We start from the raw sequence: 55603 nt of genomic DNA on the forward strand, positions 1-55603 counted from the left end.
GCCGAGCCGCCGGCGACGGGGGTGCCGCCCAGCCGCCGGGCCGCCGAGCCCGCGGCCGAGCCGCCCGAGCCCGCGGCCGAGCTCCCGGGACCTGCCGGCGAGCCGACGACGCCCGAGTGGACCACCGAGATCTGCCGGGCGGACGACACGCTGACCCGGCTGGCCGCCGAGTGGGACGACCTCACCGCGCGCTGCCGCACCGCCACCCCGTTCCAGTCCGCCGCCTGGCAGGGCTCCTGGTGGCGGCAGTACGGGCGCCCCGGCCGGCTGCGGGTGGTGCTGGTCCGCCGGGACGGACTGCTGGTGGCGGCCGCCGCGCTGACCCGCACCCGCACCGGCACGCTGACCGGGCTCGGCGGCGGGCTGATCGACTACACCGACGTGCTGCTGGACGACGCCTGCGCCGCGGCGGCCGCCGCCGCCCTGGCCCGGGCGCTGCCGCTGCACCGCCCCTGGCAGGCGCTGGACCTGCGCGAGGTGCGCCCCGGCTCGGCGGCCCACCAGGTGTACGCGCACTGGCAGGGCCGCCGGCACCAGCTGCTGGACTCGGTCTGCCAGCACCTGCCCGCGGTGCCGATGGACCGACTGCTGGCCCGGCTGCCTGGGCGCACCGCGCAGCGCAGCCGGGCCAAGCAGCGCAAGCTGCAGGAGGCCGGGGTGCGGGCCGACCGGGTGCCGGTCGAGCAGGTCGGCGCGGCGATGGACGAGCTGCTGCGGCTGCACGCGTTGCAGTGGGAGGGCCGTGGGGTCACCGCCGAGCACGCCAGCGAGCGGTTCGCCGCCCACCTGCGCGAGTCCACCGCGGGCCTGGCCCGGCGCGGCCAGGCGGTGGTCTACCGCTACGTCCTGGACGGGGAGCTGATGGCGGTGGACCTGCTGCTGCTCTGCCCGTCCTTCGCCGGCCTCTACCTGTACGGCGCGCACCCGCGGCTGCGCGAGCGGGTGGACATCGCCGGGCTGCTCTTCGGCACCTCGCTGGAGGAGACGACCCGGGCCGGTATCCCCGAGCTGAGCCTGATGCGCGGCGAGGAGCCGTACAAGGAGCGCTGGCGGCCGGAGCGGGAGCGCAACCACCGGCTGCTGCTCGGCCCGGCCCGCGGGGCGGCCGCGCTCAGCGCGCGGCTGGCCGTGGTCCGGGTGCGGGCGGCCCTCGTCCCGTACCTGCGCGGTCCGGTCCGGCGGCTGCGGGCGCTGCGGGCCGGCCGCTGAGCCCGCGGGTGCTGCACCCGCGGGCGACGGTGCCGACCGGCCGCTGAGCTCGCCGGCCGCGCGGCCGCTCGGGCCGCCGGGCCCACCGGCCGCCGAGCTCACCAGCCGTTGAGCCACCAGAGGAACGGGGGCGGCGAGAAACCGGGCAGCTCGGGCAGCGGCGGCAGCACCGGCCGGGTGGTCGGCTGCTCCGTGGGCGCGGTGGTGTCGGGAGCGGGCGACGGGCTGGGCGAGGGGGAGGCGGAGTCGGGGGTGGCCGAGGGGCTCGGCGCCGCGGTGGCGGTCGGCGAGCCGGTGGGTGCACCGGTCGGGGAACCGCCGGTGGGCGAGCCGGTCGGGGTGGGCCGGCCGGTGCCGGTGCAGCCGCGCGGCACCAGCGGCGGGCGCAGCCCGGGCACGCCGCCGTACGGGCCGGGCGCCGGACAGGGCGGGGCGGTCGGGGAGTCGGGGGCGCCCGGCGAGCCGCCGAGCAGCTGCTGGTAGACCGCACTGGAGCGCGGGTTGCTGTGGCACTGCCAGAAGCCGTGCGGGCAGTAGTCGGTGACGGTCTGGTAGAGGGTGTCGTGGGTGCGCATCCAGTCCACCATCCGCCGGACGAACTCCGGGTCGTCCCCGTTGCGGAACAGGCCCCACTCCGGGTACGAGACCGGCTTGCCCCGCCGGGCCGCGAACTCCACCTGGTCCTGCAGGCCGTAGGGCTCGTGCACGTAGTCGTCGAAGGTGGCGCCGGCCGGCTGGTCGTAGCTGTCGGTGCCGATCACGTCGACCACGTCGTCACCGGGGTAGCACTTGGTCCAGGCGATCGCGTCCAGTCCGCGGTTGGGGGTGAAGTCGAAGCGGAAGTGCTGGCCCGGGACCGAGCGCATCACGCCGACGATCCGGCGCCAGTAGGCCTTCCAGGCGGCCGGGTCGGGCTTGCAGCGGCTGGTGTAGGTGATGCCGTTCATCTCCCAGCCGAGCACGATCACCGTGTCGTCGCCGCCGAGCGCGACCAGCTTCCGGGCCAGCCGCAGGAAGTGCTGGTCGAAGGCCCCGCCCGCGCCCTGGCCGAGCAGGTCGGCCACCTGGTCGTCGGGCAGGTTGCCCTCGTTGGGGACCAGCATCGGCACGTTGAGCACCAGGGTCCGGCTGCGGTCGGCGAGCCGCCACTCCGACCAGGGGGCCAGCATCCTGGTGTCGCCCTCGATGTCGCCCCAGCCGTTTCCGGCCAAGTACGTGTGGCCGACCTGGAGGTTGGCACCGTTCAGCCAGCCGGAGAAGCGGGCGATCTGCGGGATGTACTGGTCCCAGGAGCCGACGAAGGCGCCGAACGGCACCTCGTGGACGGCCCGCCGGGTGTTCGGCCTGGGGGCGGCGGCGCGCGGCTGCGCGGCGTCCGGGTCGGGCGGGCCGAGCTGGCTGGGGGCCCGGTCGGCGGTGGTCAGCGGGATCCCGCCGCCGGCCAGGCCGGCGCTGGTGAGCAGCAGCAGCGCGGCGCCGGCCAGGGTCAGGCGGCCGATTCGCATGTCTCCTCCAGCACGGCAGTCACTCCGGGTGCGGACGCGTACCGTACGCACCCGTGCACCGACGGTAAGCCGCGCCGCCGTCGGTAAAGCCGAATGTCACCCCAAAGTGGACAGTTGTCGCGAGCCTGGCCGATTTCGACTGGCGGGACTCGCAGCCCTGATCGATCGTCAGCGATCGGCCGCCCGCCGGTGCCGTTCCCGTCGACCCTCGTCGATGGGCGGCCGAATGTGGAATGGGCATGACCATCCATCGAGTGGCCCCCGCCGAATGTCCGGTTATCCGTCCGTCAACCTGTTCGGAACCACGGTCCGGCTGACGGGTGAGCGAACACCAGGTACCCTCCCGAGGTGTCCTGGAAGCCGCTTCGTACCCTGACCCCCCGGTCGGCCCTGCCCGCCATGGCCGTGCTGCTGGTGCTCGGCGTCGGCGCCGCCGCGCACGCCAACCGCCCGGTGCCGTTCGGCGACCAGGTCTCCGCACCCGGCAACGCCCAGGCCAGCCCGATCAGTGCGCAGACCGCCGACCCGGTGGTCCCGGACTTCCGGGTGGGCCCCGGCCTGGAGGCGTACGACCCGTCCAGCGGCGCCCTGCTCTGGTCCTACCGCCGCGACGGCGCCACCGCGCTGCACGTCACCGTGCTCGCCCAGAGCGCGGTGGTGGTCTGGGACGACGGCATGGTCACCTCGGTGGAGATCGACAACCACCAGGTCCGCTGGCACCGCGCGGTGCCGGGCCTGGCCGACTGGCTGCACGGCTCCGGCGAGACCGGGGCGGACCAGCGCACCGACGCCCAGAAGAAGCAGCTGGAGCTGCAGCGGGCCGCCGCCGCGGTGCAGGTGGCCGTGCTGCCCGAGCCCTGGGTCCAGGTGCTCACCCCCGGCCTGACCATGGGCTTCCGGGACCGGGACGGCGACCTGCGGTTCAACGCCCGGCCGCAGGAGGGCTGCACCTTCGACCCGATGCGCACGGTGCACACCGACATCGCGGTGCTGGTCCCGCGCAGCTGCACCGTCACCACCGGCCCCAACCGGCAGCCGCTGCCCGGCTCGATCACCGGCTACCGGCTGGACGGCCACGGCTACGTGCTGAACGCCGGCCTCAACGTGACCATCACCAGGCTGGACGGCACCCGGGTGCTGATCGACGACGGCCCGCTGCTCGGCAGCCACGTCTTCGACACCGACCAGGGCGCCTCGGCCATCCCGTGCGACAGCCCCGAGGCGCCGTTCGCGGTGGTCAAGCCGCAGGACGGCTGCCCGACCCCGGCGGCGGGCGACGGCCACTGACGCGGTCGTCCGCGGTCACCGGGACGGGCGCCGGACGGGGCCGGCCGGATTTTCCTCCGGGTCCGCGCGGGGCGCCCGGTAGACTGGCCCGCATGGCTGTACTCCTCGGGCATTAGCGGCGGTCGGACCGTCCAGCACCCGCCCAGATCCGTCCGCACCCCTCGTGCCCGGCCGCGCCGCCGCGCGCCCCCGGCCGCCCAGCAACAGGAGCTCTCCCAGCCGTGATTTCCGCCACCGACCTCGAACTGCGCGCCGGCGCCCGCGTCCTCATCGAGTCCGCCAGCTTCCGGATCGCCCCCGGCGACCGGATCGGCCTGGTCGGCCGCAACGGCGCCGGCAAGACCACGATGACCAAGGTGCTGGCCGGCGAGGGCCTGCCGGCCGGTGGCACGGTGACCCGCTCCGGCGAGGTCGGCTACCTGCCGCAGGACCCGCGCACCGGCGACCTGGACGTGCTCGCCCGGGACCGGATCCTGTCCGCCCGCGGCCTCGACACCGTGCTCCAGAAGATGCGCGAGAACGAGGACCGGATGGCCAACGGCAAGGGCGCCACCCGCGACAACGCGATGAAGAAGTACGCCCGGCTGGAGACCGAGTTCCTCACCAAGGGCGGGTACGCCGCCGAGGCCGAGGCCGCCACCATCGCCGCCGCGCTGGGCCTGCCGGACCGGATCCTCGGCCAGCAGCTGCACACCCTCTCGGGTGGCCAGCGCCGCCGGGTCGAGCTGGCCCGGATCCTCTTCTCGGACGCCGACATCCTGCTGCTGGACGAGCCGACCAACCACCTGGACGCCGACTCGATCGCCTGGCTGCGCGACTTCCTGAAGACCTACAAGGGCGGCTTCATCGTGATCTCGCACGATGTCGACCTGGTCGAGACGGTGGTCAACAAGGTCTTCTACCTGGACGCCAACCGGTCCTGCATCGACGTCTACAACATGGGCTGGAAGCAGTACCAGCAGCAGCGCGAGGACGACGAGAAGCGCCGCAAGCGCGAGCGGGCCAACGCCGAGAAGAAGGCCGCCACCCTCAACGCGCAGGCCGACAAGATGCGCGCCAAGGCCACCAAGACGGTCGCCGCGCAGAACATGGCCCGCCGCGCCGAGAAGCTGCTCTCCGGCCTGGAGGAGGTGCGCGCCTCCGACAAGGTCGCCAAGCTGCGCTTCCCCGACCCGGCCCCGTGCGGCAAGACCCCGCTGACCGCCAGCGGCCTGTCGAAGTCCTACGGCTCGCTGGAGATCTTCACCGACGTCGACCTGGCGATCGACCGCGGCTCGCGGGTCGTGGTGCTGGGCCTCAACGGCGCCGGCAAGACCACCCTGCTGCGGATGCTGGCGGGCGTGGAGAAGCCGGACACCGGTGAGGTGATCCCGGGCCACGGCCTGAAGATCGGCTACTACGCCCAGGAGCACGAGACGCTCGACCCGGAGCGCACCGTGCTGGAGAACATGCGCTCCTCCGCGCCGGACACCGACCTGGTGCAGATCCGCAAGATCCTCGGCTCCTTCCTGTTCTCCGGCGACGACGTGGACAAGCCGGCCGGGGTGCTCTCCGGCGGTGAGAAGACCCGGCTGGCGCTGGCCTCGCTGGTGGTCTCCAGCGCCAACGTGCTGCTGCTGGACGAGCCCACCAACAACCTGGACCCGGCCAGCCGCGAGGAGATCCTGGGCGCGCTGCGCTCCTTCAGCGGCGCCGTGGTGCTGGTCACCCACGACGAGGGCGCGGTGGACGCGCTGGCGCCGGAGCGGATCATCCTGCTGCCGGACGGCGTCGAGGACCTGTGGAGCCCGGCCTACCACGACCTGGTCTCGCTGGCCTGATCGTCGTCGGGCGGGTCCGAATCCCGTCCTGGGGTCCGCTCGTCGGATTCCCCCCGCTCCTCCGCAGCCCGTGACCGGTTCGCCGGTCACGGGCTTCGACTTTCGCGGAGTCCGGGTGCTCACCGCCGCTCGCCGTCGGTAGACACACGCTCCTGCATCCGGCCGATGCCGTCTCATCATGCCGGCGCCCGCGGGAATGCGGGGGTCGGGGATTCCGTTTTAATCGGCCCCTCTCCTTTCGTCGGCCAACGGCCCCTGCTGATCAGCTGTTTCGTGTCGCACGCCGGTTCCGGGCCGGCGCCCGTACACCCACCGTGAGCGCCCTGATGCGCTGGGGCTACTCCCGGGCGCCGCCCGTTCCGGCGTACAGACCTTGTCGAATGGGTGGCCAGGAGGCTGGGGATGGGTGATCATGGGAATCCGACCGAGCACAGCTACGAGGAGGCACGGGTGGCCGAGACTCTGAAAAAGGGCAGCCGGGTGACTGGTGCCGCGCGTGAGAAGCTCGCGGCCGAGCTGAAGAAGAAGTACGACTCCGGGGCGAGCATTCGTGCGCTCGCGGAGGAGACCGGCCGCTCCTACGGCTTCGTGCACCGCATGCTGAGCGAGTCCGGGGTCAATCTCCGGGGTCGCGGCGGCGCAACGCGTGGAAAGGCCAAGGCTGCTGCCGCAGCCGGATCCTGATCCGCCGTCAGGCCGGGCGCACGGTGTGCCCCGGTCGGTCGGCTCAGGGCGGTTCCGGATTACGGCAGTCCGCCAGCACACCCCCGACGCATCGGCGACCGAGACAGGCAGTCCCTCCGGACCTCGACCGGAAGGCGCCCCCGCGGCCGCCGATCGTCATGTCCGCGTGCGGCGTGAACAGCGGGTGAACCCGCGGCGGTACCCAAGGTCCCGGCAATAAGTTACTCTCCGGTAGACGTGTGGGCAGTGCGCTGGAGCCTGCCCCGATCCGTGCCGGAGGTGCCCATGACCGCGCCCGAATCCACCCCTGCCACGACGGCCGAGGCCCGGCTCGCCGCCGGCGTGCGCCTCGAGGTCGAGGGCGAGCTGGCGACGGTCACGCTCTGCCACCCGCAGCGGCGCAACGCCCAGACTCCGGCGATGTGGCGGGCGCTGGCCGAGATCGGCCGGGAGCTGCCGGGCTCGGTGCGGGTGGTGCTGCTGCGCGCCGACGGCCTCTCCTTCTCCGCCGGTCTGGACCGCGCCATGTTCACCCCCGAGGGCATCCCGGGCGAGCCGAACTTCCTCGCGCTGGCGGCCAGTTCCGACAAGGAGCTGGACGCGGCGATCGACGGCTTCCAGGCCGCGTTCACCTGGTGGCGACGCCCCGACCTGATCAGCGTGGCCGCCGTGCAGGGGCACGCGGTGGGCGCCGGCTTCCAGCTCGCGCTCGGCTGCGACCTGCGGGTCTGCGCCGAGGACGTGCAGTTCTCGATGCGCGAGACCTCGCTCGGCCTGGTCCCCGACCTGGCCGGCACCAAGCCGCTGACCGACCTGGTCGGCTACGCCCGCGCGCTGGAGATCTGCGCCACCGGCCGCTGGGTGCACGCGGACGAGGCCGCGGCGCTGGGCCTGGCCAACCTGGTGGTGCCGGCCGCCGAGCTGGACGGCGCCGCCCGCGACCTGGCCGCCGCGCTGCTCGCCGCCCCGCGGGACGCGGTGATCGAGACCAAGGCGCTGCTGCAGGGCGCGGGCGGGCGCTCCTACGAGGAGCAGCGGGCCGCCGAGCGGGCCGCGCAGGCGCGGCGGCTGCGCGACCTGGCGGGCATCGGGGACTGACGTTCCGGTTGTGCGGTGAATGGGCCAGCGGGTCCGGCTCCCGGAGGGGGAGAGCCGGGCCCGCTTTCCGTTGTGCGCGCGGGAGCTCCGGGCGCGAGTTTCGTGGCGGAATGTCAGAGTTGGGACAGATTGCGGTATAGCTGGAGACGTCCGTCAGGAGGCACCCCCATGCCCGAGACCCCCAAGCCGTCCGATCTGACCAAGCCCGCCGTGTCCGCCGCCCCGCCCGCCGAGGAGCGCGGCCGCACGGCGCTGGCCGACGGCGTGGTGGAGAAGATCGCCGGCATGGCCGCCCGCGAGGTCCCCGGCATCCACGCCCTCGGCTCCGGGCTCTCCCGCACCTTCGGGGCGATGCGCGACCGGGTCCCCGGCGGACGGGCCAGCGTGTCCCGTGGCATCAAGGCCGAGGTGGGCGAGCGGCAGACCGCGATCGACATCGCGCTGGTGGTCGAGTACGGGGTGGTGATCCCGGAGCTGGCGGCGGCGGTGCGGCGGAACATCATCGCTGCGGTCGAGCGGATGACCGGCCTGGAGGTGGTCGAGGTGAACATCGCGGTCAACGACGTCCACCTGCCGGACGAGCCGGACGAGGAGGAGGAGCAGCTCTCCTCGGAGCGGCGGTCCCGGGTCCAGTAGGCCGCACTCGCCCGACAGTCCGCCGGAGCGTCCGTCCGCCCGGCCGCTTGCCAGTCCGCCCGCCAGTCCGCCCGCCAGTCCGTCCGCCCGTCCGCTAGGAGGACCGCATGAATCTCGCGCTGATCGGCACGGTGGCCGGGATGGCCCTGGGCTTCGCCGGCTACTTCGGCGGGTTCGCGGCCTTCCTGCTGGTCGCCGCCCTCGGCGCGGTCGGCTTCGTGGTCGGCCGGGTGCTGGAGGGCGACCTCGACCTGGGCGACCTCGGCGACCTGCTGCGCGGCCGCGACCGGCGCCGCTGATGGGCACAGGTGGCGGGGCGTCGGGGGTCGGCGACCGGATGGGGGTCGGTGGCCGGGGCGGGGTCGGTGGCCGGGTGGGCTTCGCGATGGAGCCCGGGTGGGGGCGGGACACCGGTCCGGGCACGCCGCCGGCCCGGCGCGGCCGGCTGCGGATCGCCGACCGGGTGCTGGTCCGGATCGCCGCCCTGGCCGCGCGGGACGCGCTCGGCCCGGACCGGGTCGGCGAGGTGCCGCGGGTGTCGGTGGTGGTGCTGGAAGGGGCGGCCCGGCTGCGGATCGGGGTGGACCTGCCGTTCCCGTCCGACCTCGGGCGCTGGGCGGCGGCGGTACAGGCGGCGGTGGCCGACCGGGTCGGGACGCTGACCGGGATCCCGGCCCGCGAGGTGGTCGTGGTGGTGGAGGGGCTGCACCCGGTGGAGGCCCCGGATGGCGGGTGACGGGGTGGCGGGTGAGGGGTCGGGCGGTGAGGGGGTGGACGGTGACGGGATGGATGGCGAGTGGCCCGCCGGTGACGGGTTGGATGGTGACGGATTGGGCGGCGAGCGGCTGGGCGGTGAGGGGCCGGCCGGTGACGGGCTGGACGGCGAGGGCACGGCGGGCGATGCGTTGCCCGGTGCGGCCGGGCCCGGGTACCGGGCGCCGCGCTCGCCGCGGACCCGGACGGCGGCGCTGGTCGCGCTCGCGGTGCTGGCCGGCGCCGGTGCGCTGCTCTACGACGCGGCCTCGCGCTGGGCCGGGCACCACGTGGGCAGCTGGCGGGCCCACCTGGCGCACCAACTCGCCACCCGGCCGCTGGACTCCGGCTGGGTACGGGTCGCGGCGGTGCTGGTGGCGCTGCTGGGGTGCTGGCTCTGCTGGCTCGCGGTCGCCGCGGGCGAGCGCCGCTGGTTGGCGCTGCGGCGGGCCCCCGGAACCACCATCGACCGGGTCGGGGTGGCGGCGTTGCTGGAGACCAGCGTGCTGGAGCAGCCCATGGTCGCCTCGGCCCGGGTCCGGGTCAGCCGGCGGCGGGCCCGGGTGACCATCCACGGCAGCGCCGACCTGGCCCGGACGCGCGAGCTGCTGGCCGCGGAGCTGGCCGCGCTGGAGCTGGTGCGCGAGCCGGTGCTGCGGATCCGCGGTAGGGCGGCCCCGCACCGGCCGCCGATGCACTGAGCCGTTGCACTGAGCGGATGCATTGAGCGGACGAGCCGGGAGAGGAGCGAGCGTCGTGACCCGTGCCACCGTCAACCGCCTGCTGATCGGGCTGATCGGGCTGCTGCTGGTACTGGGCGCCCTGCTGGTGCTGGCCGGCGGCTTCGACCTGTACCGGCATCTGGGGGTCACCCCGCCCGGCGGGTGGCCGCTGACCCGGCCCGGGCAGCCGCTGCTCAGCAGCGCCTCCCGGACCCGCTGGCACGACCACGGCTGGTGGTGGCCCGTGGTGGTGGCGGGGCTCTCCGTGGTGGTGCTGCTGGCGCTGTGGTGGCTGCTCGCCCAGCTGCGCCGGCCGGCCCCCGCCGAGCTGGAACTGCCGCCGGTCGGCCCGCCCGGACTGCGGCTGCGCCTGCGCGGAGCGGCGCTCGCCGAGGCTGTCCAGGGCGCGGCGCTGCGGCTGCCCCAGGTCACTGCGGGCCGGGTCCGCCTGGTCGGCCGCGGCCACCGGCTGACGCTGCGGGCCCAGCTGCTGCTGGAACCGGGCGCGGCGGTGGGCCCCGTGGTGGACGCCTTCCGCACCGGCCCCGCCGCCCACGCCGCAGCCGCCCTCGGTCGGACCGGCGAGCTGCCGCTCGACCTGCGGGTCCAGGTCGCGCCGACTCCGATCCCCAAGCACGAGCGCCCGCAGCGCAAGGCGCGGCGGCATCCCCGGGTGATCTGACGCCAGGTGGCGGTCGGGGTCCCCCCTTCGGCGGAGCATGTCGGGCGGTCGGCGCCGGGCGAGGACGAGAGTGTGTGGGAGAGCCCCGATCCGAAGGAGCGAGATGCCCGACGTCACCGCTGACTACTACCCGCCCGGCACCCCCTGCTGGGTCGACCTGATGGCCCCTGACCAGCAGGCGGCCCTCGACTTCTACAAGGACCTGTTCGGCTGGCAGGGAGAGATCGGCCCGCCCGAGGTGGGCGGGTACGCGATGTGCACGCTGAACGGCAAGCCGGTGGCCGGGATCATGAAGGCCCAGCCGATGAACGAGGGCGACCCGATGCCGCCCACGGTCTGGACCAGCTACCTGGCCAGCAGCGACGCGGATGCCACGCAGGCCGCGATCAGCGCGGCCGGGGGCACCGTGATGTTCCCGGTGATGGACGTGATGACCGTCGGCCGGATGCTCATCGCGGTCGACCCGACCGGGGCCGTCTTCGGTGTCTGGCAGCCCGTCGACTTCTTCGGCGCCGCCGTGGTCAACGAGCCCGGCGCGCTGACCTGGAACGAGCTGCACACCTCGGACATGGCCGCCGCCGGGGCCTTCTACCAGCAGGCCCTGGGCCTCGGCTCCACCCCGCTGGAGGGCATGGACAACTACCACTCGCTGAACGTCGGTGACCGCCCCGTCGGCGGCATGACCACGCTGGAGGGCACCCCGCCCGGGACGCCCCCGCACTGGCTCACCTACTTCGCGGTGGACGACACCGACAGCACGGTCGACGCGCTGGTGAAGGCGGGCGGCAACGTGCTCGTCCCGCCCTTCGACATGATGGCGGGCCGGATGGCCATCGCGACGGACCCCCAGGGGGCGGTCTTCGCGGTGATCAAGGCGGTCTCCCCGTAGGTCTCAGGCCGCGGCGCACACCGACACCCGCTTGCCCGGCCGCCGGGCGAGCGGGTGTTGCGCAAGGGCCTGTCACGCCGTCCCCAGCCGAGCAGCCCGGGAGGCGGGTCAGGGATGGGCCTGCGACGTGAACGGGGGCAAACCGGCCCGACCCGCTCCGAGGCCGACCGATCGGCGCGCGCTGGCCCTGGCCCTGGCCCCCAGCCGAAGGCTTGGGGGCCAGCGGCCAGCGGCCAGCGGCCAGCGGCCAGCGGCCAGCGGCCAGCGGCCAGCGGCCAGCGGCCAGCGGCCAGCGGCCAGCGGCCAGCGGCCAGCCCCGGCCCGGGGTGGGGTGGGGTTACAGGGCGTGGAGGGCGCCGCCGTCGACCGGGATCATCAGGCCGGTCAGGTAGGAGGCCGCGGGGGAGAGGGCGAAGGCGGCGACCTTGCCGAACTCCTCCGGGGTGCCGTAGCGGCCGAGCGGGATGCGGGCGCTGTGGGCGGCGCGGGCGGCGGCGGGGTCGGGGGCCAGGCCGTCCAGTTCGCGGACCCGGTCGGTGTCGATCCGGGCGGGCAGCAGGCCGAGCACCCGGATGCCGCGCGGGCCCAGCTCGTTGGCCAGGGACTTGGCGGCCATCGCCAGGCCGGGGCGCAGCCCGTTGGAGACGCCGAGGCCGGGGATCGGCTCGCGCACCGAGGTGGAGAGCACGAAGGCGATCACGCCGCCCTCGGTGAGGTGCTCGGCCGCGGCCCGGGCCAGGCGCAGGGCGCCCAGGAAGACGGTTTCGAAGGCGCCGCGCCAGGTCTCGTCGTCGGCCTCCAGCAGCGGGCCGGCGGCGGGGCCGCCGACGCTGATCAGGATGCCGTCGAGGTGGCCGTAGCGCTCCAGCGCGGTGTCGACGATCCGGGCGGCGGCGGCGGGGTCGCCGTTGTCGGCGACCAGGGCGGTGGCGTTCGGGGCCCCGCCGAGGGCGGCGACGGCCGCGTCCAGCCGGTCCTGCTGACGGCCGGTCAGCAGCACCCGGGCGCCGTCGGCGGCGAGTTCACCGGCGGTGGCCAGCCCCAGGCCCCGGCTGGCGCCGGTGACCACGTACACCCTGTCGTGAAGTCCGAGATCCATGGGGCCATCCTGCCCCACGCACCCGCCCGGTTCAGTCGCCCGGGTGCGGGGCCACGTCGGCCAGCAACTGCAGGAAGGCGTCCTCGCCGATCACCGGGGTGCCCACCTCGCGGGCCTTGCGGGCCTTGCCGCTCCAGCTGCCCGGCTCGTTGGTGACCAGCAGGCTGGTGAGCCGGCTGACCGAGGCGGCGATGTGCAGGCCGGCGGCGATCGCCCGGTCCTCCAGCAGCTCGCGGTCCATCGCGGTGTCCCCGGTGATCGCCACCCGCATGCCCTGGACCAGCGGGCGGCCGTTCTGCCAGCGTCCGGGGTTCGGGTACGGGCAGGCGGGTCGCCTGCGGGCGGGGCGGTAGGAGGAGCTCCAGGAGCCGCGGGCGGCGCCGCCGAGCGGGGTCGGGGCGTCCTCGCCGAGGTCGGTCACGGCCACGCAGGTGGTCAGCGGCAGCGGGATGCCGCCGCTGCGGGCCAGCTCGAGGCTGGGGCGGAAGGCCTCGGCGAGCACCCGCGCGTCGTCCAGCGCGTTGTGCGCGTGGCGCTGCCGGACGCCGAAGTACTCGGCCAGCGTGGACAGCTTGCCGTTGGCCAGCGGCAGGCCGAGGTCCCGGGAGAGCACCATGGTGCAGAGCCGGTGGTCCACCGGTGCCCGCAGCCCGGTGCGGGAGAACTCACGCGAGATCATGTTCCAGTCGAAGAGCGCGTTGTGCGCGACCATCACCCGGCCGCGCAGCCGCTCCGCGAACTCCTCGGCGATCTGCGGGAAGCTCGGCGCGTCGGCCAGCATCGCGCTGGTCAGGCCGTGGATCCAGACCGGCCCGGGGTCGCGCTCCGGGTTGACCAGGGTGTACCAGTGGTCCTCGACCGCGCCCTCGGCGTCCAGCCGGTAGACGCCCGCCGAGATCACCCGGTCGGTGCGGCCGAGGCCGGTGGTCTCCACGTCGACCACCGCGTAGCCCGTCGGCAGGGCCGGCAGCGGGGTTGCGGGTGCACTGGTGCGCTGGGTGGGGATCGGCTGCGTGGTGACCGGCTGGGTGGGGACCGGGTGAGCCGTGGGCGGGAGCGCGTGCATGGTGCACCAGCTTAAGGGGCGAGGGCGGTGCCGGGTGCCGAAACGCTTCGGCACGCCGCCCGGTGGGGCGTGCATCACGTCGGGAATAGAGTGGCAGGTGGGGCGGGTCGTACTACCGGACGAAGCACCACTGTGTATGCGAGAGGCACCACCATGCGCGCGACCGTGATCCACGGCCCCAACGACATCCGGATCGAAGATGTCCCCGACCCGAAGATCCAGCAGCCGACCGACGCGGTGGTGCGGGTGGTGAACGCCTGCATCTGCGGGAGCGACCTGTGGGCCTACCGCGGGGTGGCGGACCGGGCGGCCGGCCAGCGGATCGGGCACGAGTTCCTCGGCGTCGTCGAGGAGGTCGGCGCGGCGGTCGACGGCGTCAAGCCGGGCGACTTCGTGGTGGCCCCGTTCGTCTGGTCGGACGGCACCTGCGAGTACTGCCGGGACGGGCTGCACACCTCGTGCCCGCAGGGTGGGTTCTGGGGCAGCGTCGGGTCGGACGGCGGCCAGGGCGAGGCGGTGCGGGTGCCGTTCGCCGACGGCACCCTGGTCCGGCTGCCGAAGGAGGCGGCCACCGACGAGGCGCTGCTGCCCCACCTGCTGGCGCTCTCCGACGTGATGGCGACCGGGCACCACGCGGCGGTCTCGGCCCGGGTCCGCCCCGGCGCCACGGTCGCCGTGGTCGGCGACGGCGCGGTGGGCCTGTGCGGGGTGCTGGCCGCGCGCCGGCTGGGCGCCGGACGGATCATCGCGATGGGGCGGCACGAGGTGCGCACCGGGATCGCCCGCAGCTTCGGTGCCACCGACGTGGTGGCCGAGCGCGGCGAGGCGGCGATCGAGGCGGTCAGGGAGCTGACCGGCGGTCAGGGCGCGCACGCGGTGCTGGAGGCGGTGGGCACCGAGGAGTCGATGCGCACCGCGATCTCGATCGCCCGGGACGGCGGCGCGGTCGGCTACGTCGGGGTGCCGCACGGCGGCAGCGCGGGCGTGGACATCGGCCAGATGTTCGGCCGGAACGTCGCGCTGGTCGGCGGCGTGGCGCCGGCCCGCGCCTACATCCCGGAGCTGCTGGCCGACGTGCTGGCCGGGGACATCCAGCCGGGCCTGGTCTTCGACCGGACGGTGGACCTGGACGGGGTGCCGGCCGGCTACCAGGCGATGCACGACCGCACCGCACTGAAGGTGCGGATCGCCTTCTGAGGGCGACCTCCTGAGGCCGGCCTTCCGAGGTCCTCGAGGCCGGCCTCCGGGCTGGTCGGATGATCTGACGTTCAGTCACATCCCGGTGGGGCCACGCCAGTTGACGGCGTGGCCCCACCGTCATGTCCGAGAAGTGGCTTGCGGGCGCCGGGTTTCGGCCAGATTCGTGGCGCATCAGTGTGACGCGTGGGCCGGACGCCGCCAAACACCCTCCGCAGTCAGGCGATCGCTCCTAGCATGCATCGGCACGGACAGGAGTGTGACGCCCGTCACAGTGCACCGCCCCGGCCCCGGCCGGTGGACCCCGGTGCCCGACGCGGCGCGCACGGCCTGTTGCACCGAGTCGTCAGGAGAGATGGATTGGACGATCCCGGCATCGAGCGGAGCGCGGAGTTCCGTGCCCTGCGCCGCACCTTCCGCGGCTTCGCCTTCCCGGTCACCGTGGGCTTCCTGCTCTGGTACCTGCTGTACGTGCTGCTGTCCTGCTACGCCCACGACTTCATGGCCACCACGCTGTTCGGCACCATCAACGTCGCGCTGCTGCTCGGCCTGCTCCAGTTCGCCAGCACCTTCGCGCTCGCCGCCTGGTACGCCAGGTTCGCCGACCGCCGGCTCGACCCGGCCACCGCCGCGCTGCGCGCCCGGCACGTCACCCGGTCCGTGCTGCAGGAGGTGGGCGAGTGAACGCCCGAGCCCTGGACACCGCTGCCGCCGCCACCGGCACCGAGCACCGCCCGCTGACCCTCGCGCTGTTCGCGCTGTTCGTGCTGATCACCCTGGGCATCACCGTGTGGGCCGCCCGGCAGACCCGCAGCGCAACCGACTTCTACGCCGGCGGCCGCGGGTTCAGCGGCCTGCAGAACGGGCTGGCCATCTCCGGCGACTACATGTCCGCCGCCTCCTTCCTCGGCATCGCCGGGGCGATCGCGCTGGCCGGCTACGACGGCTTCCTCTACTCGATCGGCTTCCTGGTCGCCTGGCTGGTGGCGCTGCTGCTGATCGCCGAACCGCTGCGCAACGCCGGCCGCTACACCATGGCCGACGTGCTCGCCTTCCGGCTGCGGCAGCGCCCGGTGCGCACCGCCGCGGGGATCTCCACCATCGTGGTGTCGGTCTTCTACCTGCTGGCCCAGATGGTCGGCGCCGGCTCGCTGGTCGCCCTGCTGCTCGGCGTCGAGGGCGAGGCGGCCAAGAGCTGGACGGTGGTGGCGGTCGGCGCGCTGATGGTGCTGTACGTCACGGTCGGCGGCATGAAGGGCACCACCTGGGTGCAGATCGTCAAGGCGGTGCTGCTGATCGCCGGCGCGGCGGTGATGACCTTCCTGGTGCTGGCGAAGTACGACTTCGACCCCTCGGCGCTGCTCGGGGCCGCCGCGCAGGCCAGCGGCAAGGGGGCGGCCTTCCTGGCGCCCGGACTGAAGTACGGGGTGAGCGGCACCAGCCGGCTGGACTTCGTCAGCCTGGCGCTCGCCCTGGTGCTCGGCACCGCGGGCCTGCCGCACATCCTGGTCCGCTTCTACACCGTGCCGAGCGCCAAGGCGGCCCGGACCTCGGTGTTCTGGGCGATCGGGATCATCGGGGTGTTCTACCTGATGACCCTGGCGCTCGGCTTCGGGGCGGCCGCGCTGGTCGGCCCGAAGCTGATCAAGGCCTCGAACCCGGCCGGCAACACCGCGGCCCCGCTGCTGGCCCAGCAGCTCGGCGGCGGCCCGGGCAGCACCGGCGGTGCCGTGCTGCTCGCGGTGGTCTCCGCGGTGGCCTTCGCCACCATCCTGGCCGTGGTGGCCGGGCTCACCCTGGCCTCCTCGGCCTCCTTCGCCCATGACCTGTGGGCCAACGTGCTGCGCCGCGGCCGGGCCGGCGAGCGGGAGGAGGTGCGGACGGCCAAGCTGGCCGCGGTGGTGATCGGCGCGGTGGCGATCGGGCTGAGCATCTACGCGGAGAAGCTCAACACCGCCGCCCTGGTCGCGCTGGCCTTCGCGGTGGCGGCCTCGGCCAACCTGCCGACCCTGCTCTACTCGCTCTACTGGAAGCGGTTCAGCACCGCCGGCGCGGTCAGCTCGATCTACGCGGGCCTGGCCTGCTCGGTGCTGCTGGTGGTCTTCTCCCCGGTGGTCTCCGGCACCCCCGCCTCGCTCTTCCCGCACGCCGACTTCCACTGGTTCCCGCTGGAGAACCCCGGCCTGGTCTCGATCCCGGTCGGCTTCCTGGCCGGCTGGCTCGGCACCCTGCTGGCCGGCCGCGGCACCGACCCGGCGAAGTACGCTGAACTGGAGGTTCGTTCCCTCACCGGGATCGGCGCGCACTGAGGCCAAGATCCCCCTGGTCTAAGCTGGCGCCCGGTCCGTGGTGGGCCGGGCGCCGGATGGATGACCGCGACGACGGGGGAAGAGGTGGGCACCGTGCTGCTGGACCGGTTCGGCCGACAGGCCGTGGACCTGCGGGTCTCCCTCACCGACCGGTGCAACCTGCGCTGCACCTACTGCATGCCCGAGCAGGGGCTCGCCTGGCTCGGGAAGCCCGAGCTGCTGACCGACGAGGAGATCGTCCGGCTGGTCGGGCTCGCGGTGCGCGACCTGGGGGTGCGCGAGGTGCGGTTCACCGGCGGCGAGCCGCTGCTGCGCCCGGGGCTGGTCGGCATCGTGGCGGCCTGCGCCGCGCTCGCGCCGCGGCCCGAGCTCTCGCTCACCACCAACGGCGTCGGCCTGGCCAAGGTCGCCGGCGCGCTGCGCGAGGCCGGCCTGGACCGGGTCAACGTCTCGCTCGACACGCTGGACGCGGAGACCTTCCACACCCTGACCCGGCGGCACCGCCACCAGGACGTGCTGGCCGGGCTGGCCGCCGCCGAGGCCGCCGGGCTGATCCCGGTGAAGCTCAACACGGTGCTGATGCGCGGGGTCAACGACCGCGAGGCGCCCGACCTGCTCGCCTGGTGCCTGGAGCGCGGCTACCAGCTGCGGTTCATCGAGCAGATGCCACTGGACGCCCAGCACGGCTGGGACCGCTCGCAGATGGTCACCGCCGAGGAGATCCTGGACCGGCTGGCCACCCGCTTCGCCCTCACCCCCGAGCCGACCGCGGTGCGCGGCGCGGCGCCCGCCGAGCGCTGGCTGGTGGACGGCGGGCCGGGCACGGTCGGCGTGATCGCCTCGGTCACCCGCCCGTTCTGCCGGGCCTGCGACCGCACCCGGCTGACCGCCGACGGCCAGGTGCGCAACTGCCTGTTCGCCACCGGGGAGACCGACCTGCGCGGTGCGCTGCGCGCGGGCGCCTCGGACGCCGAGCTGGGGGAGTTGTGGCGGGCGGCGATGTGGGGCAAGAAGGCGGGGGCGGGCGTGGACAACCCGGAGGGCATCGACGCCCCGCAGTTCCACCAGCCCGAGCGCCCGATGTCGGCGATCGGCGGCTGACGGGGGCTGACGGCGGCTCAGTCGCCCTCCGTCCGAGGAACCTCAGTCGGCTTCCGGCTCGGTCCAGTCGGCCAGCGCCACCACCTCGCGCAGGAAGCCGCGCACGCCCAGGAACTGGCTCAGGTGCTCGCGGTGCTCCGGGCAGGCCAGCCAGGTCTTGCGGCGGTCGGGGGTGTGCAGCTTGGGGTTGTTCCAGACCAGCACCCAGACGGCGGCGGCCTGGCAGCCCTTGGCGGAGCACTTGGGGGGGCCGGCGGGGCCGGTGTCGGCGGCGCCGAAGAAGTCGATGCTCATGATCGAAGTTTCTCACCCGGCGCGACGGAGCAGGATTCCGGTCGGAGCGCGGATTGAAGCGGACATGGCGACGCCGGGCAGCCACGGGGGGAGCCGCCCGGCGTCGGTCCGTCGCTCCGACGGGGGATGCGGAGCGCGTACGCAGTATGTCACGCAGGGGTGGGGGCTTGGCTAGGCCTTTCAAGATTTATTTGAGGTTTTCCTGAGCTTCACAGCTGACATTCAGCATGAAAAACGGGCAGGCCGGGCGGAGCTGAGCGGAAACCTCAACTTCTGCCTCGGCCTACCCGTATACGGAGAGTCAGCGTGCGATGGTTCACCGGCCGGGAGGTCCCCGGCCGCCGGGGCGCTGGTCAGACCCCGTCGGTGCCGATGCCAGTGCCGGTCGCCCGGCCCGCGGCGCCGCCCCCGCCGGTGCCGCCCGGGCCCAGCATCAGCGGGGTGGTGGTCGGCACGTCGAAGGTGCTCGGCAGGCCCGGGGCCCGCTCCCGCCCGGCGTTGGCGATGATCACCGCGACGTAGGGGAGCAGGATCCCGGCCACCAGCGTCGCGGCGGCCACGTAGACCTGGACGTTCCAGAGCACCACCGTCAGCAGCACGCAGGCGGTGCGGATCAGCATCGAGATGATGTAGCGGCGCTGCCGCCCCCGGACGTCCTCGCTGAGACTGGTCCGGGCCCCGGTGATCCGGAAGACCCGGTCGTCGTCTGCGCTCCTGCCCACCTGCATCGCCGCCCTAGCTCCAGCCCTCACCCTGCCCCCGCACGACACCGACGCCGCCCGGTCCGTTTCACCGTACGCCTGGGTGCGGCACCCGAGGAGAGCGGGGGCACGACCGAATCACCCGAGGTCGTGACGGGTGAGGTAGCCGGGTGGCACGGTGTCGGTGAGCCAGACGCCGTTGGCGCTGAGCCGGAACTCGTGCCCGGTGGCGGCCAGCTCGGCGGCCGCCACCCGGAGCACCGCGGGGCGGCCGTGCCGCGAGCCCACCTTGACCGCGGTCGCCACGTCGGCCGACAGGTGGACGTCCTGACGGCTCATCGGGCGCAGCCCCTCGGCGAGGATCGCCGGCAGCGTGCGGTCGGCGGTGCCGTGGTAGAGCACCGCCGGGGGCTCGGTGGCGGACAGGCCGAGGTCGACCGCCACCGTGTGCCCCTGGTTGGCCCGGATCCGCCGGCCGTCCTCGGAGTAGGCGAACCGCCGCTTGTTGTTGGTCTCGACCACGTGGTCGAGGTCACGGCGGCTGAGCCGGTTGCCGCGCTCGGCGAACGCGGCGAGCAGCGCGTCGACCGCCACCCAGCCGCCCTCGTCCAGGGTCAGGCCGAAGGCTCCCGGGTCGTGGCGCAGGAGTCGGGAGAGGCGCTTGGAGGTCTTGACCGTGCGCCGCTCGTCCATGGGGGGAATGTCATCCAAAAGTGGTCCGATCCGCTCGGCCGCCGGCTACGAGGCCTGGCTGACCGAGCTCATGTTGAAGTCCGCGACCCGCACCGGCGGCATCGCGGCGTGGCTGAAGTAGTCGCTCCACTCCCGCGGCAGGCAGCGCTCGGTGCGCCCGGCCTCGGTGATCCGGCCGAGCAGGTCGACCGGGGACTCGTTGAAGCGGAAGTTGTTGACCTCGCCGACCACCTGGCCGTCCTCGACCAGGTAGACGCCGTCCCGGGTCAGGCCGGTGAGCAGCAGGCTGGCCGGGTCCACCTCGCGGATGTACCAGAGGCAGGTGAGCAGCAGCCCGCGCTCGGTGTTCGCGACCAGCTCGGCCAGGCTGGGCGCGGCGCTCTGGTCGGCCAGCTCCAGCAGCAGGTTGTCGGCCACCGGGCGCACCGGCAGCCCGGTGAGCTGCGCCGTGTGCCGGGTGGTCTGCAGGTCGACCAGCTCGCCGTCGCGCAGCCACTCGGTGGCGCCGATCGGCAGGCCGTTGTCGAAGACCGAGTGGTCGTCGGTGGAGGAGCGTGCGATGACGAACGGCGGGCAGGTCAGGCCGGGCGCCGCCGGGTCCGAGCGCAGCGTCAGCGGCAGCCGGGAGAGCCGCTCGCCGAGCCGGGTGCCGCCGCCGGGACGGCTGAAGACGGTGCGGCCCTCGGTGGCGTCGCGGGCGTTCATCGCCCAGTAGAAGGAGATCATCAGATCGGCCAGCGCGCTGGGCGGCAGCAGGGTCTCGTAGCGGCCGGCCGGCAGCTCGATCCGGCGCTTGCCCCAGCCGAGCCGCTCGGTCAGCTCGGACTGCAGCGCGGCCAGGTCCACGTCCCGGAAGTCGTGGGTGGCGGCGCCGGCCCAGGCCGAGGCGGCGCCGGCCTTGGCGTTCAGCTCCACCGTGCCGGTGGGCTGGTCGTGGCGCAGCCGCAGTCCGGTGGAGGTGCCCAGGTAGCTGGTGGTCAGCTCGTGCCGGGCGAAGCCGTAGAGCGCCTGGCCGCCGGCCCGGGCCCGGGCGAAGGCGGCGCCCAGCTCGGGGGCGAAGTCGGCGAAGACGTCGATCGAGGTCTCGGCCGGCGGGGCGGTGAAGTCGGCGGAGGCGCCCGTGCCGCCCGCGGGCAGCAGCGGCTGGGCGTCCTCGGCGGGGCCGGCCGCGCGGGCGGCCGCCTCGGCGGCGCGCACCAGCTCCTCGACGTCCGCCGCGGTGACCGCCTCGCGGCCGAGCGCGGCCGCGGCGGTGCCCTGGGCGCCGGCCACGGTGGCGACCACGGTCAGCCGGCGGCCCCTGGTGACCCCGTTGGTGGTGAGCACGCCGCCGGGCCGCTTGTCCGGCGCCGCCCAGCGCAGGTTGGCGGTGGTCTCCTCCTCGACCAGGGCCACGCAGCCGTCGGCCCGGGACAGCTCCAGGGCGCGCTCGACCAGCTCGTGCGGGGAGTTCTGCTGACCAGCCATCAGTGCGCCGCCTCCTGCTGCGTGTTGAGGATCCTGACCTGCTTGAAGAGGGCGGAGGGGCAGCCGTGGCTGACCGCGGCGATCTGGCCCGGCTGCGCCTTGCCGCAGTTGAACGCCCCGGCCAGCAGGTAGGTCTGCGGGCCGCCGACCGCCGCCATCGACCCCCAGAAGTCGGTGGTGGTCGCCTGGTAGGCGAAGTCCTTGACCTGGCCGGCCAGTTCGCCGTTCTTGATCGCGTAGGCGCGCTGCGCGGTGAACTGGAAGTTGTACCGCTGCATGTCGATCGACCAGGAGCGGTCGCCGACCAGGTAGAGGCCGTTCTCGACGCCGGCGAACAGCTCGGCGGTGTCCGGGCCGCCGGCCGCGGGCTGCAGCGAGACGTTGGCCATCCGCTGCACCGGGACGTGCGCCGGGGAGTCGGCGAAGGCGCAGCCGTTGGACCGGCCCAGGCCCTTGAGTCTGGCCATCCGGCGGTCCAGCTGGTAGCCGGTCAGGACGCCGTCGGTGACCAGGTCCCAGGACTGGGTGGCCACCCCCTCGTCGTCGTAGCCGATGGTGGCCAGGCCGTGCTCGGCGGTGCGGTCGCCGGTGACGTGCATCAGTTCGGAGCCGTAGCGCAGCTCGCCGAGCCGGTCGAAGGTGGCGAACGAGGTGCCGGCGTAGGCGGCCTCGTAGCCGAGCGCGCGGTCCAGCTCGGTGGCGTGGCCGATCGACTCGTGGATGGTCAGCCAGAGGTTGGTGGGGTCGATCACCAGGTCGTAGTGGCCCGGCTCGACGCTGGGCGCCTTGACCTTCTCGGCCAGGTGCTCGGGCAGCCGGGCCAGCTCGCCGGCCCAGTCCCAGCCGGTCCCGTGCAGGTACTCCCAGCCGCGCCCGACCGGCGGGGCCAGGGTGCGCATGGTCTCGAAGGTGCCGGTGCGCTCGTCGACCGAGACGGCCTCCAGGTCGGGGTGCAGCCGGATCCGCTGCTGGGTGGTCATGGTGCCGGCGGTGTCCGCGTAGAACTTGTTCTCCTGCACGGTCAGCAGTGAGGCGTCCACGTGCGAGACGCCGTCGGCGGCCAGCAGGGTCGAGCTCCAGTCGGCCAGCAGACCGGTCTTCTCCGCGTCCGGGACGTCGAACGGGTTGATCTCGTAGGCGGAGATCCAGGTGGCGTCGGCGTGCACCGGCTCGTCCGCCAGCTCCACCCGGTCGCCGCCGCCGGCCGCCTGGCCGATCCGGGCCGACAGCCGGGCCACCGCCACGGCCTGCTCGGCCACCTGCGCGGCGGCCCGCTCGGTCAGCTCCACCCCGGCCGCGAAGCCCCAGGCGCCGTCCAGCACCACCCGGACCGCGAAGCCCAGGCTGACGGTGTCGGAGCTGCCGGCGGGCTTGGCGTCGCGCAGCCGCCAGGCGGCGCTGCGCACCCGCTCCAGCCGGAAGTCGGCGTGCGTGGCGCCGAGCCGGCGGGCGGTGTCGAGGGCGGCCGCGGCCAGGGCGCGCAGCGGCAGGGCGAGGAAGAGCGGGTCGACCTGGCGGTCTGGTGCGCTGGCTGACGGCGGCATCGGACTCCCTGGGGACGGGCCAGTGGGCCTGGCGGGCGGAGCGGAACGGTGCGGGCCGCGACTGCCGCGGGGCCGCAGGGGGCCGGCGGACCGCGGACGAAGTCACGGGGCCCCGCACCGCATCATGGCCTGCCAGCGCGTTCCTGGCCAGGCATTATCCGTTCCGTCAGCCTGACTACCCGTCAGACGTCCGTCGAGTCAGGCGAGTTCGGCCCACCAGCGGTCCAGCTCCGGCGGGTCGGCGACCTCGATCCGCTCGCCCGGGCGGGGCACCGCCACCGCCACGCCCTGTGCCTTGGCCTCGGCGAGCAGTCGCTCCACCGGCTCGGCCCAGGGGTGCAGGCCCAGGTTGAAGGTGCACCAGTGCACCGGGATCAGCAGGCCGCCGGTCAGCTCCCGGTGGGCCAGCACCGCGTCCTCGGGGGTCAGGTGGATGTCCGCCCAGTAGCGGTCGTAGGCGCCGATCTGGACCAGGGCGGCGTCGAACGGTCCGTGCTGGGCGCCGATCGCCGCGTAGCCCTCGAAGTAGCCGGAGTCGCCGGTGTAGAAGACCTTGCGGGTCCGTCCGGCGATCACCCAGGAGCCCCAGAGCGTGGTGTTGCGGGCGAGCGAGCGGCCGGAGAAGTGGTGGGCGGCGGTGAGCGTGACGGTCAGCTCGCCCAGGGTGCAGGTCTCGTCCCAGTCCAGCTCGATGATCCGGTGCTCCGGCACGCCCCAGCGGCGCAGGTGGCCGCCGATGCCCAGCGGCACCGCGAACGGCGCGGACTGGCTGCGCAGCAGGCGCTTGACGGTGTGCATGTCCAGGTGGTCGTAGTGGTCGTGGGAGATCAGCACCACGTCCACCGCCGGCAGCTCCTCCAGCGCCACCGGCACCGGGTGCAGCCGCTTGGGGCCCAGCTGGGCGGCGGGGGAGCAGCGCTCGCTCCAGATCGGGTCCAGCAGCACCCGGGCGCCCTCCAGCTCGACCAGGGCGGAGGCGTGCCCGTACCAGGTGACGGCGACCCCCTCGGCGGCCGGGCGGTGCTTGGCGCCGGCGTCCCGGACCACCGGCACGGTGCCCTCGGGCGTGCGGCCCGCGCGGTCGCTCAGGAAGCGGACGAAGGGGTTGGGGTCGCCGGCGCCCCGCACCTGCGGCTCCCGGGCCAGGGTGGAGGGCGCGTTGTGGAAGGTGCCGTCCGCGTACTGGGGAGAGTTGCGGATCCGGTCGTCGCCCTCGGGGTCGGGCCGGCGCCCGAAGGCCGCCGGCACCTCGCGCAGGGCCCAGGCCGCGGCGCCGAGCGCGAGGGCCGCGCTGGTGAGGGTGAGCAGCCGGCCCCGGCGCCGGTTGGCCTGGGGTTTTGCCTCGCTCATCGGGTGCCGCCCTTTACTGGAGTTTCTCGGCAGTCGGTCGGGGCACAGGCTACGTCCCGACCCGCCCGCACCGACAGGCCAACGGGTACCCGCCCCGCTGGTGTTCCCGACAGCCGGCGGGCTGCGGCGGACCCGGCGAATTGTCGGAACGTGACAGATCCCGCGCTCATCGCCTGTCGAGCCCTGATTCGTCGGGACGCGAAGACAACCGATAGCGTCACACTGCGTGCGATCACCCCGCACCGCGCGGACCAGGGAAGAAGTAGAGAGGGGTGGACCGATGAGCCGCTCGGTTCTCGTCACCGGAGGCAACCGGGGCATCGGCCTCGCCATCGCCCAGGCGTTCGCCGAGGCGGGCGACAAGGTCGCCATCACCAGCCGTTCCGGCGAGCTCCCGGAGGAGCTGGCCAAGCTCGGCGCCATCGCGGTGCGCTGCGACATCAACGACGGCGCCCAGGTCGACGCCGCCATCAGTGAGGTGGAGGCGCAGCACGGACCGGTCGAGGTGCTGGTCGCCAACGCCGGCATCACCAAGGACGTGCTGATGCTGCGGATGACCGAGGACGACTTCACCTCGGTGATCGACACCAACCTGGTGGGCACCTTCCGGGTGGTCAAGCGGGCCGCCGCGAAGATGCTGCGGGCCAAGCGCGGCCGGATCGTGCTGGTCTCCTCCGTGGTGGGTCTGCTGGGTTCCCCGGGCCAGGCCAACTACGCTGCCTCCAAGGCGGGCCTGGTCGGTTTCGCCCGCTCGCTGGCCCGTGAGTTCGGCCCGCGCAGCATCACCGTCAACGTGGTCTCCCCCGGCTTCGTGGACACCGACATGACCGCGGTGCTCACCGAGGAGCGCCGCAAGGAGATCGTCTCGGGGGTGCCGCTGGGTCGGTACGCCGCGCCCGCCGAGATCGCCTCCACCGTGCGGTTCCTCGCCTCCGACGAGGCCGCGTACATCACCGGAGCCGTCATTCCCGTGGACGGCGGATTGGGCATGGGTCACTGAGCGACATGAGCGGAATCCTCGAAGGCAAGCGGATCCTGATCACCGGTGTGCTGATGGAGTCCTCCATCGCCTTCCAAGCGGCGAAGCTGGCCCAGGAGCAGGGCGCCGAGATCATCCTGACCGCCTTCCCGCGGCCCAGCCTGACCGAGCGGATCGCCAAGAAGCTGCCGCGCCCCGAGAACGTCAAGGTGCTGGAGCTGGACGTCACCAACCCCGAGCAGCTGGCGGGCCTGGCGGACCAGGTGCGCGAGCACCTGGGCTCGCTGGACGGCGTGGTGCACTCGATCGGCTTCGCGCCGCAGGACGCGCTGGGCGGCAACTTCCTGAACACGCCGTGGGAGTCGGTGGCCACCGCGATGCACGTCTCGGCGTTCTCGCTGAAGTCGCTGACCATGGCCTGCCTGCCGCTGATGCCGGAGGGCGGCTCGGTGGTCGGCCTGACCTTCGACGCCACCATCGCCTGGCCGCAGTACGACTGGATGGGCCCGGCCAAGGCGGCGCTGGAGGCGACCTCCCGCTACCTGGCCCGTGACCTGGGCAAGCAGAACGTGCGCTGCAACCTGGTCTCGGCCGGCCCGCTGCGGTCGATGGCCGCCAAGTCCATCCCGGGCTTCGAGCTGCTGGCCGACACCTGGAACAGCCGCTCCCCGCTGGCCTGGGACGTCACCGACATGGAGCCGACCGGCCGCGCCGTCGTCGCGCTGCTGTCGGACTGGTTCCCGAAGACCACCGGCGAGATCGTCCATGTGGACGGCGGCCTGCACGCGATCGGCGCCTGACCGCCCGCGGACCTGCCACGACCTGACGGACCCCCGTCGCAGCCGGTACAGCCGGCCGCGGCGGGGGTCCGTTGCTTTTCCGCCGGTGTCTTTTCCCAGGCGGGGAGGTCAGGCCCCGGCCTCGGCGTCCATCCGGGAGCATGCGCCGATCACCGCGGAGGACTCCGCGGAGGCGGCCGCCGGGTCGCCGTCGGCGATCGCGGCCAGGATCCGGTCGTGGCCGACGTAGCGCTCGGGGGAGAGCACCGGGCCGATGTCGTGCCGCAGGTGCGCCCGGGTCACCTCGCCGAGGTCGGCGTAGATCGCGGCCAGCACGTCGTTGTGCGCGGCGGCCACCACGGCCTGGTGGAAGGCCGCGTCGGCCTGCACGAACACCTCGGTGTCCCCGCCGAACCAGGCCTCCTCGCGCCGGTCCAGGGTGCCGCGCAGCAGGGTCAGGTCCCGGTCGGTGCGCCGGGCCGCGGCCAGCGCCGCCGCGCCCGCCTCCAGCACCGAGCGCAGTTCGGCCACCTCCTGCTGCTCGGCGGTGGCGAACCGGCGGTGCATCACGCCGGCCAGCTCGCTGGTGGCGAGCACGTAGGTGCCCGAGCCCTGCCGGATGTCCAGCAGGCCGTTGTGGGCCAGCGCCCGGACCGCCTCGCGCACCGTGTTGCGGGCCACGCCCAGCTCCTCCACCAGGGCGGCCTCGGTCGGGATCCGGGAGCCGACCGGCCACTCGCCCGAGGTGATCTGGGCCCGCAGCTGGGCGATCACCTGGTCGGCCAGCGGGGTGCGCCGGGGCGAGGACAGCGTCATGGTGCTCCTTGGTGGGCTCGACTGGTGACCATCTTCCCTCGGGGAGGGGCGCGCTAATTCATCCCATCATTCTATGATGGCCTCATGTCCGCCGCTTCGCCCGTGTCCCCCGTGTCCTCCGCCGCCACTCCACCGACCTCCGCCGCCACCCGCACGCCCACCCAGCCGCTCGCTGCTCAGCTGCCCGCCGCCCAGCCGCCCGCTGCTCAGCCGCCCGCCGGGCGCGGGCAGCGGCTCGGCTGGCTGCTCGCCTTCGCCGTCGCGCTGGCGGCGGTCAACCTGCGCCCGGTGGTCACCAGCCTCGGCCCGCAGCTCCACCAGGTCCGCACCGACCTGCACATGAGCGCCACGGTGGCCGGCCTGCTCACCGCCGTGCCCTCGTTCTGCTTCGCCGTCTTCGGCTTCGCCGCCCCGGCGCTGGCCCGCCGGTTCGGCCCGATCCTGGTGGTGGCCGCCGGGATGGGCGCCATCACCGCGGGCGTGGCGGCGCGCTCCGCCGCCGGCGGCACCGCCGTCTTCCTGCTGCTCACCGCGGTCGCGCTGGGCGGGGTGGCGGTCGCCAACGTGCTGCTGCCGGTGGTGATCAAGCGGTACTTCCCGGACCGGGTCGGTCCGATGATCGGCCTGTACTCGATGGCGCTCTCCGCCGGCACCGCGCTGGCCGCGGCCCTGGCGGTGCCGCTGACCGGCGCGCTCGGCGGGAACTGGCGGGTCGGGCTGGGCAGCTGGGCGGTGCTGGCCGCGCTGGGGGTGCTGGTCTGGGTGGTCACCGTGGTGGTGCGGCGGGATGGCCGGCCGACCGCGCAGGGCGCCGCGGCCGAGGTGCGGCTGCCGATCATCCGCAGCCGCACCGCCTGGGCGCTGGCGATCTACTTCGGCTGCCAGGCCACCGGCGCCTACGCGACCATGGGCTGGCTGTCGCAGATCTACCAGGACGCCGGGGTCTCCGCGTCCACCTCGGGCGTGCTGCTGGCGCTGGTGATGGCGATCGGCGTGCCGGTCTCCTTCGTGCTGCCCAACTGGGCGGCCCGCCGCGGCGACCAGCGGATCTTCGTGGTGGTGCTGGCCGGCTGCGGGATCGCCGCCTACGCCGGGCTGGCCTTCGCGCCGGCCGCCGGGCAGTGGCTCTGGGCGGTGCTGCTGGGGCTGTCCAACTGCGCCTTCCCGCTGGTGCTGACCATGATCGGGCTGCGGGCCCGGACCAGCGGCGGGGTGGCCCAGCTGTCCGCCTTCAGCCAGGGCGTCGGCTACCTGATCTCGATCCCCGGCCCGATCCTGGTCGGCACCTTCTACCAGCGCACCGGCGGCTGGGCGCTGCCGCTCGGCTTCCTGGCGGTGCTGCTGGTGCCGCAGCTGCTGATCGGCCTGCGCGCGGCCCGGGCCCGGCACATCGAGGACGAGGTGGCGCCGACCCCGGTTTCCGCCTGATCGGGGACGGGTGCGAGACTTCGGACCATGCCCGTTCTCGAACCGAACCCCACTGACGGCCGCCGCAAGCTCCTCCTGGTCTTCGGGGCGATCGTCGGCATCGTGGTGCTGATCTCGATCGTCGCCACCATCGCCCAGTCGATGGGCTGACGCGCTGCGCCGCAGGTGGCCGGGCCGTCCGGCCGCCGGCCCGGTGGCGGAGCCGGATTTCTGCGAAGCTGTCCCAATGAGCATCAACGCGCCCCGCAGGATCACCGTGCTCCGCCACGCCAAGGCCGACTGGCCGCAGGTCGCGGACCACGACCGCCCGCTGGCCGACCGCGGCCGGCACCAGGCTCCGGCCGCCGGCGAGTGGCTGGCCGACTCGGGGATCGACCCCGACTACGTGCTCTGTTCGACCTCGGTGCGCACCCGGGAGACCTGGAAGCTGGCCGCGCACGAGCTGCCCAAGCGGAACCGGAAGACGGTCTTCGAGGCGCGGATCTACGAGGCCACCGCGGGCGAGATCATCGAGGTGCTGCAGGAGACCCCGGAGGAGTACCGGGACCTGATCCTGGTCGGCCACAACCCCGGGGTGCAGAACCTGGTCGAGGTGCTGGCCGGGGACGAGAGCCTGGGCGACGAGCTGTCCCGGCTGCGCCAGGGCGGGTTCCCGACCGCCGGGATCGCGGTGCTCGACTTCGAGGGCTCGTGGAAGTCGGTCGAGCCCGGGGCGGCCCGGCTGGTCTCGTTCTACGTGCCGCCGCAGGACTGAGCGCCGCAGGACCGAGCGGCGCAGGACCGGCGCCGAGGCGAGGCGAGGCGGCGCGGCGCGGCGATGCGAAGGGGCCCGGTGCGCGTGCACCAGGCCCCCGCTGCTGTCCCGCCCGCTACTCCGGCGGCGTCCCGTGCAGCTCGTCGGCCGCCTCCACCTCTTCGCGGGTGATCCCCAGCAGGTAGAGCACGGTGTCCAGGAACGGCACGTTGACCGCGGTGTCGGCGGCCTTGCGGACCACCGGCTTGGCGTTGAAGGCCACCCCGAGCCCGGCCGCGTTCAGCATGTCCAGGTCGTTGGCGCCGTCGCCGATCGCCACCGTCTGCTCCAGCGGCACCTTGGCCTGCTCGGCGAACCGGGCCAGCCAGCGGGCCTTGCCGGCCCGGTCGACGATCTCCCCGGTGACCCGCCCGGTGAACCGGCCGTCCACCTCCTCCAGGGTGTTGGCAGCCGCGAAGTCCAGCCCGAGCAGCTCCACCAGGTAGTCGGTGACCTGGGTGAACCCGCCCGAGACGATGCCCACCTGGTAGCCCAGCCGCTGGAGCGTGCGGATCAGCGTGCGCGCCCCCGGGGTGAGCCGCACTTCGGTGCGGACCTTCTCCACCACCCCCGCGTCCAGCCCGGCCAGCAGCTTCACCCGGGCCCGCAGCGACTCGGCGAAGTCCAGCTCGCCGCGCATCGCCGCCGCGGTCACCTCCGCCACCTCGGCCTCGCAGCCCGCGTGGGCCGCGAACAGCTCGATCACCTCGTCCTGGATCAGCGTGGAGTCCACGTCCATCACCACCAGGCGCTTGGCCCGGCGCTCCAGACCGGCCGAGACCACCGCGACGTCCACCCGCTGGGCGGCCGCCTCCAGGGCGAGCGCGGCCCGCAGCCGCTCGGTGGCGACCCCGGAGACCGCCAGCTCGACCGCCGTCACCGGGTACTTGGCGAGCCGGAACATCCGGTCGATGTTGCCGCCCGCCACGGTCACCTGGTTGGCCAGCGCCGAGACGGCGGCCGCGGTGAGCGGGTGGCCCAGCACCGTGACGTGGGAGCGGCCCTCGGCGCGCGGCCGGTTGTCGCCGGTGCCGGAGATGATCTCGGCCTGGAGCCGCTGCTCCTCCGCCCAGCGGTGCACCGTGACGCGCAGCGCGCCCTCGGCGCCGAGCGAGCCGCCGGCCGGTGGGGTGACCAGGGCGCAGAGCGTTATCCGGCCACGGGTGACCAGCTGTTCGATGTCGATCACGTCGACGTCGAAGGCGGCCAGCGTGGCGAAGAGTCCGGTGGTGAGACCGGGGCGGTCCTTGCCGAAGACCTTGACCAGCAGGGTGCGCTCGTCGTCGGCGGCTCGGGGCGGCGGCGGAGTGTCCGGCTGCGGGGGGATCCTGTCCATGGTGCGGACCACGCTACCGGTCCGGGTGGCCGGTGCCGGCGGGCGTCCGGCTCGTGGACGTGCGTTCGTCACCAGCTGTTCGTCACCGGTTCCGCACCGGAGGGGGCCTCGGTCAAACCTCTGGTAAAGCCTCGGTGGGCCCGTCGTCACCGGCGGAACCGGGCTTGGTTGCCAGCAGGTCACAGTCCGTGGGGGCGACTTTTCGGCGTCGGGACCAAGCTGGAATGATTACCCCCCGTCAGACGCGATATTCCTCACTCCCCGCCCGCGGGGAAGCCATCGGGGGACCGAGAGAGCGGGGCAGGCGGAAAGTGCCGCAACTCGTACTAGAGATCAACGGGCAGCAGCGGACCCTGGAACCGGGCCGCGCCTACACCATCGGACGGGATCCCCAGGCGGACTTCCCGTTCGACGACGCCAGGGTCTCCTGGCGGCACGCCACCATCTCCTTCAACGGCGCCGCCTGGCAGTTGGAGGACCACGGCAGCACCAACGGCACCTACGTCGGTGGCGGCCGCACCCTCCAGGTGCAGCTGCAGCCCGGCACGGTGCTGAACCTGGGCAACGCGCAGAACGGCCCGCAGCTGGTCTTCTCGGCCCCGGCCGGGGTGCCGGCGCAGGGCCAGCCGCAGCAGCAGGCGTACGCCCAGCCGCCGATGGCCCAGCAGCAGATGGCCCAGCAGGCCTACGCGCAGCAGGGTGCGGCCGGGCAGGCCGGTCAGCAGGCGGTCGCCTGGCACGACGCCGAGACCAACCGGCACGCCGCCCCGCCGCAGCAGCCCTACCAGCAGCAGCCGCCGCAGCAGTTCCAGCAGGCGCCGCAGGCCCAGCCGCCGTTCCCGCAGCAGCAGGCCGGCTTCCCGCAGGCGGGGCAGGGCCAGTCGCAGCCGCCCTACCAGCAGGGCGGCTTCCCGCAGCAGGCGATGCCGCAGCCCCAGGGCGGCGGGGCGCCGCAGGGCGGCGAGCGCAACCCCACGATGATCCGCAACCTCACCGCGGGCATGCGGGTGATCCGGATCGGTCGTGCGCTGGACAACGACATCGTGGTCTCCGACCTCCAGGTCTCCCGCCACCACGCCGAGCTGCGCCAGCTGCCCGACGGCCGCTACGAGATCGTCGACCTCGGCTCGCACAACGGGATCTTCGTCAACGGCATCCCGGCCCAGCGTCAGCTGCTCGGCCCGCAGGACCGGCTGACGGTCGGCCACTCCTCCTTCCAGCTGGTCGGCGACCAGCTGCAGGAGTTCATCGACAACGGCCCGGTCTCCTTCTCCGCCCACCACCTGACCGTCGAGGTCCAGCACAAGGGCGCCAAGAAGATCCTGCTCAACGACGTCAGCTTCGGCGTGCCGGAGAAGTCGCTGGTCGCGGTGATCGGCCCGTCCGGTTCCGGCAAGTCCACCCTGCTGCGCGCGCTGACCGGTTACCGTCCGGCCGACCGCGGCGAGGTGCTCTACGACGGCCGCAACCTGTACAAGCAGTTCGCCGAGCTGCGCCAGCGCATCGGCCTGGTGCCGCAGTCGGAGATCCTGCACAAGGAGCTGACCGTCCGCACCGGCCTGAAGTACGCGGCCCAGCTGCGCTTCCCCGGTGACACCGAGCCCGCCGAGCGCGCGCGCCGGATCGACGAGGTGCTCTACGAGCTGCGCCTGGACAAGCGCGCCGACAACCGGATCACCGCGCTCTCCGGCGGTCAGCAGAAGCGCGTCTCGGTGGCCCTGGAGCTGCTCACCAAGCCGTCGCTGATCTTCCTGGACGAGCCCACCTCGGGCCTCGACCCGGGCATGGACCGCGAGGTCATGCAGATGCTGCGCGGCCTGGCCGACGACGGCCGCACCATCCTGGTGGTGACCCACTCGGTGGCCGAACTCGCGCTCTGCGACCGGCTGCTGGTGATGGCCCCGGGTGGTTCGGTGGCCTACTTCGGTCCGCCGGACGAGGCGCTGCACTTCTTCGGCTACGAGACCTGGGCCGACGTCTTCCAGGCCTTCGAGAACTACCCGGAGCACGACTGGGCCGGCCGCTACAAGGGCTCGGTGCACTACCAGCAGTACTCGGCCGACGTGGACGCGGTCCAGGTGCAGCAGGCCCCGGTCAACCACACGCCGATCCAGCCGCCGAAGGCGCAGAGCTGGGGTTCGCAGCTGTGGACGCTGATCCGCCGCTACCTGTCGGTGATCGCCTCCGACCGCGGCTTCCTGGCGCTGTCGGTGCTGCTGCCCGCGGTGCTCGGTGCGGTCTCCGCGGTGGTCCCGGCCACCCACGGCCTGGCGCCCAACCCGATGGGCGGCACCAACAACGCGGCCGGCACGGTCATGCTGGTGCTGGCGATCGGCGCCTGCTTCTCGGGCGCGGCCAACTCGGTCCGTGAGTTGATCAAGGAACGGGCGATCTACGAACGGGAACGCGCCACCGGGTTGTCCCGGTCGGCGTACCTGGTCTCGAAGATCATCGTGCTCGGCTTCTTCAGCCTGCTGCAGGGCACGATCATCGCCGCGGTCGGCTTCGCCCCCCGCAAGCTGCCCGCGCACGGCCTGATCTTCAGCAACGCGCCGGCCATCGAGATGGCCATCGGCATCATCCTGCTCAGCTTCACCTCGATGATGTTCGGCCTGGTGATCTCCTCGCTGGTGAAGACCGCCGAGAAGACCATGCCGCTGCTGGTGATGTTCGCGATCATCCAGGTGGTCTTCACCGGCTGCCTCTTCCAGCTCTTCGACAAGGCCGGCCTGGCGCAGTTCTCCTGGCTGATGCCGGCCCGCTGGGGCGTCGCGATCGTCGGCACCACGCTCGACCTCAGCCACATCATGGTGCTCGACCCCGCGCACATGAACGAGCACGACGCCCTGTGGAAGCACAGCGCCGCCATGTGGTTCGTCGACTCCTTCATGCTGGTGCTGCTCTCCACCGCGCTGGCCTTCCTGGTGCTGCGGCTGCTGCGCCGCCACGAGCCGGAGGTCATGCAGAAGGGCTGAGTTCTTCGCTGAGGCCCTTTCACCGCGCTTCCCGCGCAGGTCACTGCGGGCGGTACCCCGAACGGGGGTACCGCCCGCAGTGCTATCTCATAGATGAGATATGGTCTCGCCCATGGCAGATGACTACCTCTCGCGCATCGGCAAGCTCATCCGTGACGCCCGCAAGCACCGCGGCTGGACCCAGGCGGAGCTCGGCACCGCCCTCGGCACCAGCCAGAGCGCGGTCAACCGGATCGAGAACGGGGGGCAGAACATCAGCCTTGAGATGATCGCCCGGATCAGCGAGGCGCTGGACAGCGAGATCGTCTCCCTCGGCTACGGCGGCCCGATGCACCTGCGGGTGGTCGGCGGCCGCCGGCTCTCCGGCAGCATCGACGTCAAGACCAGCAAGAACGCCTGCGTCGCGCTGCTCTGCGCCTCGCTGCTCACCACCGGCCGCACCACGCTGCGCCGGGTCGCCCGGATCGAGGAGGTCTACCGCCTGCTCGAGGTGCTCAACAGCATCGGCGTGAAGACCCGCTGGATCAACGGCGGCGCCGACCTGGAGATCATCCCGCCGGCCGAGCTGGACCTGGAGGCCATGGACCAGGACGCGGCCCGCCGCACCCGCTCGATCATCATGTTCCTCGGCCCGCTGATGCACCGGGTCGACCACTTCAAGCTCCCCTACGCCGGCGGCTGCGACCTGGGCACCCGCACCGTCGAGCCGCACATGGCCGCGCTGCGCCGGTTCGGCCTGGAGGTCACCGCCACCACCGGCATCTACCACGCCGAGGTCGACCGGGCCGTCAGCCCCGACCGCCCGATCGTGCTGACCGAGCGCGGCGACACCGTGACCGAGAACGCGCTGCTCGCCGCCGCCCGGCACGACGGCATCTCGGTGATCCGCAACGCCAGCCCCAACTACATGGTCCAGGACCTCTGCTTCTTCCTGGAGCGGCTCGGCGTCAAGATCGAGGGCATCGGCACCACCACCCTCACCGTGCACGGCAAGGCCCTGATCGACTGCGACGTGGACTACGCCCCCTCCGAGGACCCGGTGGAGGCGATGAGCCTGCTGGCCGCCGCCGTCGTCACCGAGTCCGAGCTGACGGTGCGCCGGGCCCCGGTCGAGTTCCTCGAGATCGAGCTCGCGGTGCTGGAGGAGATGGGCCTCGACTACGATCGCGGCCCCGAGTACTTCGCCGACAACGAGCGCACCCGGCTGGTCGACCTGACGATCCGCCCGTCCAAGCTGCACGCCCCGATCGACAAGATCCACCCGATGCCCTTCCCCGGCATCAACATCGACAACGTGCCCTTCTTCGCGGCCATCGCCGCCACCGCCCAGGGCTCCACGCTGATCCACGACTGGGTCTACGACAACCGCGCCATCTACCTCACCGAACTGACCCGCCTGGGCGCCAACGTCCAGCTGATGGACCCGCACCGCGTCCTGGTCGAGGGCCCCACCCGCTGGCGCGCCGCCGAGATGATGTGCCCGCCCGCCCTGCGCCCCGCCGTCGTGGTCCTGCTCGCCATGCTCGCCACCGAGGGCACCTCGGTGCTGCGCAACGTCTACGTGATCAACCGCGGCTACGAGGACCTGGCCGACCGGCTGAACTCGATCGGCGCGCAGATCGAGACGTTCCGCGACATCTGAGCGGCCCGGACGTTCTGAACGAGGGAGGCCTCGTCACTCTCCACGGAGGGTGACGAGGCCTCCGTCGTTCCTAGAATTCCGGACATGAAGAGGATGAGCCTGGCGAAGGCCAAGGAGCAGTTCTCCGCCCTGGTCGAGGAAGTCGTCACCACCCACGAACAGGTCATGGTGACCCGCAACGGCGAATCCGCGGTGATCGTGCTCGCGGTCGAGGAGTACGCCTCCCTGATGGAGACGATCGAGATCCTGCGCGACCCCGAGACGATGCGTCGCCTTGCCGAGTCGGACGCCGAGATCGCCCGCGGCGAGGAGATCGGCCAGGAGGAGCTCGCCGCCGCCATGGCGGACCGCCTGCACTGACGCAGACGCATCCCGAAGCCGTCGTTGTGGACGTGGACGTGGACCACCGTCGCGACGCCTACCGCCTCTGACGTCCCCGCAGCCCGTCACTCGTTCGAGCGTTGATTCGACGACACGCCCGAAGCTGTTCCCGCGTCGCCGCTAGCGTCCAACACCCGTGCGGCGGAAGGGCATCGAGGTGGCGGAGCAGGTCGAGGAGCAGGCGGAACAGGACTCGGCGCAACAGGGCGAGGACGAGGTCGCCGACGAGCAGCTCGAGTGGCGCGGCGGGCGGCGGCTCACCGAGGCGATCGAGGCGATCAGCGTCAGCGGGATGGCCCGGCGGCTGCCGAGCCTGGTGTACCGGGCCTTCGCCCTCGCCTGGCGGATCGAGCGCCGGGCGGTGGCCGCGCTGCTGGTCTGCCAGTTGCTCTCCGCCGTGCTCGGGGCGGCCGGGCTGCTGGCCACCACCGGGACCATCGCCGCGCTCTTCAGCCCCGGCGACGTCAACGCCCGGGTGGTGCACGCGCTGCCGTCGATCGCGCTGATCGGCGCCGCCACCGGGGTCCGGGCGCTGCTCGGCCGGGCGATCTGGGCGCTGACCGCGCGGCTGTCGCCGCGGATCGCCCGCGAGGCGGAGCTGACGGTGCTGCGGGCCACCGTCGAGGCCGAGCTCACCGCCTACGACCAGGCCGGCTTCAAGGACGAGCTGGAGGCCGCGGACCGGGGCGCCGAGGTCTGCGTCGACCTCCTCGGGGAGGCCCAGAACCTGCTCTCCTCGGCCGCCTCGATGGTCGGCGCGGCCGGCGTCCTCACCTACCTGCACCCGCTGCTGCTGCCACTGCTGCTGATCGCCGCGCTGCCCGAGGGCATCGCCTCGGTGCGGGGCGCCCGGGTCCAGTACCTGGCGAACCGGGTGACGATCAGCGAACGCCGGCTGATGGGCAACCTGCGTTGGTACATCGCCCACTGCAAGGGCAACGCCGACCAGCTCCGCTCCGACACCATGGGCGACTTCCTGCTGGGCCGCTACGCGGCGCTCGGCGCGCGGATGGAGAAGGTGCTCAACGAGGCGATCTGGCAGGCCACCAAGCTGGCGGTGCTCGGCGCCACCGCCTCCGGCGCCGGGTCGCTGCTGGTGTGGGCGGCGATGCTCTGGCTGGTCGCCACCGGCCGGATGAGCCTGCCCAACGGCGGCGCGGCCGTCTTCGCGCTGCGCACGGTGGCCGGCAGCCTGCAGGGCATGGTCGGGTACGGGGCCGACCTGTTCCGCACCGGCCTCTACCTGGACGACTGGGCGAACTTCCTCGACAAGGCCGGCGGCCAGCGCCTGCAGCGGGGCACCGCCGCCCCCGGCGACCCGAAGACCGTCGCCGTCGAGTCCGTGGTCTACCGCTACCCCGCCTCCGAGCGGACCGCCTTGAACGGCGTGACCCTCACCGTGAACCGCGGCGAGATCGTCGCCCTGGTCGGGGAGAACGGCTCCGGCAAGACCACCCTGGCCAAGCTCCTCTCCGGCCTCTACCTGCCCACCGAGGGCGCCGTCACCTGGGACGGCCGGGACACCCGCGAGCTCGACCCGACCGCGCTGTGGAAGCGCGTCGCCGTCGTCCCCCAGGACTACGCCCGCTGGCCCCTGATCGCCCGGGAGAACATCGACCTGGGCCAACCCACCCCCGAGGGCGAGGCGGCGGTGCGCCGCGCCGCCGCGGCCGCCGGCGCGGACGAGGTGCTGGACGGGCTGCGCAACGGCCTCGGCACGCTGTTGGCGGCGGAGTGGCTCGGCGGCGAGGAGCTGTCCGGCGGCCAGTGGCAGCGGATCGCCCTGGCCCGCGCCTTCCACCGGCCCGCCGGACTCCTGGTGCTCGACGAGCCCACCGCGGCCCTGGACCCCCGCGCGGAGCACCGCATCTTCACCGGCCTGCGCGCGATCGCCGCCGACAAGGCCGTGGTCCTGGTGACCCACCGCCTCACCAACGTCGCCGTCGCCGACCGCATCGTGGTGCTCCACCACGGCCAGGTGCGGCAGAGCGGCACCTTCGCCGAACTGGTCGCCCAGGACGGCCTCTTCCGCGAACTGTGGGAGCTGCAGAACGACCGCGCGGGCATCCCGGCTCCCCGCGTCGGTCAGGCCGGGCGGGTGATCAGTTCCAGCACCTCGGCGGTCGGGCGGACGTCGCCGAAGGAGCGGTAGACGGTGTGCAGGGTGGCGTTGTGGTCCTGGTCGCGGCGGGCGGCGTTGGCGTCGGCGACCATCAGCACCCGCAGGCCCGAGGTGGCCGCGTCGCGGGCCGAGGACTCGCAGCAGACGTTGGTGAGCGTGCCCGTGATCAGGACGGTGTCGATGTTCCGTGCGGTCAGCGCCTGTGGGAGCGTCGAGCGGCCCGGGAAGAAGGCGCTGTACGCGTCCTTCTCCACCACCAGGTCCTCGGGCCGGACGTCGAAGCCGTGCCACGGGCGTGACCGCAGCGGGCCGTCACCGCCGGCGGTGGCGTACAGCTTGCTGACCGCCGGCCCGTAGAACTCCTCGGTGATGTCGAGGAGCGGCGTCCGGTGCCCCGGCACCACCCAGGCGACCAGGCCGCCGGTCGTGCGCAGGGCGGTGGCGAGCCGGTCGATGTTGGGCACGATCCCGCGGGCGTACGGATTCGCCTCGACGAAGAACGGCACCATGTCGACCACGATCAGCGCGGTGCGCGCCGGGTCGAGGCTCTGGTACGCGTGCCGCCGCCCGCGCCGCTCCTCCTGCCGTGCGTACTCCCGCGGCTCGATCCGCCAGTCGTGGATCCTGGTGTCTGCCTGCATGCATGCGTCCCCTCGGTCGGCCGGTGGATGTGGAGAACAGCCTGCCCGGCGGCGGGGGCGCCCATGCCGGAGGCGACGTGCACGCTCTGGCAGAATCGCCGGCATGGCCCTGGAGATGCGCACCCTGTGCGAACGTTGCGAGACCACGAAACTCACCCCCGAAGGGGAGGCGTGGATCTGCTCGTACGAGTGCAGCTTCTGCAGCGACTGCGCCGGGGCCATGCAGCAGGACTGCCCGAACTGCGGCGGCGAACTCGTCCGCCGCCCCCGCCGGCGGGTCGCGGCCGGGTAAGCCGCCTAGGGTTCGATCACGATCCCGGACTCCCTCGCGAGGCCCAGGGCGAGTTCCAGCGCCCCTGGGCCTCGTACCGTTGCTCCGGCCAGGCTGGTGGCGCCGCCCATGTCCAGCAGGGTGCAGGCGTCGAAGACGACGTTCGAGAGCTTGGCGTGCGCCCACTGCGCGCCGGTGAGGTCGCACTGCTCGAACCGGACACCGGTCAGTTCGGCGAACTGGAAGTCGGTGCCCTGGAGGTTGCAGCCGTCGAAGACCACGGTCCGCAGCTTGCAGTACCGCAGCAGGGCGGAGTCCGCGCGGGTGGCGGTGATCAGCACGTCGCGGAAGCTGCCGTTCGACCACACCGCGCACGTTCTCGAAGCGCGACTGCTCGATCTCCACCGCCTCGGCATCGCGTCCGGTGAGGTCGGTGCCGTCGTACCGGGCTCCCTTGACGGTGGCGTCGTCCACCAGGTCGTCACCCGGCATCAGGGCCGGCCGCAGGGCGGGCAGGACCTTCGGGGCGGTAGGCGTGATTTCGCGGGGTGTGGCGGTGGGCATGGTGCGAAGGCTACTGAGAGCCCGCGCAGATAGGCGGTATAGGAGCCCCGGCAGCCACGCGAACGCAGGTCCCGGTGGCCGCGGAGGTGCGACGCTCTGTGATCACCGGAGACCTTTGCCCGTCCTGCCATCATCTCTGCTTTCGGCAGGGATGCCACTGGCGGCGTACCCGGTCTGGGGGATCAGTGGCTCGCTGCCAGCTCACAGACTGTCAGGGGGGTGCCGGCCGTCCCGCAGCGCAGGTGATGAGTGACGTCGTCAGTCCTGTGGCCGCTCGACGACGGGTACGGCGGTGACGGGGTTGTGGCCCGCGGCGACCAGTTGCATGACGAAACCCGCCACTTCTTCAAGCTGCCGGGCGTGCTCGAGTCCGCCTATCACGGCGGGCACGCCGCCGAGGTCGCGGATCAGCTCAGCGGCGATGCCGAGCGCCGCGTCGTCGTCACCGCACATCGCCACGGTCCGCTTCGGTTGTCCCGCCGGCGTCGGCGCCAGCCAGCTCGTCCCCGCGAACAGGTGCAGTGCCTTGACCACGCGGCTGCCTACGGCTCGCTCGGCGATGTGCTGTATCGCCGACCCGCTGGGTGGCTTGAGCAGGCCGGAAGCGTAGTCCAGCGCGTTGGTGCAGTCGATCACGGGCTTGCCTGCCATCGACCCCTCGCCGGCCCCGGCGAGAGCGAGCACGTGGTCGAGTCCCTCCCATGCCACCGCCACGACCACTGCATCGCTCGCGCCGGCCACCTGCGCGGGGATGACCGCTTCGACGGCGTCGCCGAGCCGCTCGGCGATTGCTCGAGCCTTGTCCTGTGAACGGCCTGCGACAAGGACGTGGTGTCCACGTCGCATCCACGCCTCGGCCAGTGCCGAGGCCATCACGCCGGTGCCCAGAATTCCGATACGCACGTCGCTCTCCCAGTTCCTCGAAGGTCCGATGCCTCGCTACGGTAGGGATCCCGGGCCTACCAATCGGTAGGCCCGAATCCGGTAGGAAGAGACGTGTGAACGACCACTGCCCGCCCTTCGCCGCCGACTGTGCCGTGCGCCTCGTCGCTGACCTGATCGCTCACACCTGGGACCCGGTAGTGCTCATGGCGCTGCGAGCGGGCAGGCGCCGCCGGATCGACCTTCTGGGCGGCATTGCGGGTGTCAGTGACAAGGTCCTGACCCAGACGCTTCGCCGTCTGCACGCCAACGGCTTGATCGTACGGGTCACCACGCCGGTCGACCGCTCCGTGGCGTATGAGCTGTCAGAGTTGGGTGGGAGCCTCGCTGACGGACCCCTGGCCGCCCTCGGCCAGTGGGCGATCGATCACGCCGATCAGGTCCTCGCCGCCCAAGAGCACCACAGCACTGGCGTCGGCAACCGGGCAACGCCCACATAGGCGTGCGCTCATGGGCGATGGTTCGGGCGGTTGTCCCAGCGGTGAGTCGTCCACGCTCGGCGGAGCAGGCTCCGGACGGTGATGATCGTATCGGCGAGGTCGAAATAGGCGTCGCTGACCGCGGTTCGGCGTTCGTAGCAGTGTGCGAGCCGGTGGAAGGCGTTCTGCCAGGCGTGGGTGCGCTCGATGTGCCACCGCCGGCTTGCCTGGATCGGCGCTTTCTCGCCCTTGTGCGCGATGCGACCGCGCAGGCCACGCGCGGCCAGCTCGGTGCGGGTCTTGTTCGAGTCGTAGCCGGCGTCCAGGTGCACGGTGATGTTGTCGGGCAACGGCTTGAAGTCCTCCAGCTGGTCCAAGGTGGGAGCGAGTAGCGGGGAGTCGTGGCGGTTCGTTCCGGCCAGGACCCTGCCGAGCGGGATTCCGTAACCATCTGTCATACCTGAGCGCTTCAAGCCCTGTTTGCCGCGATCAACCGGTGAGCGTCCCGCCGCCTCGCCGCCTCCGGGAGCTTTGGTGATGGAGCCGTCGACGGCGATCTGGTCGAGCACGAGACCGACGATCCGGTCGTAGGACTGGAGCGCGATCTGCTTGAGCCGGGCGAAGACGCCAAGCCGGATCCACTCGTCGCGGCGGTTGCGGATGGTGGTCGCCGAGCAGGTCGTGTCGGCGATCGCCTGGTAGGAGCAGCCGAATCGCAGGAGCTGTAGCAGCTTGTCGAACACGATCCGGTCGCTGATGCGGCGGCGGTGGCAACCCAGCGGGTGGGCCGGATCGACTGTAGGGCGTTCGGGTAGCAGCGCCGCGAACTGCTCCCAGGGCGGATCGGTCAGCCACGATGGCAGGACGGGCACAGGTGTCCCCGTGATCATAGAGCGTTTGCACCTCCTTGATCATCCGGATCTGTGCCCGTCTTGTTATCGGGGCTCCCCACGCTGCCTATCTGCGCGAGCTCTGACTCGGCCGGGCCTTGGTGGTGCGCTCCGGTGGCTCGATCGGGTGGGGTGGGCCGGTTCCGGGGCGGGATGTCGGGAGGGTCGCTACCCTCGCAGGTAGGACGCTGCCCAGGCGAAGGAAGGACAGCCCATGACCGCGATGGTTGACCGTCCGCAGATGGCACCCGAGGAGTTCGAGGAGCTCGCCCGCATAGTGGCGAACACCTTCGAAGGGATGCGAGTCGAACTCATCAACGGGAAGCTGAAGGCGAAGCCTGTGCCGGACGGTGACCACGGACGCATCGTCCAGTGGCTGACGCGGATCTGTATCCAGGCACGACCGGAGCTCTGGGTGCATGACCAGGGCCTCAAGGTCGAAACCTATCGGGGTGGACGTGCGCGGCCGGACGGTGTGCTCGCCGCGAGTGATGCCTTCGTCGGTCACGCTGAGTGGGCGCCTGCCGACGCCGTACTCATGGTTGTCGAGATCACTTCGTACGACTCCGACACCGACCGGCGGGATCGGCGGGAGAAGCCGCGTGCCTACGCCGAGACGAACATTCCCGTCTACCTGTTGATCGACCGGGACACGCTCGAGGTCAAGGTCTACAGCGAGCCCGACGGTTCGCAGTACGGGGAGAGCGTGGTCGTCCCGTTCGGGGAGCAGGTGACGCTCCCGGCGCCGGTGGCGATCACCCTGGACACCGAACTGCTGAAGGAGTGGGTGCGGTAAGCGAAGGCCCGGCCGGTGGGTGTGGGATCGGCCGGGCCTTGGCGTTGCGCCGTTCAGAGGGTGGTGGCGAGGGTCAGGAAGGCGCTCCACGCGGCCGGGGTGACGGCGAGTTGGGGGCCGGCCTGGTCCTTGGAGTCGCGGATGTGGACGGTGGTGGGGCACGAGGCGACCTCGATGCACTCGCCGCCTTCGCTGCCGCTGTAGCTGCTCTTGTGCCAGGCGACGGCGACCTCGATGCACTCGCCGCCCTCGGCGCCGCTGTAGCTGCTCTTGAACCAGATGAGTTCGGACGCTTCGGTGCTCATAGCTCTCCCAGCATCTTCGTGACCAGAGTCTGCGACTCCCTAGGAGTGAGAGCCTGCGATCGGATAGTCCCATACTTCGCAGCGAGCAGCCGGACGTCGTCGAACTCAGTGATCAAGTGACCGACTCCTTGCACCTCGGTATAAGCAATCTGAGGGCCCTTCTTGGGCGTAAGCAGCGTGAACGGACCATCGACGCCGCCGTGGTCTTGGCAGCTGGTCGGCATGATCTGCAGTTCACCGTTGCGCAGTTGGCTGAATGCCAGAAGGTTCTGAAGCTGACCCTTCTGGACCTCCTTGCCGCCGATCGGACGCTGGAGTACCGACTCCTCGATGATGCAGCTGAGCATCGCCGGAGGCCAACGATTGGCCAGAGCCTCCTGTCGCGCTAGTCGTGCCGCGACTCGTTGCTCGATGGTCTTTTCATCCAGCAGCGGGCGGCCGGTGGTGAAGATGTGTCGGGCGTAGGCAGGTGTCTGAAGCAGGCCGGGGATGACCAGCGTGCTGTAGAAGCTGATCTCAACGGCGTCCGACTCCAGCCCTGCGTACCCCCGGAAGAACGCAGGATGCTTCGCCCTCTCCCTCGCCTTCTCCTTCGCCTTCTTCGCGTCCTCCGCTGCGGCCTTCAGCAGCCCGCCCGCCTTCAGCAGCTCGTCCGCCGCCTCCAGGAACTCCGGCTGCACGTTGCGCCGACCCCTCTCGATGGACGAGATGAGGTCCTCGCCGTACTGCATCCGCTGCGCGAACTCCTTCTGCGTCCACCCCTGCCGTTCGCGCAGCAGCTTCAGCTGTCTCCCGATCGTGCTGAAGAACTGCTGGACCTCGTCCGGCTCCTGCTCTTCCGGCAGGACCGCCTCGCCCTCGTCCTGTTCCGTCACCGTGACCACCGCCCGCTAGCCGATAACGCTCCGTACCTGCCTGAGTACAAATCAGCGTATGCATGCCACGCCACCCCCATGCACGAAATGCCATATTCGGCCATGAAAATCCGTTCGCCCCCACCGCACGCGCCCGCTATACAGTCCCCGTGCCCACCCCGTTCCTCCTGCGCCCCGTCGTCGCCCACGAGTTCGACGCCTGGGCCCGCGTGATCGCCAACACCTACAACGAGGACCTCACCCCCGACGCCCTCCGCCGGGAACGCGCAGCCACCGAACTCGCCCGCACCCTGGGCGCGTTCGACGACGGCGCCCCCGTCGGTGGCACCGCCGCCCGTGCCCGCATGCTCACCGTGCCCGGGGCCGTCGTCCCCGTCGCGGGGGTGACCTGCGTCGGGGTCGCCCCCACCCACCGGCGGCGGGGGATCCTCACCGCGCTGATGCGCCGGCAGCTGGCCGACCTGCACGAGAGCGGTGCCGAGCCGCTCGCCGTGCTGCGCCCCTCCGAGGCGGGCATCTACGGTCGGTTCGGCTACGGCCTGGCCACCCGTGGTGCCCAACTCCGCTGCGACAAACGCGCAATGGTCTTCCGCCCCGACGTGGACTTCGGCACCGGCAGTATCCGCCTGCTGGACCACAAGAAGGCCCGCCCGCTCCTCGAGCAGGTCTACGAGCAGGCGCACCAGCGCACCGTCGGCTGGCCGGCCCGGAAGGCCTTCGCCTGGAACGAACGACTGCTCGACGACGACGCCGCCCGCGACGGCGCCACCGCGCTGCGCTTCGCCGTGCACCACGAGGCGGACGGCACGGCCACCGGCTACGCGCTGTACCGGGTGCACAGCGGCCGGGACGTCCTCGGCAACAACGCGAGCACTGTCCGCGTGATTGAGCTGGCCGCCCTCTCCCACCCGGCCCACGCCGCGCTCTGGCGCTACCTGGCCGGAATCGACCTGGTCCCCTGGCTGGAGTGCGAGGCGGCGGTCGACGAGCCGCTGCCGCACCTGCTGGTCGACGCCCGCGCGGTGCGCTCCAGTGAGGTGGACCGACTCTGGGTGCGCCTGGTGGACGTGCCCCGCGCGCTCGCCGCGCGGCGGTACGCGGTGCCGCTGGACGTGGTCGTCGCGGTGGCGGACGCGTTCTGCCCCTGGAATACCGGCCACTACCGCCTCCGCGCCGAGTCCCCCGAAGCCCCCGCCGCCTGCACCCGCAGTACGGCCGAGCCCGATCTCCGGCTCACCGTCGCCGAGCTCGGCGCGGCCTACCTGGGCGGCACCACGCTGGCCACCCTCGCCGCCGCCGGCCGGGTCGAGGAGCTGCGCCCGGGGGCGCTGGCCCGCACCAGCACCGCCTTCCGCGGCGAGCGCGAGCCGTGCTACCCGGGCGGTGCGGCCTTCCCGGCGTTCTGAGGTCAAATTTCTTCGTGGATACCCCCGCTTCAGCCGGGGGAGCGAAATTCCCGCGTAGCGGGACCGGGATGGCCAGACTGCCGCCAGGGCGGTATGGCGTCTCGGAAGGCGATCACCCGCAGGTGGTCACACAGATGAGTGTTACCGTGTGTGTCGTGACGGTCACTCAGGTGAAGCGGGCTTTCAAGTTCCGCTCCTATCCGACCGATGCGCAGGCGGCTGAGCTGTCGCGTACGTTCGGTTGTGTGCGGCTTGTCTACAACAAGGCGCTGGCAGCCCGGTCCGAGGCGTGGACGATGCGGCAGGAGCGGGTGAACTACAACCAGACGTCGGCGATGCTGACGGCGTGGAAGAAGACCGAGGAACTGGCGTTCCTCTCCGAGGTCTCCTCCGTTCCGCTCCAACAGGCGCTCCGGCACCTGCAAGGGGCGTTCTCCAACTTCTGGCACAGACGGGCGAAGTACCCCCGGTTCAAGTCGAAGAAGAGATCCCACGACAGCGCCGAGTACACCGCCTCCGCGTTCCGCTACCGGGACGGCCGCCTCACGCTGGCCAAGATGACCGAACCGCTGGACATCATGTGGTCCCGGGAACTGCCCGCGGGGCAGCCGCCGTCCACGGTCACCATCAGCCGGGATGCGGCCGGACGGTGGTTCATCTCGATGCTGTGCGATGACCCGACCGTCAAGCCCCTGCCGTCCGCGGGCACGGCGGTGGGCATCGACGCAGGGACTTCCTGCACCAGCTCACCACTCGGCTCGTCCGCGAAAACCAAACGGTCGTGATCGAGGACCTGACGGTCCGCAACCTGCTCAAGAACCACAAGCTCGCCCGCGCGATCAGCGACGCGAGCTGGAGCGAGCTGCGAACCATGCTGGAATACAAATGTGCCTGGTACGGCCGCGACCTGGTCACCATCGACCGGTGGTTCCCCAGCTCCAAGCTGTGCTCGGCCTGCGGAGTGATCCGCGACACGATGCCCCTGAGCATCCGCGAGTGGACGTGCGACTGCGGAGCGGTCCACGACCGGGACGTGAACGCGGCGAAGAACATCCTGGCCGCCGGGCTGGCGGCAGCAGCCTGTGGAGGCGGCGTAAGACCGCAACGGAGTGCTCCGGGCGGGCGGTCGTCGGTGAAGCAGGAAGTCGTCCCACCGCCGCGCTCACGCGCCGCGGCTCAGCCGCGAGGCTGAGGGGAATCCCCCTCCACAGGCGGGGGAGGAAGTCAAGACCGTGAAAGATGCACGGCAGTCCGAGGTCACCAAGGGAACCGACGCGCCGGTTGCGGTGGAGCGCGTGACGACGGCCCTGACCCCGCGGTCCCGCGAGGCGATCCAGGAGATCGTCGCCCTGGAGTCGGTGAACAAGACCGACGCCGTCAACCGGGCCCTGATCGTCTACGCCTACCTGCTCAAGCGCGGCGAGAGCAGTGATCTGCTGCTCCGCAACCAGCAGACCGGTGAAGTGGAGACCCTGCGGTTCCTCTGACCCGGGCGGGGTTCACCGGCCCACGGCCAGGGCGGCGGCCCGGCCGGGTCACCCCGACCGGGCCGCCGCCCTGGTCCACTCCCACAGCTGCCCACTCCCACAGCCGCCCGGTCACACGTCCCGGTCACACGTCCCGGCGGCGGACCACCAGCAGCGGGACGACCACCGCCGCGAGCGACCAGACCAGCAGCGCCACCCAGGACCCGTCGATGGTGGCCGGGTACTTCCCGCCCAACTGGGCCCGCGAGCCGACGAAGGCGAGGCGCTCCCAGGCCGGGATCGGCAGCGCGTTGTAGGCGTCCGTGACCCACCGCTTGTCGGGCGCGTTCACCAGGTTCGGCAGCAGCAGGAGCACGGCGGTGACCGCGATCATCGTGGTGGCGCTGTGCCGGATCAGCGCGCCGAGGCCGAAGCCGACCAGGGCACAGACCACCGGCAGCGCCGCGGAGGCCAGCACGCAGCGCAGCACGCCCTCGCGGGAGAGCGAGACCCCCTGGTGGTGCTCCGACATGATCGCCTGCACCAGGAAGAACGACCCGAACGACATCACCAGGCCCGCCGCCGACATCAGCGCCGTCAGCACCGCCGCCTTGGCGGCCAGCACCGAGCGGCGGGCCGGCACGGCGGCGAAGGTGGTGCGGATCATCCCGGTGCTGTACTCGCCGACGATCGCGATCGCCCCGATCGCCCCGGCCAGCAGCGCGGTGATCCAGCCGGCGTTGCTGGTGTAGCAGTCGCGCATCACCCAGTACGGGCTGAAGTAGTGCTCCTTGAGGTCCTGCGAGTAGTGCGCGTAGTTGGCCATGTCGGACCGGGCGGCGTTGCCGTTGGCGAGCAGCGCCGCGAGCAGCAGGCCGCCCAGCGCCCAGCGGATCGAGCGCAGCGACCAGAGCTTGGTCCACTCGGCGGCGAGCAGGTCGCGGAACCGGGGGCGCGGCTCGGCGCGGCCGGGTGCGGCGGCGGTGCCGGTCACGGGAGCGGCCGTCATGGTGGTGGTCACTTCTCCTCCCCGGCGAGGTACTCGACGCTGTCGGCGGTCAGTTCCATGAAGGCCTGCTCCAATGAGGCTTGCCGGGTGGCCAGTTCGGCCAGCCGCAGGTGGTTGTCGTAGGCGAGCTCGCTGATCCGGTCGGCGTCCAGTCCGCCGACCGACAACCGGTCGGGGCCGGCGGCCTCGACCGTGGCGCCCGCGGCGGTGAGCAGCCCGGCGAACTCGGCGGCCCGGTCGGTGCGCACCAGCACCCGGCTGCCACCGGCCCGGGCGGCGAACTCGGCGATCGAGGCGTCCGCGATCAGCTCGCCGCGGCCGATCACGATCAGCCGGTCCGCGGTGCTCTCCATCTCGCTCATCAGGTGGCTGGAGACGAAGACCGTGCGGCCCTCGGCGGCCAGCCGGCGGAAGAGCGTGCGCACCCAGAGCACGCCCTCCGGGTCCAGGCCGTTGAACGGCTCGTCGAAGAGCAGCACCGGCGGGTCGCCGAGCAACGCACTGGCGATCCCGAGGCGTTGGCGCATGCCCAGCGAGAACCCGCCGATCCGCCGGCCCGCCGCGCCGGCCAGACCGACCTCGGTGAGCACCTCGCCCACCCGGGAGCGCGGGATCCGGTTGCTCTGCGCCAGCGCGGTCAGGTGGGCCCGGGCGGTGCGCCCGCCGTGCACCTCGCTCGCGTCGAGCAGCGCGCCGACGTGCCGCAGGCCGCGCGGGTGGTGCAGGAACGGGCGGCCGCTGACGGTCGCGGTGCCGCTGGTCGGGGCGTGCAGGCCGAGCAGCAGGCGCAGTGTGGTGCTCTTGCCGGCGCCGTTGGGGCCGAGGAACCCGGTGACGTGGCCCGGGCGGACGGTGAAGGTCAGTCCGTCGACGGCGGTCTTGCGGCCGTAACGCTTCGTCAGGTCGTGTGCTTCGATCACGGGGACCACACTGGCCCGCGGCGGGGTGCCCGCACATGCGGCCGGCGGCCACAACCGGCGGGCCCGGGGTGGCCCCGGGGCGTACGCCCGTGGGAGGGTCCGCCGGGAGGCCCCGGCTGGCTAGCATCGCGGCGTGAACACGATCCCTGACCTGCCGCTGCTCAAGCGGATACCGCCGCCGGTCCGGACCGCGCTGGTGTGGACCGTCGTGGTGCTCTACCCGGTCGTCCTGCTCTACGCGGTCGGCCGGGCGCGGACGGCCTCGGTGGAGTTCCTGACCGTGCCGGACCCGGTGCGGCCGTACCCCGCGCCCTACCTGCTGCCGCGGCAGGGCGGCCAGGGCGGTGCGGCGCTGAGCTACCCGCTGCTCGCCACCCTGCTGCCGGCCGTGCTGCTGCGTCGCCGGCCGCTGCTCGGGCTGTCGCTGATGACGGGCGGCGCCTTCCTCGCCGTGGTGTCGCTGCGGGCCTGGTCCTACACGCTGCCGCAGTGCGTGCTGCTGGCCGTTGCGGTCGGGCTGGTGACGCTGTCCGGCCGCGCCGCACCTCGATCGCCGCCGCCGTGCTGACCTGCGGCGGGCTGTGCTGCGCCGCCCCGATGTGGCTGCGCGGCGACCTGCTCGGCGCGCCGCCGGCCGCCCTCTTCCTGCTGCTGGTCGCCGTCGGCTGGCTGCTCGGCAACACCGTCCGCGAGCACCGGGCCCACACCGAGGCGCTGCGGGCCCGCACCACGATCGAGGCGATCACCGCCGAACGGCTGGAGATCGCCCGGGAGTTGCACGACCTGGTGGCGCACAGCATCGGCATCATCGCGATCCAGGCCGGGGTCGGCAGCCGGGTGATGGACACCCAGCCCGAGGAGGCCCGCAACGCGCTGCGCGCCATCGAGGCGACCAGCCGGGAGACGCTGGCCGGGCTGCGCCGCACCGTCGGCTCGCTGCGCCGGCCGGTCGACGGGACGGTCGGCGGGAGGGTCGGCGGAGCGGACGAGGTGCCGGCGGCGCCGTCGCCGCGCGGTCCCGCGCCCGGGCTGGCCGAGGTGGAGCGGCTGGTCACGGCCACCGCCGAGGCCGGGGTGCGGGTGGACGTGCGTTGGCTCGGCGAGCGGCGGCCGTTGGCGCCCGAGCTGGAGCTGTCGGCGTTCCGGATCGTCCAGGAGGCGGTCACCAACGTGGTGCGGCACGCCGGGGTGCAGCGCTGCCGGGTGGTGCTCGAGTACCGGGAGAGCGAGCTGACGGTGGAGGTCACCGACCGCGGCAGCGGCAGCGGGCACGGGCACGGCGGGAGTGGCGGTGGCGGCGGGGGCTTCGGTCTGATCGGGATGCGCGAGCGGGTGGCGCTGCTGGACGGCGAGTTCAGCGCCGGGCCGCGGGACGGCGGCGGGTTCCGGGTGGCGGCGCGGCTGCCGGTGGCCGTGGCGGCGACTGCGGTGGAGGCGGTCTGATGGTGCTACGCATCGTCCTGGTCGACGACCAGCCGCTGGTGCGGGCCGGCCTGCGGGTGCTGGCCGCCGACCACCCCGACCTCGCCGTGGTCGGCGAGGCGGGCAACGGCCGGGAGGCCGTCAGGCTGGCGGCCGAGCTGCAACCGGACGTGGTGGTGATGGACATCCGGATGCCCGAGCTGGACGGCATCGAGGCCACCCGCCTGATCACCGCCGCCCACCCGGCCGTCCGGGTCCTGGTGCTCACCACCTTCGACGAGGACGACCACGTCTACGCCGCGCTGCGCGCCGGGGCCAGCGGCTTCCTGGTCAAGGACATGGCCCTGGAGGACATCCTCGGCGGCATCCGGGTGGTCGCCGCCGGCGACGCGCTGATCGCCCCCGGCGTCACCCGCCGCCTGATCGCCGAGTTCGCCGGCCGCCCCGACCGCACCGCCCGTCCGGCCCCACCGGCCGCGCTGCCGCCCGCCGTCACCGAACGCGAGCGCGAGGTGCTGCTGCTGGTCGGCCGCGGCCGCTCCAACACCGAGATCGCCGCCGAGCTCTTCATCAGCGTCGCCACCGCCAAGGCCCACGTGGCCCGCCTGCTCAGCAAGCTGGGCGCGCGGGACCGGGTGCAACTGGTGATCACGGCGTACGAGTCCGGCCTGGTGGTGGCGGGCCGGCCTGGGGAGTGAGGGGCGGGGGAGCAGGGGGCGGGTACGGCACTGCCCCGGTCCGCGGGGAGGCCGCGGGCCGGGGCAGTGGGAGGAAGAGCCGGACCGGTCAGAGCGTGGTCGTGGTCAGCGTCCAGTTCTGGCTGCCGGTGGCGTTGCAGCCGTAGAGCTGCAACTGGTTGCCGTCGGTGGTGTCACCGTTCGGCAGGTCCACGCAGAGGTTGGTGCCGTTGAACACCAGGCTGCCGTTGGGCCCCGGGCTGAAGTGCTGGGGCGAGGTGCTGTTGCAGTCCCAGATCTGGAGCTTGGTGCCGGCGGTACCGGCACTCCCGTCCAGGCACTTGCCGAGGATGTGGACGGCGCCGTCCGCACCGAGGGACCACTTCTGGGCCTGCGAGCCGTTGCAGTCCCAGACCTGGACCTTGGTGCCGTCAGCGGTGGCGGCGTTGTTGTCGTCCATGCACTTGGCGCCGTTGCTGCTGGTCAGGCTGACCGTCTGCCGCGGCACGTCGTAGAGCGCGGCGACCTGCTGGTTGGTCAGCTCGAACGGGTAGGTCCGCAGGTCGGAGACCGAGCCGTTGAACTGGTCGACCAGCTTGGTGTAGTCGTTGTCGAAGTAGCAGCCGCCGATGGTCAGCGCCCGGTTGGCCGTCCACGGGGTGTTCAGCGCCGTCGAGCCGGCCAGGTAGCCGTTGAGGTAGAAGCTCAACGTGTGGGTGTCCGCGGAGTAGGTCACCGCGAGGTGCGACCAGGTGCCGATCGCACCGGTCCAGCCGGCGGCAGCGGCGGACGGCCAGCCTGCGTTCGGGTCGTCCGACGTGGTCCCGTAGACGCCCCAGCTGTGGCTGGCCGCGCGGTAGGTCAGGCTGACCGACGGGCGGCTGTCACCCTGCACGCAGATCGGGGCCTGGTCGGTGCCGGTGTCCTGGTTGATCCGGACCCAGGCCGAGATGCTGTAGCTCTTGCTGGTGTCCACCACCGGGCCGTTGGCCGCGACCGGGATCGGCCGGTTGAGCGTGGCGTCGTAGGTGTTGCTGGTCCACAACGGCTTGTTGGTGGTGTCGTATACCACCATGTTGCGGTCGTCCTGGACCCGCAGGTGGGTGGTGCCGAAGGTCTGGCTGGACCAGAGCGCGGTGTGGTTGGTGTCGTAGACGACGAAGTTGCCGTCGGACTGCAGGGTGGCCGTGGCGCCCGGGTGGTTGAAGGTGCCCGAGGCCCAGAGCGCGTGGTTCGGCTCGTCGTCCGGGTAGAGCACCAGGTTGCCGTCCGGCTGCATGACCAGCCGGCTGGTGGCCGAGTCGATCTCCTGACCGGAGGCGAGCGTGCCGGGGGCACTGAGGCCCGCGGTGTTGGCGTCGGGGGTGGTCGGGGTGCTCAGGGTGGCGCCGCCGGAGACGGTCACCGAGCCCTTCTCCGGGGTGTTGCCCGGGTGGTCGGAGCCGTAGGTGACGGTGCCGGTGCCGTTGGCGGTCAGCGGGTTCTTGCCGAGGGTGTCGGAGCCGTCGGTCTGGATCACCGGGTTGCCGCTGGCGTCGAGGACGACGTTGCCCTTGTTGTCGACCTTGGTGATGCCGAACGGCCACTGCTCGGGGGAACCGCTGATCGAGCCGGCGTGGTACTCGGTGGTGCTCCAGTTGTAGCCGGTGGGAGCGCCGTTGGTGATGATCGGCGTGCCGAACCAGGTGGTCAGGTTGGACTGGGTGGGGTTGTTCTTGTCGACGTCCCACAGCCCGCTGGAACCGCTGCCGTTGAGGTCGCCGTCCGACTCCAGGGCGGCCACGTTGTACTTGGTCGGGTCGACCCAGCCGAGGGCGATCGGGCTGCTGATGCCGGTGACCGCGGGGTACAGACCGGTCGGGTTGCCCGACTGGTCGAGGGTCGAGTCCTGGCCGACGGTGAGGGTGTAGCCGGAGATGTTCCCGTTGGCGTCGACCGCCCAGAAGCCGGGGTGGCCCTGGTTGGCCCAGTCGCCGGGCGACATCAGGTGCAGGCCCTGCCAACCGGAGGCGGCGAGCTGGATCGGCGGGTCGAGGGCGTTGCTGCCGGCGCCGGGGTAGAACCACAGGCCGGTGTTGCCGTCACCGTCGACCTCGGTGGTGAGCAGGCCGGTCGGGTTGAGCGGCGTCTGCCAGCCCTTCGGGGTACCGATGGTGATGTCACCGGTGGCGGCGATCTGCTGGGTGGTGGACCAGTCGCCCGCGTGGTAGGTCGCGCAGTTCTTGGTGACCACCGTCACCTGGCAGTTCGGCTTGGGCAGCGCGACCATCGGACCGAGCTGTCCGGAGATCCCGGTGGCGGTGCTGGCGTTCGGGTACAGGTAGAGGTTCTTGTCCCCGTCCAGGTGCGCCAGCACGTCGTCCACGTTCAGGCCCTTGCGCAGGCTGCCGCGGTGGGTGAGCTGGTGCACGTCGGCCCAGCTGACACCGTCCGGGCTCTGCTGCGGGGCGGCCGCGACCGAGACGGCCGGGCCGGTGGCGAGCTGGTTGCCCGGAACGTTGTAGGAGCGCAGGCTGCCGTCGGGCCCTGCGGTCACCATGTCGGGGGCGCCGTCACCGGTGATGTCGCCGAGCATCGGCGGCGGACCGGCCGGGTTCCACGGCACGTAGAACGGGTACTGGGCGATCGGCGAGATGTTGCCGGCGTTGTCGCGGGCCTGGATGTACTCGACGTTGGTGCCCCAGTGGCCGGGCGTGATCGGCAGCTTGTAGCCGTTGGGGCCCAGCGCCGGCAGGTTGCCGGCGCACTGCCACTGGGAGCCCTTGAGGTTCGGGTCCAGCCCCCACTGCAGGCAGGCGATGCCGGAGGAGTTCAGGCCGGGGCCCGGTGCCGGGTCGGTGGCGGCGGCCACGATGTAGCCGGACTGGCCGACGTGCAGCTGGGTGGTCTGGCCGTCGCCCGAGGGCGGGAACTCGCTGTACTGGTCCTCGACCGTGGACGGCAGGTTCACCACGGGCGGGGTCTCGTCGACCGCGAAGGTGCAGGTCGGGCCGAAGGCGGACCAGCCCATGCCGGAGACGCCGTCGAGGGTCTGGAAGTGGTAGCCGTAGACGTGGCCGTCCTTGATGTAGCCACCCGGGACGGTGTACGTGGCGCGGCCGTTCTGGCCGGTCTGCGGGGTCTCGGTGTTGCCGGGCGGGGCCGCGCCGTTGGCGCTGTAGTCCCACATCAGGATGTTGGCCTGGAGCTGGTTCTGCTGGCTGGCGGGGCTGGAGACCACGGTGCTGATGGTGACCGCGCCGTTCGCGTCGGTGCCGGCGCCGAGCCAGCCCCAGGTGCCCCAACCGGTGCCGCAGGCCTGGGTGTTGCCACCAGTGACCGAGGTCGGGATCGGGTTGACCTGCGGGTCAGTCGGCGCGTTCGGGACGCGGTCGTAGGAGACCGTGATGCTGGCGCCGTAGTCGAAGCGCTTGAGACCGTTGGGGTTACCCTCGTCGCCGCGCAGGCCGACGGTCACCATGTTGTTGCTCGACAAGCCGGAGAGCAGCGAACCGCTGATCGGGAACTGCTCGTCGATGTCGTCGTGGCAGCCGGTGTGGCCGTCACCCGCGACCGGGATGGTGCTGGTCGCGCCGCCGAACGGCTGGGGCTGGTTGTCCCAGTTGGTGCCCGGGCCGATCGCGCCGTTCACCCAGTACAGGCTGACGTTGTAGTTGGTGGTGCAGGACCAGTCGGCCGACAGGTACTCCCAGGCGTCCAGGTGGGCCGAGCTGATCACGGTGCCCGCGAGCGCGCTGGTGTCGAACTGGTAGAACGTGCGGTAGATGCTGTTGCCGGAGCACGCACCGCCGTTCGGGTAGTAGGTGCCGCACAGGCCGACGCCCAGGTGGTCGCTGTCGTTCGGGCCGTTGACGTTGTAGTTGCCGGCCGTGTGGTACAGCGACTGGACCGAGGCGTCACCGTTGCTGCCGCCCGACCAGGGGATCCAGGTGGGGTCGATGTAGAACGGCGCCTTGCCGGTCTGCAGCAGGTTCTGGTCCGGCGTCAGGTCGATGCCCGCGCTGGTGCTGCTGACCGCCATGGTGGAGATCTTGGCCGTCTGGCCGGGGCCGTCGGCCGAGCTCTGGTCCTGGTCCTGGGCCTTGGGCGCAGCCGACGGGGCGGTGGCCGGCGGGCTGGACGGCGTGGTGCTCGGCTGGGCGGCGGCCGGAGCGTCGGCGGCGGCCGCGCTGCCGGCCGCGCTCTTCGCGAGACGGCTCTGCGGAGCGGCGGGCGAGCCCGGGGCGGCCGAGCTGTCCCACATGGTGGGGGCCGGGGCGCTCCAGCGGGGCTTGCCGTCGGCGGCGGCTGCGCTGAGCGTGTGGTCCGCAGCCGTGCTGACCGTGACGCCGTCGGTGGTGGTGTCGAAGTGCAGCGTCTTGAGGGCCGGGTTGGCCGCGGCGGCCGCGGTCTTCAGCACCAGGACGGTGCTGACGCTGCCGCTCTTGCCGACGGTGACCTTGAGGTCGGTGTCGGAGCCGAGCACGCCGGGGTAGGTGAGGCTGTCGCCGTCGACCTGCGGGGCGGGCAGCGCGAAGGGCGCCGTGAGCGCGAGCGTCTTGCCGTCCTTGCTGGTCATGGTCGCCAGCGGCCCCCCGCCGCCGCTGGAGAGCACCACGCCCGAGGGGGTGTCGGCGGGGGCGAAGCCGCCGCCGGCCTTCGGCTTGAGGGTCGGGTCCAAGGCCTGCCACTGGTTGCCGACCTTCATCCGCTGCTGGTCGGGGTGGCTGGTCAGCTGGTAGTGGCCCTGCGGGGTGGCGACGGTCTCGGTGAACTCGGTGGTGAGCCGGTCGATCGGGACGTTCTTGCCGGTCTTCTTTGCCTGGGCGAACGCGGCGGCGTCCTGGCCCTGCGGGACCGGGTCCTTGGCGTGCTTGGCGTTGAGCGCGTCGAAGGTCGACTGGGAGAGGCCGCTGACCGCCCCGGTGGCGTTGGCCGAGCCGGCGGCGGAGGCCAGCCCGGTCTGGGCGACCAGGGTCGCCGACGCGAGCGCGAGCACGGTGCTCGCGACGGCGAGGCGACGGGGTATCAGGCCCGTTCTGTGAGGGCGGCGTGATGACGGTGGGTGAGGCACGGGCGTCCTTGTATGACGGGTTCATGTGGTGGTTTCGCGCGCGAGGCGCGCGTGTGCGGCGCCACGCTGCGGTATTGACTCGTGCCAGGGCAAACGAGAATGCCCGATTTGATCGGTGATGATGGCGATCCTCCTGGGCGTGAGATGAATCACCTTATGGTTTTCTTAAGCGACCCCTTCTCCAAGATCACTCGAGGCGCTACCGTCCCCCCGCCCAACTGTGAGAGTCGACATACAAACATGGTGACGTCGTGTCACCGAGGGGGGTCTGGTGTCACTACCCGCTGTCCGCGACAGATCCGGCGGATTCAGGCGGTCCATACGTTCACGTCTCGCGACGGTCAGCGCGCTCGCGGTGGTCACCGCGATGCTGTCGGTGCCCACCGTCGCGGCTGCCGCGTCGCACCAGACCGGCAAGCTCTGGACGCCGCCGAACACGCCGCTGCCCACCACCAAGTCGGTGCCGGGCAAGAGCGCTCCGGCCCTCGCGGCCGCCAAGCCGAGCTTCCCGGCCGGCCAGGTCTGGACCCCGCCGGCGGCCATCGGCACCAAGGCCAAGCCGGGGCAGGCCAGCCTGACGCTGGCGCCTC

53 protein-coding genes and 1 pseudogene (1 of these 54 cut by a window edge) are annotated in these 55603 nt (G+C 72.5%); 34 read left to right on the top strand and 20 right to left on the bottom strand.

The window, feature by feature from the left end; genetic code table 11:
* A partial coding sequence (locus ACQRUO_RS07110; protein ID WP_428314884.1) for a GNAT family N-acetyltransferase occupies positions 1-1209 on the top strand: 1209 nt, incomplete at its 5' end.
* Positions 1210-1307: 98 nt separating this feature from the next.
* Here the strand turns inward: ACQRUO_RS07110 and ACQRUO_RS07115 are convergent.
* The gene (locus ACQRUO_RS07115; RefSeq protein ID WP_428314885.1) at positions 1308-2714 is read right to left on the bottom strand and encodes a glycosyl hydrolase; all 1407 of its coding nucleotides are present in this window, start codon (positions 2712-2714) and stop codon (positions 1308-1310) included.
* A gap of 348 nt (positions 2715-3062) precedes the next feature.
* On the opposite strand from ACQRUO_RS07115, the gene ACQRUO_RS07120 reads away from it, so the two are divergent.
* The 10 genes from ACQRUO_RS07120 to ACQRUO_RS07165 all read left to right on the top strand — a co-directional run bounded on the left by ACQRUO_RS07120 (position 3063) and on the right by ACQRUO_RS07165 (position 11285).
* Entirely contained in the window at positions 3063-4001 is a 939-nt protein-coding gene (locus tag ACQRUO_RS07120) for a hypothetical protein (protein ID WP_428314886.1), read from the top strand.
* 221 nt (positions 4002-4222) lie between these two features.
* Positions 4223-5821: an ABC-F family ATP-binding cassette domain-containing protein gene (locus ACQRUO_RS07125; protein WP_428314887.1), complete on the top strand. Its 1599-nt coding sequence runs from the start codon at positions 4223-4225 to the stop codon at positions 5819-5821.
* A 450-nt stretch (positions 5822-6271) separates the two neighbouring features.
* Positions 6272-6505 carry a helix-turn-helix domain-containing protein gene (locus ACQRUO_RS07130; protein ID WP_035843861.1) on the top strand — a complete coding sequence of 78 codons (234 nt, stop codon included), beginning with the start codon at positions 6272-6274 and terminating at the stop codon, positions 6503-6505.
* 285 nt (positions 6506-6790) lie between these two features.
* Positions 6791-7603, top strand: a complete 813-nt coding sequence (locus ACQRUO_RS07135) for an enoyl-CoA hydratase/isomerase family protein (protein WP_428314888.1) — start codon at positions 6791-6793, stop codon at positions 7601-7603.
* A 168-nt stretch (positions 7604-7771) separates the two neighbouring features.
* Entirely contained in the window at positions 7772-8239 is a 468-nt protein-coding gene (locus ACQRUO_RS07140) for an Asp23/Gls24 family envelope stress response protein (protein ID WP_428314889.1), read from the top strand.
* A 107-nt stretch (positions 8240-8346) separates the two neighbouring features.
* A complete protein-coding gene (locus ACQRUO_RS07145; RefSeq protein ID WP_428314890.1) occupies positions 8347-8538 on the top strand; it encodes a hypothetical protein in 192 nt (63 codons plus the stop codon).
* An 86-nt stretch (positions 8539-8624) separates the two neighbouring features.
* Positions 8625-8975: a hypothetical protein gene (locus tag ACQRUO_RS07150; protein ID WP_428314891.1), complete on the top strand. Its 351-nt coding sequence runs from the start codon at positions 8625-8627 to the stop codon at positions 8973-8975.
* A gap of 49 nt (positions 8976-9024) precedes the next feature.
* Positions 9025-9693: a DUF6286 domain-containing protein gene (locus ACQRUO_RS07155; protein WP_428314892.1), complete on the top strand. Its 669-nt coding sequence runs from the start codon at positions 9025-9027 to the stop codon at positions 9691-9693.
* A gap of 55 nt (positions 9694-9748) precedes the next feature.
* The gene (locus ACQRUO_RS07160; RefSeq protein ID WP_428314893.1) at positions 9749-10396 is read left to right on the top strand and encodes an alkaline shock response membrane anchor protein AmaP; all 648 of its coding nucleotides are present in this window, start codon (positions 9749-9751) and stop codon (positions 10394-10396) included.
* Positions 10397-10499: 103 nt separating this feature from the next.
* Complete coding sequence (locus ACQRUO_RS07165; RefSeq protein ID WP_428314894.1) at positions 10500-11285, top strand: VOC family protein; 786 nt, start codon at positions 10500-10502, stop codon at positions 11283-11285.
* Positions 11286-11622: 337 nt separating this feature from the next.
* On the opposite strand, the gene ACQRUO_RS07170 is transcribed toward ACQRUO_RS07165, so the two are convergent.
* Both ACQRUO_RS07170 and ACQRUO_RS07175 read right to left on the bottom strand, forming a co-directional pair.
* On the bottom strand, positions 11623-12384 hold the full coding sequence (locus ACQRUO_RS07170; RefSeq protein WP_428314895.1) for an SDR family oxidoreductase: 762 nt from the start codon (positions 12382-12384) through the stop codon (positions 11623-11625).
* A gap of 31 nt (positions 12385-12415) precedes the next feature.
* Positions 12416-13450, bottom strand: coding sequence for a DEDDh family exonuclease (locus ACQRUO_RS07175; RefSeq protein ID WP_428314896.1), 1035 nt, complete (start codon positions 13448-13450; stop codon positions 12416-12418).
* A 153-nt stretch (positions 13451-13603) separates the two neighbouring features.
* Between ACQRUO_RS07175 and ACQRUO_RS07180 the strand changes: the two genes are divergently transcribed.
* From ACQRUO_RS07180 to moaA, 4 genes are all read left to right on the top strand, one after another.
* Positions 13604-14647, top strand: a complete 1044-nt coding sequence (locus tag ACQRUO_RS07180; protein ID WP_428314897.1) for a zinc-dependent alcohol dehydrogenase family protein — start codon at positions 13604-13606, stop codon at positions 14645-14647.
* 237 nt (positions 14648-14884) lie between these two features.
* Positions 14885-15331, top strand: a complete 447-nt coding sequence (locus tag ACQRUO_RS07185; RefSeq protein ID WP_428314898.1) for a DUF485 domain-containing protein — start codon at positions 14885-14887, stop codon at positions 15329-15331.
* Positions 15328-16956: a solute symporter family protein gene (locus tag ACQRUO_RS07190; RefSeq protein WP_428314899.1), complete on the top strand. Its 1629-nt coding sequence runs from the start codon at positions 15328-15330 to the stop codon at positions 16954-16956. Before ACQRUO_RS07185 ends, ACQRUO_RS07190 begins: the two co-directional genes overlap by 4 nt.
* Positions 16957-17049: 93 nt before the next feature.
* Entirely contained in the window at positions 17050-18057 is a 1008-nt protein-coding gene (moaA, locus tag ACQRUO_RS07195) for a GTP 3',8-cyclase MoaA (protein ID WP_428314946.1), read from the top strand.
* A 42-nt stretch (positions 18058-18099) separates the two neighbouring features.
* On the opposite strand, the gene ACQRUO_RS07200 is transcribed toward moaA, so the two are convergent.
* The 6 genes from ACQRUO_RS07200 to ACQRUO_RS07225 all read right to left on the bottom strand — a co-directional run bounded on the left by ACQRUO_RS07200 (position 18100) and on the right by ACQRUO_RS07225 (position 24106).
* Entirely contained in the window at positions 18100-18351 is a 252-nt protein-coding gene (locus ACQRUO_RS07200) for a hypothetical protein (RefSeq protein ID WP_428314900.1), read from the bottom strand.
* Positions 18352-18704: 353 nt separating this feature from the next.
* The gene (locus ACQRUO_RS07205) at positions 18705-19079 is read right to left on the bottom strand and encodes a DUF3099 domain-containing protein (protein ID WP_428314901.1); all 375 of its coding nucleotides are present in this window, start codon (positions 19077-19079) and stop codon (positions 18705-18707) included.
* Between the two features lie 111 nt (positions 19080-19190).
* Positions 19191-19745 carry an RNA 2'-phosphotransferase gene (locus ACQRUO_RS07210; RefSeq protein WP_428314902.1) on the bottom strand — a complete coding sequence of 185 codons (555 nt, stop codon included), beginning with the start codon at positions 19743-19745 and terminating at the stop codon, positions 19191-19193.
* A gap of 45 nt (positions 19746-19790) precedes the next feature.
* Positions 19791-21212, bottom strand: coding sequence for a metallopeptidase TldD-related protein (locus ACQRUO_RS07215; RefSeq protein WP_428314903.1), 1422 nt, complete (start codon positions 21210-21212; stop codon positions 19791-19793).
* Positions 21212-22756 carry a TldD/PmbA family protein gene (locus tag ACQRUO_RS07220; RefSeq protein ID WP_428314904.1) on the bottom strand — a complete coding sequence of 515 codons (1545 nt, stop codon included), beginning with the start codon at positions 22754-22756 and terminating at the stop codon, positions 21212-21214. Before ACQRUO_RS07220 ends, ACQRUO_RS07215 begins: the two co-directional genes overlap by 1 nt.
* Positions 22757-22954: 198 nt before the next feature.
* On the bottom strand, positions 22955-24106 hold the full coding sequence (locus ACQRUO_RS07225; protein ID WP_428314905.1) for an MBL fold metallo-hydrolase: 1152 nt from the start codon (positions 24104-24106) through the stop codon (positions 22955-22957).
* Positions 24107-24386: 280 nt separating this feature from the next.
* Between ACQRUO_RS07225 and fabG the strand changes: the two genes are divergently transcribed.
* Positions 24387-25106, top strand: coding sequence for a 3-oxoacyl-[acyl-carrier-protein] reductase (gene fabG, locus ACQRUO_RS07230; protein WP_428314906.1), 720 nt, complete (start codon positions 24387-24389; stop codon positions 25104-25106).
* Between the two features lie 5 nt (positions 25107-25111).
* Positions 25112-25885 (top strand): enoyl-ACP reductase FabI, encoded by a 774-nt coding sequence (gene fabI, locus ACQRUO_RS07235; RefSeq protein WP_428314907.1) that lies wholly within the window; start codon positions 25112-25114, stop codon positions 25883-25885.
* Positions 25886-25993: 108 nt separating this feature from the next.
* On the opposite strand, the gene ACQRUO_RS07240 is transcribed toward fabI, so the two are convergent.
* A complete protein-coding gene (locus ACQRUO_RS07240) occupies positions 25994-26680 on the bottom strand; it encodes a FadR/GntR family transcriptional regulator (protein WP_428314908.1) in 687 nt (228 codons plus the stop codon).
* An 84-nt stretch (positions 26681-26764) separates the two neighbouring features.
* Between ACQRUO_RS07240 and ACQRUO_RS07245 the strand changes: the two genes are divergently transcribed.
* From ACQRUO_RS07245 to ACQRUO_RS07255, 3 genes are all read left to right on the top strand, one after another.
* Positions 26765-28108: a CynX/NimT family MFS transporter gene (locus ACQRUO_RS07245; RefSeq protein ID WP_428314909.1), complete on the top strand. Its 1344-nt coding sequence runs from the start codon at positions 26765-26767 to the stop codon at positions 28106-28108.
* A 27-nt stretch (positions 28109-28135) separates the two neighbouring features.
* On the top strand, positions 28136-28258 hold the full coding sequence (locus ACQRUO_RS07250; protein ID WP_428314910.1) for an SGM_5486 family transporter-associated protein: 123 nt from the start codon (positions 28136-28138) through the stop codon (positions 28256-28258).
* A 76-nt stretch (positions 28259-28334) separates the two neighbouring features.
* Positions 28335-28862 carry a SixA phosphatase family protein gene (locus ACQRUO_RS07255; RefSeq protein ID WP_428314911.1) on the top strand — a complete coding sequence of 176 codons (528 nt, stop codon included), beginning with the start codon at positions 28335-28337 and terminating at the stop codon, positions 28860-28862.
* Positions 28863-28977: 115 nt separating this feature from the next.
* Here the strand turns inward: ACQRUO_RS07255 and serB are convergent, their stop codons facing one another.
* Complete coding sequence (gene serB, locus ACQRUO_RS07260) at positions 28978-30237, bottom strand: phosphoserine phosphatase SerB (RefSeq protein WP_428314912.1); 1260 nt, start codon at positions 30235-30237, stop codon at positions 28978-28980.
* A 311-nt stretch (positions 30238-30548) separates the two neighbouring features.
* On the opposite strand from serB, the gene ACQRUO_RS07265 reads away from it, so the two are divergent.
* The 4 genes from ACQRUO_RS07265 to ACQRUO_RS07280 all read left to right on the top strand — a co-directional run bounded on the left by ACQRUO_RS07265 (position 30549) and on the right by ACQRUO_RS07280 (position 37387).
* The gene (locus ACQRUO_RS07265; protein ID WP_428314913.1) at positions 30549-33212 is read left to right on the top strand and encodes an FHA domain-containing protein; all 2664 of its coding nucleotides are present in this window, start codon (positions 30549-30551) and stop codon (positions 33210-33212) included.
* 112 nt (positions 33213-33324) lie between these two features.
* Positions 33325-34854, top strand: coding sequence for a helix-turn-helix domain-containing protein (locus ACQRUO_RS07270; RefSeq protein WP_428314914.1), 1530 nt, complete (start codon positions 33325-33327; stop codon positions 34852-34854).
* An 84-nt stretch (positions 34855-34938) separates the two neighbouring features.
* Positions 34939-35214 carry a type II toxin-antitoxin system Phd/YefM family antitoxin gene (locus tag ACQRUO_RS07275; RefSeq protein ID WP_428314915.1) on the top strand — a complete coding sequence of 92 codons (276 nt, stop codon included), beginning with the start codon at positions 34939-34941 and terminating at the stop codon, positions 35212-35214.
* 157 nt (positions 35215-35371) lie between these two features.
* Positions 35372-37387 (top strand): ABC transporter ATP-binding protein, encoded by a 2016-nt coding sequence (locus ACQRUO_RS07280; protein ID WP_428314916.1) that lies wholly within the window; start codon positions 35372-35374, stop codon positions 37385-37387.
* Here the strand turns inward: ACQRUO_RS07280 and ACQRUO_RS07285 are convergent.
* Complete coding sequence (locus tag ACQRUO_RS07285) at positions 37321-37998, bottom strand: isochorismatase family protein (protein WP_428314917.1); 678 nt, start codon at positions 37996-37998, stop codon at positions 37321-37323. The two genes, ACQRUO_RS07280 and ACQRUO_RS07285, sit on opposite strands and share 67 nt — an antisense overlap.
* A gap of 103 nt (positions 37999-38101) precedes the next feature.
* On the opposite strand from ACQRUO_RS07285, the gene ACQRUO_RS07290 reads away from it, so the two are divergent.
* Positions 38102-38290, top strand: coding sequence for a DUF1272 domain-containing protein (locus ACQRUO_RS07290; protein WP_428314918.1), 189 nt, complete (start codon positions 38102-38104; stop codon positions 38288-38290).
* A 5-nt stretch (positions 38291-38295) separates the two neighbouring features.
* Here ACQRUO_RS07290 and ACQRUO_RS07295 read toward each other — a convergent pair whose 3' ends face one another.
* Positions 38296-38637, bottom strand: coding sequence for a pentapeptide repeat-containing protein (locus tag ACQRUO_RS07295; RefSeq protein WP_428314919.1), 342 nt, complete (start codon positions 38635-38637; stop codon positions 38296-38298).
* A 454-nt stretch (positions 38638-39091) separates the two neighbouring features.
* Complete coding sequence (locus tag ACQRUO_RS07300) at positions 39092-39736, bottom strand: NADPH-dependent F420 reductase (RefSeq protein WP_428314920.1); 645 nt, start codon at positions 39734-39736, stop codon at positions 39092-39094.
* Positions 39737-39831: 95 nt separating this feature from the next.
* Here ACQRUO_RS07300 and ACQRUO_RS07305 point away from each other — a divergent pair, with 95 nt between their 5' ends.
* On the top strand, positions 39832-40215 hold the full coding sequence (locus ACQRUO_RS07305) for a winged helix-turn-helix transcriptional regulator (RefSeq protein WP_428314921.1): 384 nt from the start codon (positions 39832-39834) through the stop codon (positions 40213-40215).
* 8 nt (positions 40216-40223) lie between these two features.
* On the opposite strand, the gene ACQRUO_RS07310 is transcribed toward ACQRUO_RS07305, so the two are convergent.
* Positions 40224-41066, bottom strand: coding sequence for an IS5 family transposase (locus tag ACQRUO_RS07310; RefSeq protein ID WP_428314922.1), 843 nt, complete (start codon positions 41064-41066; stop codon positions 40224-40226).
* A gap of 232 nt (positions 41067-41298) precedes the next feature.
* On the opposite strand from ACQRUO_RS07310, the gene ACQRUO_RS07315 reads away from it, so the two are divergent.
* Positions 41299-41880 carry a Uma2 family endonuclease gene (locus ACQRUO_RS07315; RefSeq protein ID WP_428314923.1) on the top strand — a complete coding sequence of 194 codons (582 nt, stop codon included), beginning with the start codon at positions 41299-41301 and terminating at the stop codon, positions 41878-41880.
* Positions 41881-41933: 53 nt separating this feature from the next.
* On the opposite strand, the gene ACQRUO_RS07320 is transcribed toward ACQRUO_RS07315, so the two are convergent.
* Both ACQRUO_RS07320 and ACQRUO_RS07325 read right to left on the bottom strand, forming a co-directional pair.
* Positions 41934-42185 (bottom strand): DUF397 domain-containing protein, encoded by a 252-nt coding sequence (locus ACQRUO_RS07320; protein WP_428314924.1) that lies wholly within the window; start codon positions 42183-42185, stop codon positions 41934-41936.
* Positions 42182-43060 carry a helix-turn-helix domain-containing protein gene (locus ACQRUO_RS07325; RefSeq protein WP_428314925.1) on the bottom strand — a complete coding sequence of 293 codons (879 nt, stop codon included), beginning with the start codon at positions 43058-43060 and terminating at the stop codon, positions 42182-42184. Before ACQRUO_RS07325 ends, ACQRUO_RS07320 begins: the two co-directional genes overlap by 4 nt.
* A 149-nt stretch (positions 43061-43209) precedes the next feature.
* Here ACQRUO_RS07325 and ACQRUO_RS07330 point away from each other — a divergent pair, with 149 nt between their 5' ends.
* The 3 genes and pseudogenes from ACQRUO_RS07330 (at position 43210) to ACQRUO_RS07340 (ending at position 45953) form a co-directional block, all read left to right on the top strand.
* A complete protein-coding gene (locus ACQRUO_RS07330) occupies positions 43210-44466 on the top strand; it encodes a GNAT family N-acetyltransferase (RefSeq protein ID WP_428314926.1) in 1257 nt (418 codons plus the stop codon).
* A gap of 134 nt (positions 44467-44600) precedes the next feature.
* Positions 44601-45658: pseudogene (locus tag ACQRUO_RS07335) on the top strand (RNA-guided endonuclease InsQ/TnpB family protein).
* A gap of 103 nt (positions 45659-45761) precedes the next feature.
* Positions 45762-45953: a hypothetical protein gene (locus ACQRUO_RS07340; protein WP_428314927.1), complete on the top strand. Its 192-nt coding sequence runs from the start codon at positions 45762-45764 to the stop codon at positions 45951-45953.
* Between the two features lie 124 nt (positions 45954-46077).
* Here the strand turns inward: ACQRUO_RS07340 and ACQRUO_RS07345 are convergent, their stop codons facing one another.
* On the bottom strand, positions 46078-46953 hold the full coding sequence (locus ACQRUO_RS07345) for an ABC transporter permease (RefSeq protein WP_428314928.1): 876 nt from the start codon (positions 46951-46953) through the stop codon (positions 46078-46080).
* The gene (locus ACQRUO_RS07350; protein WP_428314929.1) at positions 46950-47861 is read right to left on the bottom strand and encodes an ABC transporter ATP-binding protein; all 912 of its coding nucleotides are present in this window, start codon (positions 47859-47861) and stop codon (positions 46950-46952) included. Before ACQRUO_RS07350 ends, ACQRUO_RS07345 begins: the two co-directional genes overlap by 4 nt.
* A 133-nt stretch (positions 47862-47994) precedes the next feature.
* On the opposite strand from ACQRUO_RS07350, the gene ACQRUO_RS07355 reads away from it, so the two are divergent.
* The 3 genes from ACQRUO_RS07355 to ACQRUO_RS07365 are packed head-to-tail and all read left to right on the top strand — an operon-like array spanning position 47995 to position 49981.
* On the top strand, positions 47995-48429 hold the full coding sequence (locus ACQRUO_RS07355; RefSeq protein ID WP_428314930.1) for a hypothetical protein: 435 nt from the start codon (positions 47995-47997) through the stop codon (positions 48427-48429).
* On the top strand, positions 48423-49304 hold the full coding sequence (locus tag ACQRUO_RS07360; RefSeq protein WP_428314931.1) for a sensor histidine kinase: 882 nt from the start codon (positions 48423-48425) through the stop codon (positions 49302-49304). Before ACQRUO_RS07355 ends, ACQRUO_RS07360 begins: the two co-directional genes overlap by 7 nt.
* A complete protein-coding gene (locus ACQRUO_RS07365) occupies positions 49304-49981 on the top strand; it encodes a response regulator (protein ID WP_428314932.1) in 678 nt (225 codons plus the stop codon). The genes ACQRUO_RS07360 and ACQRUO_RS07365 overlap by 1 nt, the downstream gene beginning before the upstream one ends.
* 88 nt (positions 49982-50069) lie before the next feature.
* Here the strand turns inward: ACQRUO_RS07365 and ACQRUO_RS07370 are convergent, their stop codons facing one another.
* Positions 50070-54938, bottom strand: a complete 4869-nt coding sequence (locus ACQRUO_RS07370) for a ricin-type beta-trefoil lectin domain protein (protein ID WP_428314933.1) — start codon at positions 54936-54938, stop codon at positions 50070-50072.
* A 430-nt stretch (positions 54939-55368) separates the two neighbouring features.
* Between ACQRUO_RS07370 and ACQRUO_RS07375 the strand changes: the two genes are divergently transcribed.
* A protein-coding gene (locus ACQRUO_RS07375) for an RHS repeat-associated core domain-containing protein (protein ID WP_428314934.1) crosses the window boundary here: on the top strand, positions 55369-55603 show its beginning. The gene runs 7073 nt beyond the window's last position; the window shows 235 of its 7308 coding nt (coding positions 1-235); its start codon is at positions 55369-55371; its stop codon lies off the right edge, out of view.

Origin of the sequence: Kitasatospora sp. LaBMicrA B282, from assembly GCF_050325825.1 — a bacterium.
Classification (GTDB): Bacteria; Actinomycetota; Actinomycetes; order Streptomycetales; family Streptomycetaceae; genus Kitasatospora.

What these genes read in the sequence shown, in the direction of transcription:
- serB (WP_428314912.1), bottom strand. Translation starts at nt 30,237, where the DNA reads ATGGACAGGATCCCCCCGCAGCCGGACACTCCGCCGCCGCCCCGAGCC.
- ACQRUO_RS07270 (WP_428314914.1), top strand. Translation starts at nt 33,325, where the DNA reads ATGGCAGATGACTACCTCTCGCGCATCGGCAAGCTCATCCGTGACGCC.
- ACQRUO_RS07210 (WP_428314902.1), bottom strand. Translation starts at nt 19,745, where the DNA reads ATGGACGAGCGGCGCACGGTCAAGACCTCCAAGCGCCTCTCCCGACTC.
- ACQRUO_RS07180 (WP_428314897.1), top strand. Translation starts at nt 13,604, where the DNA reads ATGCGCGCGACCGTGATCCACGGCCCCAACGACATCCGGATCGAAGAT.
- ACQRUO_RS07290 (WP_428314918.1), top strand. Translation starts at nt 38,102, where the DNA reads ATGGCCCTGGAGATGCGCACCCTGTGCGAACGTTGCGAGACCACGAAA.
- ACQRUO_RS07115 (WP_428314885.1), bottom strand. Translation starts at nt 2,714, where the DNA reads ATGCGAATCGGCCGCCTGACCCTGGCCGGCGCCGCGCTGCTGCTGCTC.
- ACQRUO_RS07205 (WP_428314901.1), bottom strand. Translation starts at nt 19,079, where the DNA reads ATGCAGGTGGGCAGGAGCGCAGACGACGACCGGGTCTTCCGGATCACC.
- ACQRUO_RS07185 (WP_428314898.1), top strand. Translation starts at nt 14,885, where the DNA reads ATGCATCGGCACGGACAGGAGTGTGACGCCCGTCACAGTGCACCGCCC.
- ACQRUO_RS07220 (WP_428314904.1), bottom strand. Translation starts at nt 22,756, where the DNA reads ATGCCGCCGTCAGCCAGCGCACCAGACCGCCAGGTCGACCCGCTCTTC.
- ACQRUO_RS07170 (WP_428314895.1), bottom strand. Translation starts at nt 12,384, where the DNA reads ATGGATCTCGGACTTCACGACAGGGTGTACGTGGTCACCGGCGCCAGC.
- ACQRUO_RS07165 (WP_428314894.1), top strand. Translation starts at nt 10,500, where the DNA reads ATGCCCGACGTCACCGCTGACTACTACCCGCCCGGCACCCCCTGCTGG.
- ACQRUO_RS07240 (WP_428314908.1), bottom strand. Translation starts at nt 26,680, where the DNA reads ATGACGCTGTCCTCGCCCCGGCGCACCCCGCTGGCCGACCAGGTGATC.
- ACQRUO_RS07145 (WP_428314890.1), top strand. Translation starts at nt 8,347, where the DNA reads ATGAATCTCGCGCTGATCGGCACGGTGGCCGGGATGGCCCTGGGCTTC.
- ACQRUO_RS07175 (WP_428314896.1), bottom strand. Translation starts at nt 13,450, where the DNA reads ATGCACGCGCTCCCGCCCACGGCTCACCCGGTCCCCACCCAGCCGGTC.
- ACQRUO_RS07315 (WP_428314923.1), top strand. Translation starts at nt 41,299, where the DNA reads ATGACCGCGATGGTTGACCGTCCGCAGATGGCACCCGAGGAGTTCGAG.
- ACQRUO_RS07365 (WP_428314932.1), top strand. Translation starts at nt 49,304, where the DNA reads ATGGTGCTACGCATCGTCCTGGTCGACGACCAGCCGCTGGTGCGGGCC.
- ACQRUO_RS07215 (WP_428314903.1), bottom strand. Translation starts at nt 21,212, where the DNA reads ATGGCTGGTCAGCAGAACTCCCCGCACGAGCTGGTCGAGCGCGCCCTG.
- ACQRUO_RS07245 (WP_428314909.1), top strand. Translation starts at nt 26,765, where the DNA reads ATGTCCGCCGCTTCGCCCGTGTCCCCCGTGTCCTCCGCCGCCACTCCA.
- fabG (WP_428314906.1), top strand. Translation starts at nt 24,387, where the DNA reads ATGAGCCGCTCGGTTCTCGTCACCGGAGGCAACCGGGGCATCGGCCTC.
- ACQRUO_RS07275 (WP_428314915.1), top strand. Translation starts at nt 34,939, where the DNA reads ATGAAGAGGATGAGCCTGGCGAAGGCCAAGGAGCAGTTCTCCGCCCTG.
- ACQRUO_RS07200 (WP_428314900.1), bottom strand. Translation starts at nt 18,351, where the DNA reads ATGAGCATCGACTTCTTCGGCGCCGCCGACACCGGCCCCGCCGGCCCC.
- ACQRUO_RS07155 (WP_428314892.1), top strand. Translation starts at nt 9,025, where the DNA reads ATGGATGGCGAGTGGCCCGCCGGTGACGGGTTGGATGGTGACGGATTG.
- ACQRUO_RS07150 (WP_428314891.1), top strand. Translation starts at nt 8,625, where the DNA reads ATGGAGCCCGGGTGGGGGCGGGACACCGGTCCGGGCACGCCGCCGGCC.
- ACQRUO_RS07225 (WP_428314905.1), bottom strand. Translation starts at nt 24,106, where the DNA reads ATGAGCGAGGCAAAACCCCAGGCCAACCGGCGCCGGGGCCGGCTGCTC.
- ACQRUO_RS07250 (WP_428314910.1), top strand. Translation starts at nt 28,136, where the DNA reads ATGCCCGTTCTCGAACCGAACCCCACTGACGGCCGCCGCAAGCTCCTC.
- ACQRUO_RS07135 (WP_428314888.1), top strand. Translation starts at nt 6,791, where the DNA reads ATGACCGCGCCCGAATCCACCCCTGCCACGACGGCCGAGGCCCGGCTC.
- ACQRUO_RS07320 (WP_428314924.1), bottom strand. Translation starts at nt 42,185, where the DNA reads ATGAGCACCGAAGCGTCCGAACTCATCTGGTTCAAGAGCAGCTACAGC.
- ACQRUO_RS07285 (WP_428314917.1), bottom strand. Translation starts at nt 37,998, where the DNA reads ATGCAGGCAGACACCAGGATCCACGACTGGCGGATCGAGCCGCGGGAG.
- ACQRUO_RS07255 (WP_428314911.1), top strand. Translation starts at nt 28,335, where the DNA reads ATGAGCATCAACGCGCCCCGCAGGATCACCGTGCTCCGCCACGCCAAG.
- ACQRUO_RS07140 (WP_428314889.1), top strand. Translation starts at nt 7,772, where the DNA reads ATGCCCGAGACCCCCAAGCCGTCCGATCTGACCAAGCCCGCCGTGTCC.
- fabI (WP_428314907.1), top strand. Translation starts at nt 25,112, where the DNA reads ATGAGCGGAATCCTCGAAGGCAAGCGGATCCTGATCACCGGTGTGCTG.